This is a genomic window from Epibacterium sp. ABV4_022 (assembly GCF_056159345.1).
On record NZ_JBSWVA010000001.1, the window covers coordinates 229,234 to 284,698 of the forward strand.

Sequence of the window (55,465 nt, forward strand, 5' to 3'; positions counted from 1 at the left end):
GCTCGGCGGTGGTGAAGGACTGGTACGCCAAGATCAAATCCCGCCCTGCCTTCCGGTCAATTCTGGCGGATCAGGTTCCGGGGTTTCGTCCTCCGTCGCATTACGCGGATCTTGATTTCTGAGATGGTGCAGGGGGCTGTCTGCCCCCTCCGGGCCTTGCGGCCCGTTCACCCCCGAGGATACTTCTGAGAAGATGAAAGCGGCAGGGGATATCAAGGCGCGTCTGATCGCGCAGGCCCGGGCGGAGGGATTTGTCTCCACGCGCATCTGCCGCCCGTGGGATGTACCCGAAGTGCCCGAACGACTGCGTGCATTTCTGGACGCCGGGTATCACGGCCAGATGGCGTGGATGGCGGAGCGAGTGAACTGGCGCGAAAACCCGGCGGCGCTTTGGCCGGAGGCACGTTCGGTCATCATGCTGGCAGAAAGCTACACGCCCGAGGAAAACCCGATGTCGGTGGTGGGACTGCCGGATCGTGCGGCGATATCGGTTTATGCGCGCGGCAAGGATTATCATGACCTGGTCAAGAAGCGGTTGAAGCGGCTGGCGCGCTGGTTGATCGCCGAGGCGGGTGATGAGGCTGAGGTGAAGGTCTTTGTCGACACCGCGCCTGTGCCAGAGAAAGCACTGGGGCAGGCGGCGGGGCTTGGCTGGCAGGGCAAGCACACCAATTTGGTGAGTCGGGATTGGGGCAATTGGGCCTTTTTAGGCTCTATTTTCACCACATTGGATCTGCCGGTAGATCCGGTAGAGCCAGATCATTGCGGGTCCTGTCGCGCCTGTTTGACGGCGTGTCCCACGGATGCCTTTCCTGCGCCCTATCAACTGGACGCACGGCGGTGCATTTCCTACCTCACGATCGAGCACAAGGGGCCCATTGAGGAAGAGTTGCGCGCAAAGCTCGGCAATCGGATCTACGGCTGTGATGATTGTCTTGCGGCCTGCCCATGGAACAAATTTGCGGTTGCGGCCTCGGACATGCGCTATGCCGCGCGTGAAGGCACGGTTGCGCCGCCGCTTGCGGAACTGTCGCAACTGGATGATGCGGCGTTTCGCGAACGGTTTTCGGGCTCTCCGATCAAGCGGATTGGCCGGGATCGCTTTGTGCGCAATGTGGTCTATGCGATCGGAAATTCCGGTGAGGCAAAGTTGCGCCCCTATGCCGCGCAGCTGTGCGATGATCCTGATCCAACGGTTGCGGAGGCGGCGCGCTGGGCTGTGGCGCGGTTGTCAAAATGACGCAAACAGAGTGGACGTGACGCAGCCAGCCGTTACACCCGAGCATGCGTGAGTGAAATGCGAGGATAAGATGGCGCTTCTGCTTGGGGTCGATACCGGGGGAACATATACCGACGCGGTGCTGATCCGTGACGAGAGCGAGGTGATCGCCTCGGCCAAGTCGCTGACCACACGGCAGGATCTGGCGATCGGGGTTGGCGGCGCGGTGCGGGCCGTGCTGGAACACACCGGCGTGAAACCTGCCGAAATCTCGATGGCGGCGCTGTCAACGACACTTGCGACCAATGCGCTGGTCGAGGGGCAGGGTGGTCGTGTGGCGCTCATCTATATCGGGTTCAGCGCGCAGGATCTGGAGCGTCACGGGCTGCGGGATGCACTGAAAGGGGATCCGGCCCTGATCCTGGCCGGGGGGCATACCCATGCCGGCTCAGAAGCCGCGCCGTTGGATAAAGATGCGCTCATCGCCTTTTTAGAGACTGAATCAGCCGGGGTCAGCGGGTTTGCTGTTGCCGGGGTTTTTGCCACGCGCAATCCCGCGCATGAGCTGGAGGTTGCGCGGATCATCCAGGAGCGCACCGACGTTCCGGTCACCTGCTCTCACCAGCTTTCGGCCAAGCTCAATGGACCCAAACGCGCGCTGACGGCTGTTCTGAATGCGCGTCTGATCGGCATGATCGACCGGTTGATCAACCGGGCGGCAGAAACGCTTGTGACGCTTGGTATTGAGGCGCCGATGATGGTGGTTCGGGGCGATGGGGCGTTGATGTCGGCGGAACAGGCACGTGCGCGCCCGATCGAGACAATCCTGAGCGGGCCGGCGGCCTCGATCGTGGGGGCGCGATGGATGACCGGGGCAGAGCATGCCTTGGTCAGTGATATCGGTGGAACCACCACAGACGTCGCCTTGATCGAGCGAGGCTTGCCGAAGATCGACCCGGATGGTGCACAGGTTGGCGGCTTCCGGACCATGGTGGAGGCTGTGGCCATGCGCACCACGGGCCTGGGGGGAGACAGTCAAGTTCACCTGAATGGCGATGGCCTGCGCGGTGGGATCACGCTTGGGCCGCGGCGGGTGTTGCCGGTGTCCCTGATCGCGACCGAAGCCTCCGAGGTTGTGCATGCGGCGTTGGATGCGCAACTCAACGCCCCGGTTGTTGGGGAGTATGACGGCCGTTTTGTGCGTGGTGTGATCGGGCAGGCGGCGGTGGGCCTGTCGGAACGGGAGGCGGCGCTGCTGGCCCGGATCGGTACCGCGGTTCTGCCACTGGGCGACGTTCTGCGCACGCGTATGGAGCAGGGCGCACTTAGCCGTCTGGTGGATCGCGGCCTGGTGCAGGTTGCAGGGATCACGCCGTCGGATGCCAGTCACGTCCTGGGCCGTGTGGCCGCATGGGATCGAGACGCCGCAGACAAGGCGCTTACCGTCTTTGCCAGGCGTCGTGTTGGCAGCGGGGATGCGGTGGCAAAAAATGCCAAAGCGCTGGCTCAAATGATCGTGGATCAATTGACCGAGCAAACGGCTTTGACCTTGTTAGAGTCTGTTTTCTCCGAGGAGCAGGCTACTTTTGGGGGACCTGCGGAAGATCTTGCACGGCACGTGCTGCTGCAACGGGGCCTGACGGCACATAGCAGTTTGTTGGCGATCGACGCACGTGTGAATGTGGATGTGATCGGTTTGGGGGCTTCGGCACCTAGCTACTATCCCGCGGTCGGAAAACGTCTGAGGTGCAATATGATCCTGCCGGAACACGCCGGGGTCGCCAATGCGATCGGCGCCGTGGTGGGGCGGATCATTCAGCGCCGTTCCGGTACCGTCACCGCCCCCTCCGAAGGCAGGTTTCGCGTGCATCTTTCCGACGGACCAAAGGATTTCACAGCCCGTGCCGAGGCGCTGGACATGTTAGAAAGCGTCTTGCGTGCCGAAGCTGTGGCAGCGGCCGAGGATGCGGGCGCTGGCGATATTCACGTGCATGTCACCCGCGATCTCCGCATGGCCGAGGTCGAGGCGCAGCAGGTCTTTGTCGAGGCCACTCTCACCGTCGAGGCCAGCGGTCGGCCACGGGTGGCACACGGCTGATTACATGATACAGGCCGCTCCCGTCCGGAAGCGGCCTGCATCTTGATGATCTGAGCCATACTCAGGCTCTAACACAGGTTATTCAGCAGCTTGATCGCGCTTTGGCAGCACCCAATCGGGGCGTGGGAAGTGGCAGGTATAGCCATTTGGCAGCCGCTGGAGATAATCCTGATGCTCCGGCTCCGCCTCCCAGAAATCGCCGACAGGTTCCACTTCGGTCACGACCTTGCCGGGCCAGATGCCAGAGGCCTCAACATCGGCGATGGTGTCCTCGGCGATCTGTTTCTGGCGGGCATCCACATAGTAGATCGCAGAGCGGTAGCTCATGCCGATGTCATTGCCCTGACGGTTGGTCGTTGTGGGGTCGTGGATCTGGAAGAAGAACTCCAGCATCTCGCGGTAAGAGGTCTGTTCGGGGTCAAAGGTGATCTCGATGCCTTCGGCGTGGGTGCCGTGATTCTGATACGTTGCATTCGGCACATCGCCGCCCGTGTAGCCGACGCGGGTGCTGAGGACACCTTTGCGGTGACGGATCAGCTCTTGCATGCCCCAGAAGCAGCCGCCTGCGAGAACGGCGCGTTCGGTCTTGCTCATCGGTGGTCCTCCACTTGATTGATGTAGGCGCCATAGCCCTCCGCCTCCATATCGTCGAGATGGATAAAGCGTAGCGACGCCGAGTTGATGCAGTAGCGCAGGCCACCGCGATCTGCGGGGCCGTCGGGGAAGACGTGGCCGAGATGGCTGTCACCATGGGTGGAGCGCACCTCGGTGCGGATCATGCTAAGGGTGCGGTCTTCGAGTTCCTGCACATGTGCGGGTTCGATCGGTTTGGTGAAACTTGGCCAGCCGCACCCGGATTCGTATTTGTCGGAAGAGGCAAACAGCGGCTCTCCGGACACGATGTCCACATAGATACCTGGCTCCTTGTTCGAAAGCAGCTTTCCCGTGCCGGGACGTTCGGTGCCGGAATTCTGGGTCACGTAGAATTCTTCTTCGGACAGCGCGGCGATGACATCAGGGTTCTTGAAATATTTGGTCATGGGGCCTCCCACCTGATCTGATGCGGCATTAAGTGGGGTTCGACACTGCGCTTTCAATGCCTGAAGCGCAAGTGCCCTGGCCTGTAACCGGCGCATCATGCGTAAACGTGATTGTTCGTGTGTGGGCACCCTGCGGTGGACCCGTGTCAATCCGCTTGCGGATGCAGCGATGTGGGCAGCGGCTGCTTTGGCGGTCCGGGGTGGCGGGCGAGTTGAACCGCGAGGATGCCCAGTGTCACCACACCGACGCCCAGGATATCGAGCGGGCCGAGCCGCTCTCCCAGTAGGAAGCTGGCGACCGCAACACCAAACACCGGGTTGAGAAAGTGGAAGGTGGCCGCGCGCACGGCTCCGATCCGGTTCAGGAGCATCACCCAGATCAGGGTCGCCGCCAGCCCCGGCACAAAGGTGGTATAGGCGAAGGCGATCGCCAGCGGCCAGCTGGGCTCGACGCGGATGGTTTCAAACGCAAAGGCCGCCGGGAAAAGCGCTGCAGCGCCCACCAGCATCTGCAATCCCACTACCATCATGAAATTGCCGCCGGATGTCGCGCCCCGCAGCGCGAGTGTGGCGGTGGTCAGCGCCAGAACTCCAATCCCGCAGAGGGCAAGGCCGAGCAAATCGACACCAGCCCCGATCCGGGTGCCCATGATCAGCGCCACGCCGGCAATCCCCGCAACCAGCCCCAGCAGGCCAAGCGGGCGGATGGGTTCGCGAAAGAACGCCAGGGACGCCAGCGCCACCAAGAGCGGCATGGTGGAGGCAATGATCGCCGCCAGGGACGCCTCAATCCATTGCATCGCGACAAAGTTCAGGCCGAGGTAGAGCGCATTCTGGCAGATCCCGAACAGGATCGTGGCCTTCCACTGGCCCGGCGTCAGCCGCCAGGTCTGCCCCATGGCACGCGCGATCATGACGCCGATCAGGCCGGAGATCAAAAACCGCAGCGCCAGAGAGAACAGCGGTGAGGCGTCCGCCACAATGATCCGGGCCGAGGTAAAGGCCGAGGACCACATCAGGGCAAAGGCGAGCCCCATGGCAAGTGCACGCAGATCCATCCGTCAGTCCCTCCTGGTCGTTGGCGGCACGCTACCCAGTAATCACCGGGCTGAATAGGGAGAGTGGAGGAATTGGTACAATCAAAAAAATGGGCCGCCCGATAGGGCAGCCCCGAAGCCGTCGCCGGACCAAAGGTCTATCAGGCGTCGCCGTTGACGCTGTCTTTCAGCGCTTTGGCGATGGTCATTTTCACGACCTTGTCTGCTTCTTTCATGAACTTCTCGCCGGTGGCGGGGTTGCGCACTTCGCGCTCGGGACGCTCACGGCAGTAGATCTTGCCAACACCCGGCAGGGTCACGGCACCGCCGCCGGACACTTCGCGGGTGATCAGGTTGCAAACGGCATCCAGAGCGGCACCAGCGGTTTTCTTGTCGCTGTCCATTTCCTCAGCCAGTGCTGCCACAAGCTGAGTTTTGGTCATCGGTTTGGACATTCTTAGCTCTCCTTGAAACTGCCCGACGTGTTGGGGCCTCATCGCGTAACATTAGCGTTATGTTGTGGGACAACACAACGCGTAGCGTGCAAGATCAAGCGCCAAACAAGCAAATTTCCGTGGAAAACAGCATATTTTCGCCATTACAGGAAGGCCGTTTCGTCAAAGGAGCGCAGTTTCCGGCTGTGCAGGCGTTCCAGCGGCATGGTTCTGAGCCGTTCCATCGCCTTGATGCCGATCAGAAGGTGCCGTGAAACCTGCGTGCGATAGAAGTCCGAGGCCATGCCGGGCAGCTTCAATTCACCGTGCAGGGGCTTGTCGGAGATACACAGAAGCGTGCCGTAGGGCACCCGAAAGCGGTAGCCGTTTGCGGCGATGGTGGCGCTCTCCATATCCAGCGCGATGGCACGGGATTGGCTCAGGCGTTGCACCGGGCCGGACTGATCCCGCAGCTCCCAGTTGCGGTTGTCGTGGCTGGCAACGGTGCCGGTGCGCATGATCCGCTTGAGGTCGTACCCTTCAAGTCCGGTTTCCTGGGCCACCGCCTCCTCCAGCGCCACCTGAATTTCCGCCAGCGCCGGGATCGGCACCCAGACCGGCAGGTCATCATCCAGCACGTGATCCTCGCGCAGGTAGGCGTGGGCCAGGACAAAATCGCCAAGCGCCTGAGAGTTTCTAAGCCCGGCGCAATGGCCGACCATCAGCCACGCATGCGGACGCAGAACGGCAATGTGGTCGGTGGCGGTTTTGGCATTCGACGGACCCACACCGATATTGACCAGCGTGATGCCGTTCCCGTCCGGCCGCTTGAGGTGGTAGGTCGGCATTTGCGGCATCTTGGGAGAGATGGGCAACTCGCCGTCGGCCTCGGTGATCTCGGCGTTGCCGGTTGATACGAAACTGGTGTAGCCGCTGGCGGGATCGGCCAATTGCGCGCGGGCGTAGGCTTCGAATTCAGTGACGTAGAACTGGTAGTTCGTAAACAGGACGTGGTTCTGGAAATGATCCGGGTCCGTCGCCGTGTAATGCGCCAGACGCGCCAGGGAATAATCCACCCGCTGGGCGGTAAACAGCGACAGCGGCCCCACGCCATTCTCCGGCACATAGGTGCCATTGACGATGTCATCGTTGGTGGTCGCCAGATCCGGGACATCAAACACATCGCGCAGGGTGAAGCGTGCCGCGCCTTCCTGCGGCACGGTCAGTCCGGGACGGGACGCAACGGCAAAATGCACCGGCATCGGGGTATCGGACACGCCGACAATCACCGGCTGGCTATGGTTCTTGATCAGAAGCCCGATCTGCTGCTCCAGATAGTGTTCGAACAGATCCGGGCGTGTCACCGTGGTGGCATAGGTGCCCGGATCGGCCACATGGCCAAAGCTGAGGCGGCTGTCCACCTGCGCATAGGTGGTGGTGGTAAAGCGCACCTCCGGGTAGAAGGCCCGCATACGGCTGCCGGGCGCGGCGCCGGCGCTCATCGCGGCGATGAACTCATCACACAGGAAATTGGTCGCGCTGTCATAAAGCGCGATCAGGCGCGCAACCGCAGCCTTGGCATCGGTGAAGCTCTCTGCTTCGGGGAGGGCGGGTGTTTTTACATCATTCATTAAACGGCTCGATCACTGGAATTTTCTTGAATGTGCGCACATCGACAAGGCCGAGGTCGCTGATCCTCAGTTCCGGGATCACAACCAGCGCCAGAAGCGAGTGCTGCATATAGGCGTTGTTCAGTTTGCAGCCGCAGGCCTCCATGGCCTCGACCAGTTTCTGCGCATTGGCGGCCACCGTGGACGCTGGGCTGTCGGACATCAACCCGGCAATCGGCAGTTCCACCAGCGCCAGTTCCTCATCGTCGCGATAGATCGTGATGCCGCCGCCGACCTCGGCCAGACGGTTCGCCGCCATGGCCATCTGCGCGCGGTCGGTGCCGACGACGATCATGTGGTGACTGTCATGCGCCACGGTCGAGGCCATCGCCATGCGGCCTTCGTAGCCAAAACCCGAGACAAAGGCATTGGTGACGCCGCCGGTTGCGTTGTGACGTTCGACGAGGGCAATCTGGCAGATGTCGCCCTTGCCTTCGACGAGACCGTTCTCGACCGGCAGTTCGGCTTTCAACGCCTTGGTCGGGGCCTGGTTTTCCACCACACCGATGATATTGGCGGTGACGGCATTTGCGCCTTCGGGCGCGGCGAGTTCAAAGTCCTTTGCCGTCAATTCATGCCCCAGATGCACGGTGCCGCGCGCGGTGTCGGGCCAGTCCAGATGTGGGCATTCGACCTTGATAGAGCCTGATTCCGCAACAATCTGACCGCGTGCGATCACCACCTCGATGGGCAGGGTCTTCAGATCAGAGGTCATGATCACATCCGCCCGGCGACCCGGAGTGATGGAGCCGATCTCGCGCTCCAGCCCAAAATGCGTGGCAGTGTTGATGGTCGCCATCTGGATCGCCACCACCGGATCACAGCCGCAGTCTATTGCGTGACGCACCACCCGGTTCATATGGCCATCATTGACCAGCGTACCGGAATGGCAGTCATCGGTACACAGAATGAAGTTGCGCGGGTCGAGACCCTTTTCCGTGATCGCGGTGATCTGCGCTTCGACGTCGTACCAGGCGGACCCCAGACGCACCATGGCCCGCATCCCCTGTCGCATCCGCGCGATGGCATCCGCCTCGCAGGTGCCCTCGTGGTCATCCGCCGGGCCGCCGGCCACATAGGCCGCAAAATCGAGGCCAAGGTCGGGCGACGCATAATGCCCACCCACGGTTTTGCCCGCGCGTTGGGTGGCGGCGATCTCCGCCAGCATCTTGGCGTCGCCATTGGCCACGCCGGGAAAGTTCATCATCTCGCCCAGGCCGATGATACCGGGCCAAGTCATTGCCTCTGCGACGTCTTCGGCAGAGATTTCATACCCCGTGGTTTCCAACCCCGGTGCAGATGGCGCGCAGGAGGGCATCTGGGTATAGATATTGACGGGCTGTAAAAGCGCCTCGTCATGCATCAGACGCACGCCTTCAAGGCCCAGAACATTGGCGATCTCATGCGGGTCGGTGAACATGGTGGTGGTGCCATGGGGGATCACCGCGCGGGCAAATTCCGCAGGTGTCAGCATACCCGATTCAATATGCATGTGCCCGTCACAGAGGCCCGGCACCATGTAGCGGCCCTCGGCCTCGATCACCTGCGTGTCCGGACCCATACAATAGGACGCATCCGGACCAACATAAGCGATGCGACCGGCCGTGATTGCGATGTCATGCCCGTCGAGGATCTCGCGCGTGTGCACATTTACCCATTTGCCTTTCCGGATCACGGTATCGGCAGGGCTGCGTCCAGCAGCGGTTTCGATCAATTGGGGGGCGACGTCGGGCCAGCTTGGGAAGGTCTTGTTTGTCATGGCCTAGTCTTGATGATTGCGTTCCGGCGTGCAAGACCCCTATTGGGCGATCATAACACTGTCATGAACCAGACCAACCTGCGTCCCGCTGGCACCGGAACAGAGATCCCTGATGCGGCCTCCCGTTACGGCGGGTTCGCACTCATCCCCGCACTGGGCTAGGTGCTTGTCGCAACGCTCTGGGTGTTGTGGCGAATTCCGATCTGAACGCTCTGGTGAGCGCGCTTGGGTTGTCATACCCACAACGGGCCGCCACTTCGGAGACGCTCATATCAGTCTCTAACAATAGCTTTCTGGCCTGAATCAACCGCAACCGCCGATACACGGCCGCGGGTGTCGCACCCAGATCCGCCTTCATGCGCGCTTCCAGATCCTTGCGCGGGCGACCGATGCGGCGGGCAATTTCCGGGATCGCTAGCGGAGTTTCCAGGTGGCTCTGCATGAGGGCCACGGCGCGCGCCACGACGCGTGTGCGGGAGAGCGTGATGTCCGATGTCGCACCGCCACCTTCGGTGCTCATGAACAAGGCCGCGACCTCCAGGCGCAGGGCTTGTCCGTGGCGCGCTCCGATCCGTTCCAGCATCAGGTCAAAGGCGGCCAGCGCCCCGGTGCAGGTGGTCCTGTTGCCATCCTGTACATACCGCCTGCGCTGCACTTCAACCTCAGGGAATGACTCTCCCAGCCGGTCCAGCTCGTCCCAGTGGATGGTCGCGACACGCCCGTCCAGCAACCCCGCAGCGGCCATCAGCCACGGTCCGGTATCAAACCCGGCAATCTCGCGATAGCGTCCGGCGGCGGCGCGCAGCCCGCGCCGGGTCGCGGTCCCGTCCTGGCGCAGGAAATTATAGCTCGGCATCACGGCGAGCATATCGCCGGAAAAATCCGCAAGCCGCCCGTGCGCGGTGACTTGCATACCGGAAGAGGACACCACCTGCGCGCCCGTCAGCGACAGGAACCGCCAGCGATAGAGCTCCCTCCGCGCGAGCGTGTTGGCCGCACGCATCGGTTCCACCGTGTTGGCAAGGCAATGGGCAGAGAAATCGTCGAACAAGAGGACATCCACTTGCTGCGGTGCCGCGAATTCATTTGTCCATTTCTGCATGATTTCGGCCTTCCTTGCACGATACACACGCTAGGCGACCACTAACATCCCGTGCAAGCAACCACATCAACAAGGAGACGCCCGGTGCAATTCGGCATGACAGAAGAACAGGCGATGATCGTCGAAACCACGCGCGCCTTTGTGGAAAAAGAGCTCTATCCGCATGAGCTGGAGATCGAGCGCAACGGTCATCTCGACATGGATCTGGTAAGGGAAATCCAGAAGAAGGCGATGGAAGCCGGGCTTTATGCCGCCAATATGCCCGAAGAGGTGGGCGGTGCAGGTCTCGATACGCTGTCCTGGCTGCTCTATGAAAAGGAGCTCGGTCGCGCCAATTACGCGCTGCATTGGACCAGCGTCGCGCGCCCCTCCAACATCCTCTTGGCGGGCACGGAGGAGCAGAAGGAGAAATATCTCTTTCCCTGTATCCGCGGTGAGAAATGGGACTGCCTGGCGATGACGGAGCCGGGCGCGGGGTCCGACCTGCGCGGCATGGCCGCTTCGGCCCGCAAGGATGGCGACGACTGGATCCTGAACGGCACCAAGCATTTCATCTCCCACGCGGATGTGGCGGATTTTGCCATCGTCTTTATGGCCACGGGTGAGGAGGACACGCCGCGCGGCAAGAAGAAAAAGATCACCGCCTTCTTTGTCGATAAGGGCACGCCCGGATTCTCGGTCCGTGACGGCTATCGCAATGTCTCGCACCGGGGCTACACCAACGCGGTGCTGGAATTCGACGATTGCCGCCTGCCGTCTTCGGCGGTTCTGGGCGAGGTCGACAAGGGGTTTGAGGTCGCCAACACTTGGCTGGGCGCGACCCGCCTGCAGGTGGCCGCAACATGTCTGGGCCGCGCCGAACGCGCGCTGCAACACGCCGTCGAATACAGCGCCGAGCGCAAGCAGTTCGGCCAGCAAATCGGCAAGTTTCAGGGGGTTTCGTTCAAGCTCGCCGATATGGCCACCGAGTTGAAGGCCGCGAATCTGCTGACCTGGGAAGCCGGCTGGAAGTTTGATCAGGGCACCGTCACCGAGAGCGACATGTCGATGGCCAAGCTGAAGGCGACCGAGATGCTCGCCATGGTTGCGGATGAAGCGATCCAGATCCACGGCGGCATGGGGCTGATGGACGAACTTCCCCTCGAACGCATCTGGCGCGACGCGCGTGTGGAGCGTATCTGGGAGGGCACCAGTGAAATCCAGCGGCACATCATCAGCCGCGAGATGCTGAGACCGCTTGGAGGCTGACCTTGTCCGATCCCGCTGAAACCGCCCGGAAACCCGTTGTGACCATCACCTATTGCATTGGCTGCAACTGGCTGTTGCGCGCCGCCTGGATGAGCCAGGAACTGCTGTCGACCTTTCAGGAACAGCTGGGTGGGGTGACTCTGGTGCCGGGCGAGATTGGCGGAACCTTCGAGATCACCCTCGACGGAGAGGTGATCTGGGAGCGCAAGCGGGACGGCGGTTTTCCGGATGTGAAAGAGCTGAAGACCCGTGTGCGCGATCATATCAACCCGGAACAGAGCCTTGGGCATCTGGACCGCGAAACCTCGGGTGAATAACGTCAAATGCAGTCTCTAAAAAGGCTCTTTCGCCCCAAAACCATTGCCGTTATCGGCGGTGGGGCGTGGTGCGCCGCCGTGATCGAGCAATGCCGCAAGATGGGGTTTGAGGGCGAAATCTGGCCCGTACATCCCAAGGCCGAAGAGGTCGCGGGTCTGCCAGCGTTCAAGGACGTGGCGGCCCTGCCCGCGGCACCGGATGCCAGCTTCATCGGGGTGAACCGCTTTGTCACCATCGACATCGTCACGGCGCTGGCCGCGCGCGGTGCCGGCGGGGCGGTCTGTTTCGCCTCCGGCTTTCTGGAGGCGGAGGCCGAGGATGCCGAAGGCGCGGATCTGCAGGAGCGTCTGCTGGCGGCGGCCGGGGACATGCCGATCCTCGGGCCGAACTGCTACGGGTTCATCAACTACCTCGACGGGGCGCTGTTGTGGCCCGACCAGCATGGCGGCAAGCGGGTGGAAAAGGGCGTGGCGATTGTCACCCAGAGCTCCAACATCGCGATCAACCTGACGATGCAGACCCGGGCGCTGCCGCTCGCCTATGTGGTGACCTGCGGCAACCAGGCCCAGACCGGGTTGGCGGCAATTGGCGAGGCGCTGCTGGAAGATGACCGTGTCACCGCGCTGGGCCTTCATATCGAGGGCTTTGGCGATCTGCGCGCGTTTGAGGCGCTGGCGCTGAAGGCGCGTCAGCTGGGCAAGCAGATCATCGCACTGAAGGTCGGACGGTCCGCACAGGCGCGTGCCGCAACAGTCTCGCACACGGCCTCGCTGGCCGGGGGCGACGCGGGTGCCGGGGCTTTGCTCTCACGTCTTGGCATTCCGCGCTTGTATGATCTGCCGTCGTTCCTGGAGACATTGAAGCTGATGCATGTGGTGGGGCGTCTGTCCTCGACCCGCATCGCAACGATCAGCTGTTCCGGTGGCGAGGCAAGCCTGTCTGCGGATACCGCCCATGGGCGCGGAGTCAGCTTCCCACCGCTGAACGACCGCCAGCGCAGTGACCTGCGCGCGGCCCTCGGGCCGATGGTGGCACTGGCGAACCCGCTCGACTATCACACCTATATCTGGCGCGATACGGAGGCGATGACGCGCGCCTTCTCTGCGATGGTCGACCCGCAACTGGCGCTGACGATTCTTGTGGTGGATTTCCCACGCTCCGACCGGTGTGACGCCTCTGACTGGGATTGCACGATCCAGTCCGCCATCGCGGTGCGGCAGCAGACCGACCAGCCGATCGCCATGCTGGCAACCCTGCCGGAACTGCTGCCCGAAGAGGTGGCCGAACAGCTGATCGCTGCCGGGGTGGTGCCGATGCTGGGTCTGCCCGAGGCGATCACTGCTATCGAGGCGGCCGGCCAGCCCTTGCCGGAATTGGCGCATCCGCTGTTGTTGCCCACCAAGACCCATGACGAACCGGATCTGGTGTCGGAGGGTGAGGCCAAGGCCTGGCTTGCGCGCTTTGGTCTCCGGGTGCCCCGTGCAAAGCCCGCGCGCACGGTGGTGGCTGCCCGCGCGGTGGCAGCGGATATCGGCTTTCCGGTGGTGCTGAAGGGCGAAGGCATCGCCCATAAGACCGAAGAGGGCGCGGTGAAGCTGAACCTCTGCTCCGGACAGGAGGTCAGCGATGCCGCCGTGGCTATGCCCACCGACCGTTTTCTGGTCGAGGAGATGGTCACTGGTGCCGTGGCCGAGCTGCTGGTTGGCGTGGTGAAGGATCCCGCACATGGCTTCGTGCTGACGCTGGCCGCTGGCGGAACACTGACCGAGATCATGCAGGACAGCGCCTCGGTGCTGCTGCCCGCCTCTGACGCTGCCTTGAACGCGGCACTCGACGGGTTGAAGATCGCGCCCTTGCTGGCAGGCTATCGTGGCGCGCCGGCGGCGGATCGCAATGCGATCCTGCGCGCGATCCGATCCATCGAAGCCTATGTGGTCGCCGAGGCTGAAGGTCTGGAAGAAATCGAAATCAACCCGCTGCTCTGCACCCCCACGGAGGCCGTGGCGGCGGATGCGCTGATGCGCAGAAAGGACATGTTGCGATGAGTGAAACGAGCCCCGTCAAGACCCGCCGCGAAGGCGCCATCCTCGAGGTGACGCTGGACCGCCCCAAGGCCAACGCGATTGATCTGCAAACCTCGCGCCTGATGGGCGAGGCGTTTCAGGCCTTTCGCGATGACGATACGCTGCGGGTTGCGATCATAACGGGGGCGGGCGAGAAATTCTTTTGCCCCGGCTGGGACCTGAAGGCGGCCGCGGGCGGTGATGCGGTGGATGGCGATTATGGCGTCGGTGGCTTTGGCGGTTTGCAGGAGCTGCGCGACCTCAACAAGCCGGTGATCGCGGCGGTGAACGGCATCGCCTGTGGCGGAGGGCTGGAGCTGGCCCTGTCGGCGGACATGATCCTTGCGGCCGATCACACCAGCTTTGCCCTGCCGGAGATCCGCTCCGGCACGGTGGCGGATGCGGCGTCGATCAAGCTGCCCAAGCGCATTCCCTATCACATCGCGATGGAGCTCCTGCTGACGGGCCGCTGGTTCGATGCTGAAGAGGCCCATCGCTGGGGCCTGGTGAACGAAATCATCCCCGGCGATCAGCTGATGGACCGCGCCTGGGAGCTGGCGCGCCTTCTCGCCTCCGGCCCGCCGCTGGTCTATGCCGCGATCAAGGAGATCGTGCGTGATGCCGAGGATTCCAAGTTTCAGGATGCGATGAACCGCGTCACCGGGCGGCAGCTGCGGACGGTGGATGTGCTCTACGGATCCGACGACAACCTTGAAGGCGCGCGGGCCTTTGCCGAAAAGCGCGACCCGGTGTGGAAAGGACGCTGAGGCCGCCCCACACCCGACAGGCGGCGGGCCGCTGACCGGCGCAACCGCCCGGATTGGAGCGTGAGGGCAAACCCGGAGGAGGGGGGCGCTCCCGCCTGTTTCCGCCGCCCTTGCGGGCGACCAAAACAGTTGGGCCGGGCGCCGTGCCTGGCGGCACGGCGCGGCGCATCCGCGATCAGACCTTCTGAAACAGGGCGATCAGCGCGGTATCCTCGTGATGGGCGCTGCCTGCATCGCCCCCGTAGATGCGGACTTCGGGCAGGGACAGGTTGCTGATCCATTGTCCACGCAGCAAACGGTCAAAGGCTTCGGCAAAGCCGGCTTTTTGATAATGGGCCGCGTTGATGGACATCGCCAGCCAGGCTCCGGGGCGTGCGACCCTGAGAATGGCGGGCAGGACTTCCGGTCCGAGGTGACCATGGGTGAAGGTTCCGGAGGAGACGACGCCTGCGTAACTGGCCCGAGGGACCGGGATCCCCTCGTACAGGTCCGCCTCGATCACGTCACGGTAGACATCCTTGCGCAACGCCTGTGCCAGCATATCCGGGCTGATGTCGGCGGCGTCGACCGGGGTGATCCGCAACCCCGACAAGGCGACGCCACACAGGCCGGTGCCTGCGCCCACATCGAGCACAGGCCCCTGTCCGCCAGCCTGGGCGAAGGCCCGGGCGGTCAGGCCGGGCAACAGATAGGCCTCTGACCTGGCAAAGCTTTCGTCATAACTGTCCGCCCAGTCTGCATAGAGCTGGCGCAAGTCGCTCGGGGACGCCGCCGCATAGGCGTCGCTCACATCGGGTGTTTTTCTGGTCATGAACAGATCAAAGGCGCGGCGGGGATTCGAATCAAGCCCTTGCCGTCTTGCATCTGCCCGCCGTGGATCGCATGGTCCGAAACATGACGAAAAAGACGCTTCTCTGCTTTGGATTTGGCTACACGGCGCGGGCTCTGGCGCGGACCCTCGCGGGACCGGGCTGGCGTATCCTCGGCACCACCCGTGATCCCTCCGAAGCCGAGCCGATGGCCGGAGTGGAACTCCTGACCTGGCCCGGCGACACTGTCCCGCTGGAGGAGGTGACCCATATCCTCTTGTCGATCAGCCCGTCCGAACAGGGCGACCCGGTTCTGAATGAACTCGGTGCGCGTCTGGCGGCACTTCCATCTCTGGAATGGGTCGGCTACCTCTCGACCACGGCGGTCTATGGCGATCACGATGGTGCCTGGGTGGACGAGCAAACGCCCGTGACGCCATCGAGCCAGCGTGGCGACTGGCGCGCAGGTGCCGAGGCGGCATGGCAGGCCATCCCGAACCTGCCGCTCCACATCTTTCGTCTGGCGGGGATCTACGGGCCGGGCCGGGGTCCCTTTGCCAAGCTGATGGCAGGTCGCGCCCGCCGGATCGTCAAGCCGGGGCAGGTGTTCTCGCGCACCCATGTCGATGACATCGCGCAGGTGCTGGCGGCCTCCATCGCGCGGCCCAACCCCGGCGCGATCTACAATGTCTGCGATGACGAACCCGCACCGCCGCAGGATGTGCTGGGCTATGCCGCCGAGCTGCTGGGGCTTCCGGTGCCTGCCGAAGTGCCCTTTGACGAAGCCGGGATGAGCCCGATGGCGCGCAGCTTCTATGGCGAGAACAAGCGGGTGCGTAATACCCGCATCAAGGAAGAGCTCGGTGTCACCCTGTGCTACCCGGACTATCGCAGCGGTTTGAAAGCGGTGTTTGCAGCCGAGGATATGGAGCGTTTTGTCCCTCCGGCGGATCCGCCAGGGGTCTAAGAACGCCCAATCCAGCGCAGGTTGGACCGTTGGGGCAGTGGGGGCACACTCAGGCCCGCTTTTCCCCGATCCTTGCAACCCCAAGCACGTCGAGCACCTTCGCTTCGATATGCTCTGCATTCATTGCGGCCACGTCGTACATGTCGCGGGGGCTGGCCTGGTCGATGAATGTATCGGGCAGAACCATGGAGCGGAACTTCAGGCCGTCGTCAAACACTGCCTCCTCCGACAACAGCTGCGCGACATGCGAGCCAAAGCCGCCGACCGCGCCTTCCTCGATGGTGATCAGCGCCTCGTGATCGCGCGCCAGTTGCAGGATCAGGTCGCGGTCCAGCGGCTTGGCAAAGCGCGCATCGGCGATGGTCGGCGTGATACCCTTGGCCGCAAGCGCCTCGGCCGCTTTGCGGACCTCGCCCAGGCGGGTGCCGAAGGACAAGAGCGCCACGCGCGTGCCGGACTGGATCATCCGGCCCTTGCCGATCTCCAGCACGTGCGGTTGTTCGGGCATTTCCACACCCTCGCCCTCGCCTCGCGGATAGCGGAAGGCGATGGGGCCATCGCTGTAGGCGGCGGCGGTGGCGACCATATGCTTCAGTTCCGCCTCGTCAGCGGCGGCCATCACCACCATGCCGGGCAGATTGGCCATATAGCCGATGTCGAACGAGCCCGCGTGGGTGGCCCCGTCGGCGCCGACCAGACCGGCACGATCAATGGCAAAGCGGACGGGCAGGCGCTGGATCGCGACATCGTGCACCACCTGATCGTAGCCGCGTTGCAGGAAGGTGGAATACATCGCGCAGAACGGCTTCATCCCGCCCGCCGCCAGTGCAGCGGCAAAGGTCACGCCGTGCTGCTCGGCAATGCCCACGTCAAAGGTGCGCGAGGGGTAGCGCTCTGCCATCAGATTGAGGCCGGTGCCGTCGGGCATCGCGGCGGTGACCGCGCAGATCTTTGAATCCTGTGCGGCCAGCTCCACCAATGTGTTGCCAAAGACCGAGGTGTAGGAGGGCGCGTTGGAGGGCGCTTTTTTCTGCTCGCCCGTCACCATGTCGAATTTCGCCGTCGCATGGCCTTTGTCGCGCGCCGCTTCGGCCGGGCGATAGCCCTTGCCCTTTTTGGTGACCGCGTGGATCAGGATCGGCCCGGTCGCGCGCGCCTTGACCGTGCGCAGCACCGGCAGGAGTTGGTCCATGTCATGGCCGTCGATGGGGCCGATGTAGGAAAAGCCGAGGGATTCGAACAAGGTACCGCCCATGGCCATGCCCTTCAGCATGTCCTTGGCGCGTTTGGCGCCCTCGCGGAAAGGTTCCGGCAACAGCGAGACCGCGCCCTTGGCGGCGGCCTTGAGGTCGTGAAACGGCGCCTCGGTATAAAGCCGGCTGAGATAGGACGACAGCGCCCCAACCGGCGGCGCGATCGACATCTCGTTGTCGTTGAGGATCACGATCAGCCGCTTGCCGAGGTGACCGGCGTTGTTCATCGCCTCAAACGCCATGCCGGCGCTCATGGCACCATCGCCGATCACGGCGATCGCGTCGCCAAGACCCTCTTCGGTGACGCCACCCAGATCGCGCGCCACGGAAAACCCCAGCGCGGCGGAAATCGACGTGGAACTATGCGCCGCCCCAAAGGGGTCATAGGGGCTCTCGGTCCGTTTGGTGAACCCCGAGAGACCGTCCTTCATGCGCAGGGTGCGGATGCGATCACGCCGCCCGGTCAGGATCTTGTGGGGGTAGCTCTGGTGCGAGACGTCCCAGATCACCTTGTCCTTGGGCGTGTCGAACACCGCATGCAGCGCCACCGTCAGCTCCACCACGCCGAGCCCTGCACCCAGATGGCCGCCGGTGACAGAGACGGCAGAGATGGTTTCCTGCCGCAGCTCATGCGCGACCTGCTCCAGTTGCGCGTCAGAGAGACGTTTCAGATCCGCAGGCGATGCGATCTGATCCAGGAGCGGGGTCTGTGGCCGGTCGGTCATGCGGGTCGTGGCTCCTTCGGGGCGCGATTTAGCTGTCGCGCGAGATAACGAAGCGGGCGGCGTCCTTCAAGGTATCGCCTGCCGCACCATAGGGGGCAAGGGCTGCACAGGCCTGGTCGGCGAGGTCCAGCGCACGCGATTTTGCCCCCTCCAGCCCGAGCAGCGACACAAACGTGGCCTTGCCGGCCTCCGCATCCTTGCGTACCGCCTTGCCCACGGTGGCAGCATCGCCTTCAATATCCAAAATGTCGTCGGCGATCTGAAAAGCCAACCCGAGGGCCTGCGCATAGTGTCGCAGCGGTTCGGGATCGGCACCTGCCAGCCGGGCACCGGCGCAGGCGGACCATTCGATCAGGCAGCCTGTCTTGCGCGCCTGAAGCGTGGTGATGTCGTCGAGCGTCAGCGGGGTTTCTGCCGTTTCTGCCGCGATGTCCAGCATCTGACCGGAGACCATGCCGTCCTTGCCGGCTGCCTCGGCCAGGGTGCGGATCAGGGTCACGGCATGGGGGCCGACCGCGTCACGGGCGAGCAGTTCAAACGCCAGGGTCTGGAGGCTGTCGCCCGCCAGCACCGCCGTGGCCTCGTCCCATTTTCGGTGCAGCGTCGGCTGGCCACGCCGCAGGTCATCGTCGTCCATGCAGGGCAGGTCGTCATGGACCAGCGAATAGGCGTGGATGCATTCGATCGCCAGCGCCGCCTCAAGCGCGGCCGGTTCGGGCACATCATGCAGACGCGCGCTCTCCAGAACCAGGAAACCGCGCAGCATCTTGCCACCGCGCAACGCATAGCCCATGGCCTGATGCAGCACATCTGACGCCGTCAGGCGCATGTCCATATGGGTGGAGATCTTCGCCTGCGCCTGCGAGAGCGCGGCGGCAAACCCTGCCGTCATCGGGGCTTATCCCGCGTCGAGCGGTTGCGTGCCGGCGGGCTGGCCGTTGGCATCCAGCGTGATCGCGGCGACCTTTTCCTCGGCGCGCTTCAGCTCGTCCTCGCAGCGTTTTTTCAGTTGAGCGCCCCGCTCGTAAAGCGCGATGGACGCATCCAGTGCCACGTCCCCGCGCTCCAGTTTATCGACGACGCGTTCCAGTTCCTGCATCGCAGTTTCAAAGCTCATCTCTTCGACGGGGGTCTCGGTTGTCATGTCGCGGCCTTTATCAGTTCTTCCACATGCGCCTTGGCGGCGTCGGCTAGGGCGTTCAGATCATATCCGCCCTCCAAAGTCGAGACGATACGACCCTGACACAGCTCTTGCGCAAGACGGCACAGCTCTACCGTGAGCCACCGGAAATCCTCCGTCTGCCAGTGCAATTGAGCCAGCGGATCGTCGGTGTGGGCGTCAAACCCGGCCGACAGGATCAGCAGCTCCGGCTTGAAGGCGCGCAGGCGCGGAAACACCTGTTCGGAGTAAAGCTCCCGCATGGCGGCGCCGTCGCTTTCGGGCGGCAGCGGCAGGTTCATCACGTTGCCATGGGCACCGTCCTCCTCCGGGTGGCCGGTGCCGGGCCAGAGCGGCATTTGCTGAGAGGTGATGACCAGGGCGCGTTTCTCATCCCAGAGCAGGTCCTGGGTGCCATTGCCGTGATGCACGTCGAAATCCACCACCGCAACGCGTTTGAGCCCGTGGTGATCCAGCGCGTGTTTTGCGGCCAGCGCCGCATTGCCAAACAGGCAGAACCCCATCGGCGTGTCGGTTTCGGCGTGATGCCCGGGCGGACGGGTGGCGCAGAACGCATTGCCGACCTCGCCCCCCAGCACCATGTCGACGGCGCGCACCGCAGCCCCGGCCGCGCGAAAGGCAGCGTCCAGCGATCCCGGTGACATCCAGGTGTCCGCATCCAGCTGCTTGCGCCCTTCTGCGGGCAATTCGCGGCGCAGCTCCGTCAGATACTGGGCGGGATGCACCCGCAGAATGTCATCTTCGGCGGCCACTGGGGCGGTGACACGCTTGAGGTCAAGCCCCGCAAGTGCGTGCAGCACATGTTCGAGGCGGGCCACCTGCTCCGGGTGGCCTCCGGGTGTTTCATGCGTCAGGCAATCCGCGTGGGTCAGCAAGGCAGTGGTCATAGTGGTCCCCGATCTGTTTTGCGGCACGATCCTTCTTTGCCGGGCATGTTGCAAGAGGGGGGACCGTCAGATCAGCGTCAGTCCGCATGGGCCTGGATCAGGGCCTCCACATGCGCCCGGGCCGATGACGCCAGCGCCGGCAGATCATAGCCGCCCTCAAGCACCGAGACCACACGCCCTGCGCAGGTGCTGTTGGCAATGGCGCAGAGATTGCGGGTCAGCCAGTCGTAGTCCGCCTCGCGCCAGTTCAGTTCGGCCAGCGGATCATCCCGGTGGCAATCGAAACCGGCTGAGATCAGGATCAGCTCGGGAGCAAAGGCCCGCAGCCTCGGAAAGACCTGTTCGGCGTAGAGCGCGCGCATCTCGGCACCGCCGGTTCCGGGCAGGAGTGGAATATTGACCACATTGTCATGCGCGCCACGCTCCTCGGGCGTGCCGGTGCCGGGCCATAGCGGCATCTGTTGCGAGGTCACGACCAATGCGCGCGGCTCGTCCCAGAGCAGGGCCTGGGTGCCGTTGCCGTGATGCACGTCGAAATCGACGATTGCCACACGCTTCAGCCCGTGCCTTTCCATCGCATGCCGCGCCGCAAGCGCGACATTGCCAAAAAAGCAGAACCCCATCGCCCGGTCCCGCAGCGCGTGGTGCCCCGGCGGGCGCATGGCGACAAAGGCGTTTGGGGCCAGACCGGACAGCACGAGGTCCACAGCCAAGGCCGCACCGCCCACCGCCCGAAGCACGGCATTCAAAGAGGTGGGCGACAGGCTGGTTTCATCGTCCGTATCAGAGTCTAAAAAGGCGAAACCATGTTCGGGAATGCTGCCGAGAACATGATCGACATAGGCGGGATCATGCAGCGTTTCGATCACATTTCGCGCGGCCAACGGCGCCGAATGGTGTGCGAGTGGCAGATCCTCGATGGCCCGGAGCACGAAATCCAGCCGCCCCACCTGCTCATGGACCTTGGCAGGGGTCTGATGCAGGAGCCCCTCGGGATGGGTGACGAGAGCAGTCTTCATGTCAGGGTCTTAATCCGGGGCCAGCATGTAGCCTGCACCGCGCACGGTTTGCAGGTATTGCGGCTGTTTAGGGTTGGGCTCGATCTTGCGGCGCAAGCGGGTGATCTGCACGTCCACGGCACGTTCCTGCGCCTGTCCCCGGTCGCGCCCCAGGTCCTCGACCAGTTTGGCGCGGCTGACCGGTTCGCCGGGCTGGGCAGAGAAGATCTTCATCAACTGGCTCTCGGTCGAGGTCAGCCGGATCAGGTCTTCGCCCTGCCACATCTCGCCGCGCTCGATGTCATACCGGATCGCCCCGAGCTGCATATACTTGGGCGTGACGTCTTCGGGCTGGTTCTCGGGCATGCGCCGCAAGATCGCGTTGATCCGCAGCAACAGCTCCTTGGGTTCAAAGGGTTTCGGCAGGTAGTCATCCGCGCCGGCTTCCAGCCCCTTGATGCGATCATCGGTTTCACCGCGGGCGGTCAACAGCAGGATCGGCGTCACCATGGTTTCGCGCAGCGCAGCGGTCAGGGACAGCCCATCCTCGCCCGGCATCATCACGTCGAGCACGATGAGGTCGAAATCCAGCCCCGACAGAACCCGCCGGGCATGGGCGGCATCCCGGGCTGCGGTGACCAGGAACCCGGCGCGCATCAGGAATTTCTTCAACAGGTCGCGAATACGCTCATCATCGTCGACGATCAGCAGATGGGCATCGGGTGAGTTCATTGGGGCGCCTCGCGCAACTCGACATAGGCGCGTCGCATGTCCGGATCCATCATCGCCTCCAGCACCTTTTTAAACCCCTGCACCGCTTCGGGGCCGGCCTGTTTGTAGGCCGCACGCATGCGGACGCGCTGGGCATCCGACAGGCGCTGCTCCAGGTCGCGACCGCGTTCCGTGAGGAAGAGATTGCGCTCGCGCTTGTCTAGGGTGCCCACCCGGCTATCCACCAGCCCGTCCTCGACCAGCGCCCGCAGCACCCGGTTCAAGGATTGCTTGGTCACCCCGAGGATACTGAGCAGGTTGTTGACCGTCGTGCCGGGAGAGCGATTGATGAAATGCAGGGCGCGGTGATGCGCCCGCCCATAGGCCAGTTCTGCAAGAATGCGATCCGGATCCGCCGTAAAGCCGCGATAGGCGAAGAACATCGCCTCGATCCCCTGGCGCAGCTGCTCATCGGTCAGGAACAGCAGGCTTTCGCCGCCAAACCCCGCTCCGGAACGCCCGTCAGACATATGTGCCTCTCCTTTATTTTGAACGCTAGTTTATGTCAGCATTATTGACATTCCAAGACCCGAGATGTATCGAGTTGCGGGTTTGGCGCAATTATCTGAATGAATTCACGTCATGTTGCGCAACAACCGAAAATGACACGGCGCTGAAAAGGAATGCGGAATGGCTGGATATGATGACCGCGACGGTCTGATCTGGATGGATGGCGAACTGGTGAACTGGCGCGATGCTAAGGTCCACATCCTGACGCATGCAATGCATTACGCCTCTTCTGTGTTTGAAGGCGAACGTGCCTATAACGGTAAGATCTTCAAGAGCCGCGCTCATTCCGAACGCCTGATCGCCTCTGCCGAGGCGCTGGACATGCCGATGCCCTACTCGGTGGATGACATTGAGACGGCCAAGGAAGAGACCCTGAAAGCCTCCGGCCTGAAGGACGCCTATGTCCGCGCGGTGGTCTGGCGTGGGTCGGGCGAAGATATGGGCGTTGCGTCGGCAAAGAACCCGGTGCGGATGGCGGTCGCCGTCTGGGGCTGGGGTGCCTATTACGGCGATGCCAAGATGCAGGGCGCAAAGCTCGACATCGCGGAATTCAAACGCCCCTCGCCTGAAACCATCCCGGTGCATGCCAAGGCGGCGGGCCTCTACATGATCTGTACGATCTCCAAGCACAAGGCGGAAGCCAAAGGCTGTTCGGATGCGCTGTTCATGGACTACCGCGGCTATGTCGCCGAGGCGACTGGTGCGAATATCTTCTTCGTCAAGGATGGCGAGGTACATACGCCGAAACCGGATTGCTTCCTCAACGGCATCACCCGGCAAACGGTGATCGAGATGCTGAAGGAAAAGGGCATTACCGTGCATGAGCGCCACATCATGCCCGAAGAAATGGACGGGTTTGAACAGTGCTGGCTGACCGGTACCGCCGCCGAGGTCACGCCCGTCGGCGAAATCGGCCCCTATACATTCGAAGTCGGCCAGATGACCCGCGAGATTGCCGAGGACTACGAAGCCCTGGTCCGCAGCTAACATAATTCTCGCTACTAAAATGCAAAAGCGCGGGACAGACGCCCCGCGCTTTTTCTGTATGAGCACCTTCGGTGCCGTTTGGCGCCTGTCGCCTCTTCAGCTTTTCTCAAATATCTCGGAGCGCGAGGCAGCGCCTCGCATCCCTGATCAAACCTGTGCGCCGCAGGCGCTCCGCTGGATCACGCGATTTCTGTGGTGACGTCGACGTTGCCCCGGACAGAATTGGAGTAGGGGCAGATTTTGTGCCCCGCCTCGGTCAGGCGCTCGGCGGCGTCCTTGTCAACGCCCGGGAGCGTGACTTTCAGGTGCACCTTGAGGCCAAAACCCCCCGCCTCGCGCGGGCCGATTCCGACCGCGGTTTCGACTTCGACGCTGTCGGGAACCTTCGGCAGGCTATCATCTTGCGTGGTCGCGAATTTCATCGCGCCGATGTAGCAGGCGGAATAGCCTGCGGCGAAGAGTTGCTCCGGATTGTAGCCTTTGCCATCGCCACCCATTTCGGTTGGCGGAGCAAGATCAAGAACCAGGTCGGTGCCGGCCACTTTGGCCTGACCATCCCGACCTCCGGTGGCAGACCCATGGGCGGTGTAAACGGGGGAAACGGACATGTGCGACTCCTTTAATCGTGTGCGATTATGTCGTGTACGATATATCTTGGTTGTGCAGCGCCTGATGTCAACCGCTTGCGATCATATCGTGCGAGATCTATCGTCTTCGAATGGACCGACCTTTGAAAATCGACGAGCTTTTGTGCTTCTCCGTCTACTCGGTGAACCATGCGATCTCGCGCCTTTATCGCCCCTTGCTGGCCCCTCTGGGGCTGACTTACCCTCAGTATCTAGTGCTGGTCGCGCTCTGGAACAGGGACAGGCGCCGGGTCAACGATCTGGGGCGTGAATTGCAGCTGGATACCAACACGCTGACCCCGCTCCTCAAACGGATGGAGGCGGCAGAGTTGCTGACCCGACAGCGCAATCCGGACGATGAGCGCAGCCTGATCGTGGCGCTCACCGACAAGGGGCGCGCCTTGGAGCAAAAGGCGGGGGAACTGACCGCCTGCGTGCTGGACGCAATGGGCGGGGACATCGAAGAGCTGACCGCGTTGCGGGACCGGCTGCATCTGTTGCGCGACAAACTGGAACGGAGCTAGCCCGTCCTAGCCGCCCTTGGGGTCGGTCAGCGGCTTGGCCTTGCCACGGTCCAGTCCCAGACGGCTCTCGCGCCAGATCACGATGCCATTCGCCACAATCACCAGCGCCGCCCCCGCCAGCATCACCAGCGAGGGCCATTCCGAAAACCATACATAGCCGATGACCAGCGCAAATAGCATCGACACGTAGTCATAAGGCGCCAGTAGCGACGCTGGGGCAAACCGGTAGGACGAGGTGATGAGCAGCTGCGCGATCGCTCCGATGAAACCGGTACTGACCAGCAGCAGCAACAGGGGCGTATCGGGCATGACCCAACCAAACGGCAAGGTCAGCAGCGACAGCAGGGATGCGGTGACGGAGAAGTAGAAGACAATCGCGGCGGTGTCCTCGCTCTGCACCATTTTTCGGATGTGGATCTGCACAAACCCGCGCAACGCCGCTGCTGTCAGCACCAGTATTGCCCCGATAAAGGCCGTATCCTGAAAGGCCTCTGACCCATTCAGACGTGGCGATAGCATGATCAGCACGCCGACAAGTCCGATCGCCACAGCGCTGATCCGGATGATGCGAATGCGTTCTCCAAGCAGGAGTGCGGCGAGAATCAGCGTGAAGATCGGCGTGGCATAGCCGAGCGCGGTGACCTCCGGCAGGGGCAGAATAGCCAGTGCGGCGAAGTTCAATCCCATTGCCGAGGTGCCCACGAGGCCGCGCCAGAAATGCAGCATCGGGCTTTGGGTGCGCAGCCCCCGTGGCAGATCACCGCGCAGAGCAAGCCAGACCAGGATCACCGGCAATACGAAGAACGAGCGAAAGAACACCGCCTGCCCGGTGGGCACAACCTGCGTGATTTCCTTGATAAGGCCGGACATGATCGTAAACAGGCCGATGGCGGTCACCTTCAGCGTGATGGCCAGCACAGGTCGATGCGATGTTAAGCTTTTTGCCATGCGCGGACCCTGCGCGCTCCGCCGGTGAATGGCAAGCGCGCAGGGGGAGACTGGTACATTATTTAGACCGCGACAGCCGCGAAGCGCTCAGTGGGCGTGCTCGTGCCCTTTGGCGCTGTCGTGGTTGTGACCACAGGTAGACTGCGGGGGAGGCGCCTTTCCCTGCTGCCATTCAGCCAGCGCCTGGCGCAGGATCTGGAACGCGGAGCTGAGGAAGAGGCCCGCCATGATGCCGGCGACGATCAGATCCGGCCAGCCGGTGGCCGTGCCCCAGACCCCAAGGGCCGCGATCATCACCGCCACGTTGCCGATGGCGTCGTTGCGCGAACACAGCCATACCGACCGCACGTTGGCGTCGCCATCCTTGTAGGCGGCCAGCAGCGCCACCGACAGGAGATTTGCGACAAGCGCGAGAAAGCCAATGGCCCCCATCACCTGTGCCTCGGGGACGCCGGCGACAAAAACCTGCCACAGGGTGGAGCCGAACACCCAGATCCCCATGACAAGAAGGCTGACACCCTTGCCGATCGCTGCCAGAGACCGGGTGCGCAGGCTGGCACCGATGACCGCCAGCGAAATCCCGTAGGTCAGCGCGTCGCCGAGAAAGTCCAGCGCGTCAGCTTTCAGCGCCTGGCTACCGGCGGCTTCGCCGGCGCTCATCTCGACAACGAACATCACCGCATTGATGGCGATCACCATCCATAGGCGGCGTTTGTATTGTTTGGATACCCCGTCGAACTGGGCGTCATGGTTGCAGCATCCTGCCATCAGTCAGGTCCTTTGCTCTTGTCCTTGATCTCGATTCGGGATCAACCTAGGTGCTCTAGTCACTAGAGGTTCAAGAGGGGATTGCGATGTATTCCATCGGCGCATTGTCCAAGGCGACCGGCGTTAAGGTTCCGACCATCCGCTATTATGAGGAGATCGGCCTCATCGACCCCGCCACGCGCAATGCGGGCAACCAGCGGCGGTATGATCAGGCCGGTCTGGACCGGCTTGGTTTTATCAAGCACGCGCGCGATCTCGGGTTCGGGCTGGAGGAAATCAAGGAGCTGATGGGGCTCAACGGCGAGCTGGGGCGCGATTGTCACGCCGCGGACGACATCGCCCGGGCCCAGCTGGAAAAAGTGCGCGCCCGCATTGCCCGGCTGCAACAGCTGGAGGTGGAACTGGAGCGGATCACCCAGCTGTGCGAAGGGGGATCGGGTGGCACCTGTCAGGTGCTGACGGCGCTGGGCGATCACAGCCAATGCCTTGGAGAGCACGGCTAGGGCGTTTTGGATCTGGCACATTTGGGTGTGATCGCATGTTCAGGCCCCCGCCGGGATTAGGTCAGCACCCACAACAGACCGTTCAAGGTGACATAGGCAAGAACGGTCGCCGCGAGCGACGCGAGGCTCGCCGCGCCTTCATGTCCCTTGGCCTGAGCAAAGATCGTATAGGTGGCAAACATCGGCATCGCCGCCGACAGGATCAGCGCGGCGCGGATCTCGGGTGAAATCTCCAGCAGGCCCGCCGCGCCGCAGATCGCCGCGACCACTGCGACAATGGCGGGATGAATCACCAGCTTGCCCAGTGTCGCCTGGGCTGCGAGGCTCTTGTTGCCACGCAGGGGCAGCCCGGCAAGCGATCCGCCGATGACGATCAGCGAAACCGCCCCGGCAGAGGCCGCGAGCATATCGGTAAAGCGAAAAAACGGCGCCGGGATCGGTACGTGGAGAAGCGCCACCAGAAGCCCCGCGACAAGGGCCATCATCGTCGGCATCTTCGCCACGTTCCAGACGATCCGCCACAGGCGCGGCCCAAGCGGGACGGAACGGTCGGCGTCGGCCGCCTCCATCAGCATCAGGCAGATCGGGATCAGGATCAGCGTCTCGATCACCAGATTCAGTGTCAGGACGATGCCCGCTATATCAGGGAATGCCAGCAGCATCACCGGATAGCCGACAAATCCGTTGTTGGGACAGGTCGAGCCCATGACGCCCACCGCCCGCCGCATCGGATCAAACCCGCGTAGCGAAAACAGCAGATAGGCGACCGCAATGTTCAGTACGCCGCCAATCAGATAGGGCAGCACATAGGCGGCCTGGAACACCTCGACCGGGTCGCGGCTGGCGATGGTGGTGAAGATCAGCCCCGGCAGCGCCAGGTTGAAGACATAGGCGCCGAGGCTCTTGATGTCGTGGCTGGAAAAGATGCCTTTCCAGACAAACAGGTAGCCCAACCCGAGGGCCGCGTAGATCGGAAAGGTAATCCCGAGAATGGCGACCATGGGCCTGGGTTATCCGATCCGGCCCTGATTCTCGCCAATCTGGCCGCGATGCAGCAAGAGGTGGTCCAGGATGACGCAGGCCATCATTGCCTCGGCCACGGGCACGGCACGAATGCCGACGCAGGGGTCGTGGCGGCCTTTGGTGATGACTTCGGTGGCGGTGCCGTCCTTGCGGATCGACTGGCGCGGCGTCAGGATCGAGGAGGTCGGTTTGACCGCGAACCGCACCACGACGTCCTGACCGGTGGAAATGCCGCCAAGGATGCCGCCGGCGTGGTTGGAGGAATAGACCGGCTGGCCGTCATTGCCCATAAAGATCTCGTCGGCGTTCTCCGACCCTTTCAGCTGGGCGGCATGCATGCCCTCGCCGATCTCCACGCCCTTCACGGCATTGATCGACATCATCGCGGCGGCGAGGTCGGTGTCGAGCTTGCCATAGATCGGCGCACCGATACCGGCGGGCACCCCGCGTGCCACCACCTCGACCACGGCGCCGACCGAGTCGTGATCCTTGCGCAGCGCTTGCAGGTAGTCTTCCCAGTCCTGAACAGCGCCCGCATCCGGAATCCAGAAATCGTTCTGGTCGATCGCTGCCCAGTCAAACCGGCTGCGGTCGATCTCCATCTCGCCCATCCGGGTCATATAGCCCTTGATCTGTAGGCCGGGCACCAGCGCGTTGATCGCTTCGCGTGCAACACCGCCCGCGGCCACCCGCGCCGCGGTTTCGCGGGCAGAGGACCGCCCGCCGCCGCGATAGTCACGGTTGCCGTATTTCTGGAAATACGTGATGTCCGCATGGCCGGGGCGGAAGGTTTGCGCGATCTCGCCATAGTCCTTTGACCGCTGATCGGTGTTCTCGATCATCAGCTGGATTGGCGTGCCGGTGGAGTGGCCTTCGAACACGCCCGACAGGATCTTCACCGCGTCCGGCTCGTTGCGCTGGGTGGTGTTCTTGTTCTGGCCGGGGCGGCGCTTGTCCAGCCACTGTTGCAGCATGTCCGGGCTCAGCGGGACATTCGGCGGACAGCCATCGACGGTCGCCCCGAGAGCAGGCCCGTGGCTTTCGCCCCAGGTGGTGACACGGAAGAGGTGGCCGAAAGAGTTCATGGACATGCGCGCGGGTCTCCTTTGTCCTGACCCTTTAACGGCAAAGCGCGCCCGGGAAAAGAGAGCCGCGCATCAACAGGGCAGAAACGACAGAAACACCGCCTGCTTCTCATTGTCCTCGTGTTTCGCGGATGAAACGACAGGTCAGGCGTGCTGACCCAAGCCTGAGCTGGCGTCTGTCTTTGGCATCTCAAGGCTGCGCTTGCCAATCCGGCAAACGCGCCCTAGGGTTTGCCCCACCTCGGGGTGCGCGACATGACGCGCTGAGATGCCGGATGGCGAACCCGTTGAACCTGAACCGGATTATACCGGCGGAGGGAAGGTTCCGGATGTTGCGGTGCGCTGATGCTCCGATCTCCTCCTTGCCTGACGCCGCATTGGAGGACGATATGAAACCCCTCTTTGTTGCGAGCGCGCTTTTGGCCGCCACCGCCGCGACGGCGGACACGCCAGAGCTTGTGGTCTACACCTACGACAGTTTTGTGTCCGAGTGGGGCCCCGGCCCGGCGGTGGAGCAGGCGTTTGAAGCGACCTGCGACTGTGACCTGAAATTCGTCGGCGCCGGCGACGGGGCGGCGCTGCTGGCGCGGATCAAGCTGGAAGGCGAGCGGTCCGATGCGGATGTGGTGCTTGGCCTTGATACCAACCTGACCGCTGCGGCAAAGGACACCGGTCTGTTTGCGCCGATCTCGGTCGAGGCCGACTATGCGCTCCCCGTGGCGTGGAACGACGAGGTCTTCGCGCCCTACGACTGGGGCTATTTCGCCTTCGTGCACAATGCCGCCGCGGATGCGCCCACGAATTTCAAGGCGCTGGGCGAGAGCGACGCCAAGATCGTCATCCAGGATCCCCGCTCCTCCACCCCCGGGCTCGGGCTCTTGATGTGGGTGAAGGCCGCCTATGGCGACGAGGCGCCAGCGATCTGGGGGAGTCTGAGCGACAATATCGTCACCGTCACCAAAGGCTGGTCGGAAGCCTATGGTCTCTTCCTCGAAGGTGAGGCGGATATGGTGCTGTCCTACACCACCTCGCCTGCCTATCATCTGATCGCCGAAGAGGATGACAGCAAGGCCGCCGCCGTCTTTGACGAAGGGCACTACATGCAGGTTGAGGTGGCCGGAAAACTCGCGGCCAGCGATCAGCCGGATCTCGCGGATCAGTTCCTGCAATTCATGGTGTCGGATGAGTTCCAATCGATCATTCCGACCACCAACTGGATGTATCCGGCGGTCATCCCCGCCGACGGCCTGCCTGCCGGGTTCGAGACTTTGGTGAACCCGGAGAAAGCCCTGCTTCTGCCCGAGCAAGAAGCCGCAGACCTGCGGGCAAAGGCGCTGGACGAATGGCGCACAGCGCTCAGCCGGTAAACCTGCGTCCGGTCGCGACCTGGCCCGGAACCTGCGCCGCCCTCGGGGTGGCGCTGCTGGTTCTGGGCACGCTGACGGCGGTAACCCTGCGGGCGGAGGACGGCGCCGGGTTTGGCGCAGCCGATCAGTCGGCTCTGCGGTTCACGCTGGTGCAGGCGGTGCTGTCGGCCCTGATCAGTGTCGCTCTGGCGATCCCGGTCGCCCGTGCCCTGGCCCGCCGCAGGTTTCCCGGGCGTCGTGTCTTGATCACGTTACTGGGCGCGCCGTTCATCCTGCCGGTGATTGTTGCGATCCTGGGGCTGCTGGCGGTCTTTGGCCGCTCCGGCTGGGTGAGTGATGCGCTGGGGCTGGTGGGCCTGCCCCCGGTTCAGATCTACGGGCTGCACGGGGTGGTGATCGCGCATGTGTTCTTCAACCTGCCGCTGGCAACCCGGCTGATCCTGCAAGGCTGGCAGGAGATACCGGCAGAGCGGTTCCGGCTCGCGGTGCAGCTGGATGCCGGGCCGGGGGCCATGTGGCGTCTTCTGGAACTGCCGATGCTGCGGCAGGTGGTGCCCGGTGCCGCGGCGGTGATCTTTGCCATCTGCCTGTCGAGTTTCGCGGTGGCGCTGACCCTTGGTGGCGGGCCACGTGCGACGACGCTGGAACTGGCGATCTATCAGGCGTTTCACTTTGACTTTGATCTTGGGCGGGCGGCGATGCTGTCCAGCGTGCAGCTTGTCCTGACGGTGGCAGCGGCGCTTCTGGCGTTGCGGGTGTCGCTCGGGGATGGTCTTGGTGCCGGTCTCGACCGGGCGGTGGCCCGTTGGGACGGGGCAGGGGCGCGCGCAAGGCTGTTTGACGGTCTGTGGATCGCACTTGCCGCGCTGTTCCTGATGCTGCCGCTGCTGGCGGTGCTGGTGGCGGGCGTGCCTGGCTTGGCGAGCCTGCCCGGCTCAGTCTGGAACGCGGCCTGGGTGTCGATCCAGATTGCCAGCCTGAGCACCGCACTGCTGTTGCTGGTGGCGCTGCCCCTGTCGGCAAGCATTGCCATGGGGCGCAAACGGCTGGGAGAAGTCGCCGGTATCCTGGGGCTCGCGGCGTCGCCGCTGGTGATCGGGACCGGGCTGTTCGTGATGGTCTATCCCTTTGTCGACCCGTTTGTGCTGGCGCTGCCGGTGACGGCGGTGGTCAACATGGTGATGGCGCTCCCCTTTGCGCTGCGGATTCTGGTGCCTCGCATGCGGCAGGTGCTGCAACAGAATGCACGCCTGGCCGTTGCGCTCGACATGCGTGGCCGAGCGGTCTGGCAGCGGGTGCTGCTGCCGCGCTGTCGGGCTCAGATCGGCTTTGCCGCCGGACTGACCGCAGCGCTGTCGCTTGGTGATCTTGGTGTCATCGCGCTGTTTGCCGATCCCGAGGTCGCGACGTTGCCGTTGCAGGTCTATCGGCTGATGGGGGCCTATCGCATGGAGGCCGCGCAGGGGGCGGCGCTGCTGCTGTTTGTTCTGTCGATGGGGGTATTCTGGCTGCTGGACCGGGGAGGGCGATTCCATGCTGAAACTTGAAGGCGCAGACATCCGGAAGGGCACGTTCCGCCTCGAAGCTGACCTCGAGTTCGCCGGTGGTGCGCGGGTGGCGGTGATTGGTCCGTCCGGTGCGGGCAAATCCACCCTGCTGGAGGCGGTTGCCGGGTTTCAGCCCCTCGCGGCGGGGCGGATCCTGTGGCAGGAGCGAGATCTGGCGCCGCTGGGCCCCGGCAAGCGGCCGGTGGCAATGCTGTTTCAGGACGGCAACCTGTTTCCGCATCTCTCGGTGCGGCAAAACGTGGGCCTCGGGGTCGATGCCAATCGCCGTCTGACTGCGGCGGAGCGCGCGCAGGTCGACGCCTCCATCGCCCGCGTCGGGTTGCAGGGCTTGGAAGATCGCAAACCCGCGGAGCTGTCCGGTGGCCAGCAGAGCCGGGCAGCGTTGGCGCGGGTGCTGGTCCAGGGGCGGGAACTGCTGTTGCTGGACGAACCCTTTGCGGCGCTGGGTCCGGCGCTCAAGGCGGAGATGCTGGATCTGGTGCGGGACATCACCGCCGAAAGCGATCTTACCCTGTTGATGGTCAGCCACGATCCGCAGGACGCGCGCCGGATCGCGGATCAGGTGGTGCTGGTGGCCGAGGGCACGGCACGACCGCCCGAACCCACAGTGCAGCTGCTGGACAACCCGCCTGCGGCGCTGCGCAGCTACCTGGGCGACAATTGACCGCGGTTTCCGCATTTTTTGCGATCCTACATTTCCAAAACGGCGGAACGCCCGCTAGAGTTGCGCCAACCAGGGAGACCCAGTGACATGAAACTCTTCTATTCGGCTTCTTCCCCCTTTGTACGCAAGGTGGTGCTGGTGCTGCATGAAACCGGCCAGCTGGACGATGTTGCGCTGTTGCCGGTCACCACATCCGTCACCGGCCCGGATGCGGCGCTTGCGGCCAGCAACCCGCTGGCCAAGATCCCGGCGCTGACCCGCGAGGGTGGTCCGACACTCTATGACAGCCGGGTGATCTGCGAATTCCTCGATGCCCGTGCAGGGGGCGCCCTCTACAAGGGCGGCTGGGACATGAAGGTGCTGGAGGCCACGGCGGACGGCATCATGGATGCCGGTGTCTCCATGGCCTATGAAAAACGCCTGCGCCCCGCGGACAAACAATGGGACGGCTGGCTGGACGGGCAGCGTCACAAGATCCTCGGCGCCTGTGCAGCGGTCGAGGCGCGGTGGATGCCGGCATTGAACGGGCCGGTGAACATCGGCCAACTGGCCATGGCGGCGGCGCTGGCCTATGTGGATTTTCGTCACCCGGACGCCGGTTGGCGCGAGGGCAACCCGCAGCTTGCCGAGTGGCTGCGGGCCTTCGAATCGCGCCCGTCGATGCAGGCGACGCGACCGGATGCCGCCTGAACGCCGTCTGGGGCCGGGTTTTCACCCGGTTTTAAAGGAGAAGCGGCAGATAGGGGCGGAAGCGGCGCAGCATTGCAACGGTTCTGTGAAAGAAACCCCGTCTTCGGCAGACCTGCGCTGCTTTGACCGCTAGACGAACCCGGTTTGCATCGCTAGACACGCGGCTGAGTCACCGCGTCCAGTTGCGGTGTAAGCGCATGTTTGCCCTAAACGGGCGCTGAAATTGGAGAAAACCTCGTGTCCCACGCAGAAGACCACGAAGGAACCCGGAGAGATTTCCTCTACTACGCCACCGCTGGCGCAGGGGCTGTCACCGCGGGTGCCGCCGTTTGGCCACTGGTCAACCAGATGAATCCCTCCGCTGACGTTCAGGCCCTGTCCTCCATCCTTGTGGACATTTCCGGCGTGGATGTTGGTACGCAGATCTCTGTGATGTTCCTTGGCAAGCCGGTGTTCATCCGCCGCCGCACCCAGGAAGAAATCGACGAAGCGCGCGCAGTCGAGATGCAAGAGCTGATCGACTCGTCCTCGGAAAACCCGAACAAACCGGGCACCGACGCCGCCGATGAAAACCGCACCCTCGACGAAAATGGCGAATGGCTGGTGATGATGGGTGTCTGCACCCACCTCGGCTGTGTGCCGCTGGGCGATGGCGCCGGGGAATTCAATGGCTGGTTCTGCCCCTGTCACGGGTCGCACTACGACACCGCGGGCCGTATCCGCAAAGGTCCCGCGCCCGAGAACCTGCATATCCCGGTGGCCGAGTTCACCGACGAAACCACCATCAAGCTGGGATAAGGAGACGCGCGAATGGCTGGTATTCCACACGACCATTACGAGCCGAAGACAGGCGCAGAAAAGTGGCTCAACAGCCGCCTGCCCATCGTCGGCCTCATCTACGACACCATCATGATCCCCACCCCCAAGAACCTGAACTGGTGGTGGATCTGGGGCATCGTCCTCGCCTTCTGTCTGGCGTTGCAGATCGTCACCGGCATTGTTCTGGTGATGCACTACACGCCGCATGTGGATCTCGCCTTTGCCTCCGTTGAGCATATCATGCGCAACGTGAATGGCGGCTACATGATCCGCTACCTGCACGCGAACGGCGCGTCGTTGTTCTTTGTTGCCGTCTACATCCACATCTTCCGCGGTCTGTTCTACGGCTCCTACAAGGCCCCGCGCGAAATCACCTGGATCGTGGGCATGCTGATCTACCTCTGCATGATGGGCACCGCCTTCATGGGCTACGTTCTGCCCTGGGGTCAGATGTCCTTCTGGGGGGCGACCGTGATTACCGGCCTGTTTGGCGCGATCCCGTTCATCGGTGAACCGATCCAGACCTGGCTTCTGGGCGGACCCGCTGTGGACAACGCGACGCTGAACCGCTTCTTCTCGCTGCACTATCTGTTGCCCTTCGTGATCGCGGCCCTCGTGATCGTTCACATCTGGGCCTTCCACACCACGGGCAACAACAACCCCACCGGTGTCGAAGTGCGTCGCGGTTCCAAGGAAGAAGCCAAGAAAGACACGCTGCCGTTCTGGCCCTACTTCGTGATCAAGGATTTCCTCGGTCTGGCCGTGGTGCTGCTGGTGTTTTGGGCCATCGTTGGCTTCATGCCGAACTACCTCGGCCACCCGGACAACTACATCGAAGCCAACCCGCTTCAGACCCCTGCGCACATCGTGCCGGAATGGTACTTCCTGCCCTTCTACGCGATCCTGCGGGCCTTTACCTCCGAGGTCTGGATCGTGCAGATCGCGTCCTTCGTGACCGGCGGTATCATCGATGCGAAGTTCTTCGGTGTTCTGGCGATGTTTGGTGCGATTGCCGTGATGGCACTGGCGCCGTGGCTGGATACCTCTCGCGTGCGCTCGGGCAAATACCGTCCGCAGTTCAAGTGGTGGTTCCTGCTGCTGGTCATCGACTTCTTTGCCCTGATGTGGCTGGGCGCGATGCCTGCGGAAGAACCCTATGCGTCCTTCTCGCTGATCGCATCCGCCTATTGGTTCGGCTACTTCCTGGTGATCCTGCCGCTGCTTGGTGTGATCGAGAAACCGGAACCGATCCCCGCCACCATCGAAGAAGATTTCGACGCCCACTACGGCAAGAAATCCGAAGCTACTCCTGCTGAATAAGAAGAAGGACAGCTACCTATGTTCAAGAAATTTGTAACCGGTGCTGCCTTCGCTCTGGCACTCGTCCCGGCCGCGTCCTTTGCGGCTGGGGGTGAGGGGCATATCGAAGACTTCGCCTTCTCTTTCGAAGGTCCCTTCGGCACCTATGACCAGAACCAGTTGCAGCGTGGTCTCCAGATCTTCACCGAGGTCTGCGCCGCATGTCACGGGCTGAAACAGGTTCCGATCCGCACCCTCTCTGACGAAGGCGGCCCCGGTCTGCCCGAGGACCAGGTGCGGGCCTATGCCGCCGACAACTTCGAGGTGTTCGACGCCGCGCTGGATGATTTCCGTCCCGCGACCCCGGTCGACCACTTCCCGGCAAACACCGCACTGGGCGCGCCGGACCTCAGCCTGATGGCAAAGTCCCGCGCCGGTTTCCACGGTCCCTACGGTCTGGGTCTGAACCAGCTGTTCAAGGGTATGGGCGGTGCGGAATATATCGCCTCGCTGCTGACCGGCTACACCGGTGAGACCAAGGAAGAGGCCGGCACGCTGTTCTACGAGAACACCGCCTTCCCGGGTGGCTGGATCTCCATGGCGCCGCCGCTTGCGGATGAGCAGGTGGAATTCATCGATGGCCACGCCAACGATCTGCACCACCTGGCCGAGGATGTCTCTGCCTTCCTGATGTGGACAGCGGAGCCCAAGATGATGGCCCGCAAACAGGCCGGTTTTGTCGGTGTGCTGTTCCTCGCCGTGCTGTCGGTGCTGCTCTATCTGACCAACAAGCGTCTGTGGGCACCGCATAAGGGCAAGAAAACCTCGTAAGGGCGTGCACCTGCAAGATTGAAGAAACCCCCGTATCGGTTGATGCGGGGGTTTTTTGCTGTTTTGAGGGCAGCGGCAGATCGTCAGCCTGCTGCGCGCACCGGGCCGCGGTGGCGCGTGATATCAGTCGAAGAAGTGAGAGCGGGCACGTGGGGCCGCGATGCGTGCAAGGATCTGCTGCGCGCCTTTCTGTGCCCCTGTGCGGCCATCAAATGTGACGTCGTAGGTGAGACCATCATGGACATGGCCGAAGTCCCGCGCGGCGCTGCCTGCGGGGCGGTCTGCGCGTGCCACCTCGCGGGCTTCAAGCACCGCCAGAGGGGTCATCAGACCGACGAACAGAACCTCGTGACCAACCAGTCGCTGTTGCAGCTCGTGATGCCAGCTCGGGGTGTCGAGGATATGTTCTACGATCAGATCGTTGCCGGCATCGGCAAAACCGGCAATGGCACGGTGAAAGCCCGAGAAAAACTGCGGCCGGGCAGCGCTCCAGTCCGGATAGGCCGCAGGGGTCCATGCGCCGCTGTCACGCAGGTGATCGATGGAGAGGTGCAGGAACGGCCGCTCAGACGCGTTGCGTATCGCCGTGGCCAGTGTGGATTTGCCGCTGCTGGACGGGCCGTGCAGGAACAGGATCAGGGCCATGCGTGCGTCCTTGAGGCGGTCAGGCGGTCAGCTGTGTCCCCTGGATGCCGGTAATACGGGCCTGGATCAGCGCGCCTTCGATCTGCGGGGTGGCAAAGCGCACCTCGGTGAATTGCTCTGTGCGCCCCATATGCGGATTTTCCATCAACACGCTATGCTGACGCCCCAGTTGCCGGGAAAGGTGTTTTTCCACCTGTGCATCGCCTTTGGCGCGCAGGCGCGCGGCCCGATCCTTGATGATGTTGCCGTTGACCTGCGATGGGATCTTTGCCGCTGGTGTGCCTTCTCTCTTGGAGTAGGGGAACACATGCAGCCAGGTGAGGTCGCAGTCGGTCACCAGCTTGAGCGAGTTTTCAAAATGCGCCTCGGTTTCGGTCGGGAAGCCGGCGATAATATCGGCTCCAAATGTCATGTCGGGACGCAGCTTGCGCGATTCCTCTGCAAACCGGATCGCATCGTCGCGCAGGTGGCGGCGCTTCATCCGTTTCAGGATCATGTCGTCGCCATGTTGCAGGCTCAGGTGCAGATGCGGCATCAGGCGCGGTTCGGTGGCGATCGCCTGCATCAGGTTCTCATCAACCTCGATCGAGTCGATGGAGGAGATGCGCAGGCGCGGCAGATCCGGCACCAGCTTCAGGATTCGCATCACCAGATCACCCAGTTTCGGCGTTGCGGGCAGGTCCGCGCCCCAACTGGTCAGGTCGACGCCGGTCAGCACAACCTCGTTGTACCCCTTGTCGACCAGCCGCTTGATCTGGTCCACCACCACACCGGCGGGAACCGAGCGCGAGTTGCCGCGCCCGTAGGGAATGATGCAAAAGGTACAGCGGTGGTCGCAGCCGTTCTGCACCTGCACATAGGCCCGCGACCGGCTGCCAAACCCATCAATCAGGTGGCTTGCGGTTTCGGTCACCGACATGATGTCATCCACCAGCACCTTCTCGGTGGTGCCTATGAAATCCGGCCCCTTGGCCATACGCTGCCAGGTCTCGGGCTGCATCTTCTCGGTATTGCCGATGACCTGCGTGACTTCGCTCATGGCGGCAAAGGTCTCCGGCTCGGTCTGAGCCGCGCAGCCGGTCACAATGATCGGCGCATCGGGGTTGTCCCGGTGCAGCTTGCGGATTTCCTGACGGGCCTTGCGCACGGCCTCTGCCGTCACCGCACAGGTATTGACCACCACGGCATTCTCGAGGCCCGCCTGGCGGCTCAGCTCCTTCATGGCTTCGGTCTCATAGGCATTGAGCCGACAGCCAAGGGTGGTGAACTTCGGCGCAGCGCTCACGGGGTGAGGCTTTCGAGGAACTGACGGGTGAAATGCCCGTCGGCCACATGCATGGTCGGGCCTGTCATCCAGACGCCGTCCTCGCGCCAGTCGATCCACAGCGTGCCGCCATCCAGATCGATCTGCACCTTGCGCCCCGTGAGCCCTTTGCGCGCCGCGGCAACGGCTGTCGCACAGGAGGAAGACCCAGAGGCAAGGGTCACCCCCACGCCACGCTCCCAGACACGCATGCGCAGGTGATCGGGACCGACAACATGCGCCACCTGCACGTTGGTGCGTTGCGGATAGAGCGGGTGGTGTTCGTAGCGGGGGCCAAAATCCTCCAGCGGGATCAGATCGGCGTCCTCCACAAAGAAGGTGCAATGCGGATTGCCCATGCCGGTCGCCGTGGGGCCGCCCTCGATGGGCAGCTCCAGCGTATCCATGTCCTCGCTCAGCGGGATTTCATCCCAGGAGAGTTGTGGCATCCCCATGTTGACCGAGGTCAGCCCGGCGCCGGCATCACGTGCAAACAACGTACCCCTATCCGTCGTCAGGGTAAGCCCGGTCGCGCCGCTCTGATCCAGCAGGTAGCGCGCGATGCAGCGGGTGGCGTTGCCGCAGGCAGCCGAAGTCGACCCGTCGGCATTGTAAAACACCAGATGCGCATCCGTGGCACCGTCATCGGGCTCTGGGGGCAGGATCACCGCCAGCTGGTCGAAACCCAGGCCGAATTGACGATGGGCGATTCCCTTCGCCAGAGCGGGGGTAATGTGAGAGTTTTCGGTGCGGGCATCGATGACGACAAAGTCGTTTCCAAGCCCGTGCATCTTCATGAACGGCAACATATGATCGGATCCTGGGGAGGCCATGACCCGCATATAGACCTCATGAGAAAATGAATCCAGAGATAGCGCAGAAAACTTTGAAAAGGGGGTTGACCCTTTGCCGCCGTGACCGTAGAAGCCCCCCCTATCGGAACGGCGCGGCCAGCTTGGCCAAGACGTTTCAGCCCGAAATAAGCGCTTGATCCTCCGGGATTAATCAGCTCTAAGGGCGATCCGCGGAGGCCGGACCGAGCTTCCATACAGAGAGTGGGCCGTTAGCTCAGTTGGTAGAGCAACTGACTTTTAATCAGTGGGTCGCAGGTTCGAATCCTGCACGGCTCACCACTTCTCACAATTGACGAACGACAGTAAGTTTGTCGCTTTCGACAGATGATTGTCCATTTATCGGCATAGTAGTTCGCTGTTCTGGTTGATCGGGAATTAGGTCAGGTTACAGGGTGCTGCAAAAAGCGATGACGCTTGAGATCGACACCCTTTTTGGTACGCGCTTCACGCCATCCATTGTTCAACCCGACACGTCCGGTACGTGTCTCGCCGAGACCCGCGTGTAAGCCGTATCGAGACTTGGTTTTTTCGTTCCATGTAAACCTGCGCCACGCACGGGATCTGATCGCTGCCTGGCGGAGCAATTATCATCGCCAATGCCCACCCCGAGCCTCGACGGGCTCACCTCGTGGGAGTATCACCAACGGTCAGTAGACGGCCACCCCCTGAACAGAGCGCGTCCAACAACGCGGGCTCTGCGGGGAGCACGTCACCCACAATCAGAGGATTTACGTATGCTGAACACCAAATGCCGTTTTGAAACCGCCAAAGCCAGCCAGTACCTACAACAGCTCTGCAAGCATTTTGCACATAAGGTCGAGGCGCGTTTCGATGATCGCGAGGGCACCGTGGATTTTGCACGTGGTACGGCGGTTCTGATCGCCGAGGACGATGTCCTGATGATCACGGTCACAGCAGAAGATCAGGACGGGCTTGAACAAACCAAGGGCATTATCGAGAGCCATCTGATCCGCTTTGCCTTTCGCGAAAACCTCGAACGCCTGAACTGGGACTGAGATATTCCAAAATGGACATGGCCATTTCCTGAAGGCTGTGGCAGGTTCTGCCCGCCAGCAAGTGTGCACGCACAGCCAGCGAAGCAGATCTTTCCCTTCCTTGAAATGACATGGGGACTTGTCCGATGTTTCGATCGCTTGCTTGCGGCGCTGCGCTGCTTTTGGCTCTGCCTGCGTTTGCCGCAGATACCGTATCCATTGACACCTATCGCGGTGCTGTGGAGGTCCCGGAGGCCCCGAAGAAAATCGCGGTCTTTGACATTGCTGCCGTAGACACCTTGTCGGCGCTGGGAGTCGACATCACAGGTGCACCGCAGAACCTCTACGTGGATTACCTCGACAGCATTGCCGAGAAAGCGGAAGATCTGGGCACCCTGTTTGAACCCGACATCGAAGCGGTACATGCCTTGCAGCCCGACTTGATTATCGTCGGCGGGCGCAGCTCGGATCAGGTCGAACCGATGTCAGAACTGGCTCCGGCGATCGACATGACCATCTGGGAAGACGTAGTCGGTCAGGGGCTTGATCGGCTTGAAGCCTATGGCAGGATTTTTGACCTTGAGGACAAAGCCGCCGAACTGCGTGCCGCCTTCGATACCCAGCTAGCCGACACCCGCGCTGCGGTGGCCGGTCAGGGAACCGCGCTGATCCTCCTGACCAATGGACCGAAAATCTCTGCCTATGGCAAAGCAGGCCGGTTCGGCTGGCTGCATTCCACACTCGACCTGCCGGAAGCCGCAGCGGAGATCAGCGACTCGACGCATGGCGAGAGCATCTCGTTCGAGTTTATCCAGACCGTGAACCCGGATTGGCTGATCGTGATCGACCGCCTTGCCGCAATTGGCCAGCCGGGCGAGGATGCAAAGACAACCCTCGACAATACCTTGGTGCATGAGACCACAGCCTGGAAGAACGATCAGGTCGTGTATCTCAATGCGTCCGACATCTACATCTCCGGCGGCGGGATCCAGTCGATGATGCGGACGCTTTCGGATATCGAGGCCGGCTTCAGCGGAAACTGATCCCTGATGTCTCACAGTATCGCGGGGGTGCTGCTCCTGAGTCTCCTGTTTGTCGGGTCGCTCTTTGTGGGGGCGACCCCTTTGGCGCTGACGGATGTCATGACGTCGGAGGCCTGGGTGTTGATCCGGGACAGCCGCCTGCCGCGCGCATGTGCGGTGGTGCTGACCGGGGCGTCGCTGGCGATTGCCGGTCAGATCATGCAGTTGATCGCGCGCAACAGGTTCGTGGAGCCGATGACCGCGGGCACCGGCCAAAGCGCGATGCTGGGCCTGTTGCTGGTTTCGGTTCTGCTGCCGACCGCGGCCATCGGCGTGAAGATGACCCTAGCGGCCTGTGCCGCCCTCGTGGGCAGCATGGGGTTCTTCGCGCTCACGCGCCGCCTGCCGCCAGAAGAGCCACTGCTGGTGCCGCTTGTAGGCATCGTCTACGGGGGCGTGATTGGGTCGGCCGCCGTCTACATCGGGTTTCAACTCGATATGCTGCAATATATCGACATCTGGCTGACCGGCGAGTTCTCCGGCACCATGCGTGGCCGATATGAACTGCTGTGGATCGCGGGTCTGGCCGCGGCGCTGAGCTATCTGGTGGCGGATCAGTTTTCCATCCTCGGCCTCGGAGAAACCGTAAGCCTGAACCTCGGGCTCAACTACCGGCAGGTGGTGCTGAGCGGTCTGGTGGTGATTTCCGTGGTGACGGGCCTCACCGTGGTAACAGTGGGTGCGATCCCCTTTGTCGGACTGGTGGTGCCAAACCTTGTCAGCCGTCTCGTCGGGGACAATCTGCGCCGGAGCCTGCCGATGACGGCGATGGTGGGCGCGGGGTTGGTTCTGGCGTCGGATATCTTTGCGCGCCTTGTGGTACATCCGTTCGAGGTGCCGGTGGCGACCGTCATCGGCATCATCGGCGCGGCTGTCTTTCTGTGGATGCTCTACGGCAGAGGCCAGCATGTATCGTAATCGCCTGCTGATTCTGGCGCTGGTTCTTGTGGCCTGCGCGCTTGCCTATCTGTTCACGGGCGTGAAGGGCAGTCTTGAGTTTGCGCTGATGTTTCGCGGCAAGAAGCTCGCGGCATTGGTGTTGATCGGCGCCGCTCAGGCGGTGGCGGCGGTGATGTTTCAGACCATTTCCGGCAATCGCATCCTGACGCCGTCGATCATGGGGTTTGATGCGCTGTATGTTCTGATCCTGACCTCTGCGTTGGTTGCATTGGGAGCGCCTGCCTACCAGCAACTTGATCCGGGGCTTTTGATGCTGACCAACGCAACACTGATGTCTGCGGCAGCGGTGATGCTGTTTGGTCTGTTGTTGCGCAAAGGGCAGGGCGATTTGATGCGCATGCTTCTGACCGGGGTGGTGCTGGCGGTGATGCTGCGCTCGATCACTGGCCTGTTGCAGCGTGTGATCGACCCAAGTGAATACGCCGTGGTGCAGGCGGCGTCCTTTGCGCGGTTTTCTCGGGCCGAAACTGATCTGCTCGGCGTCTCGGCCATCCTGTGCTGTGTGGCACTGGGATGTGCCTGGCGCATGCGGCATCGGCTGGATGTGCTGGCGCTCGGACCGGTGGCGTCGACGTCGCTGGGGGAGCCCCCACTCAGAGGGCAGCGCCGGGCGCTCTTGCTGATTTCGATCCTGGTTGCGGTTTCCACCGCGCTGGTGGGTCCGGTGGCCTTCTTCGGGCTTTTGGTCTCTGCGCTGACCTATCTGGTGCTGCCAACGTATCGCCATGCGATCCTGCTGCCCGGGAGTGCGCTGATCTCCGGCGTGATCCTCGTCGGCGGCCAATGGGCGCTGGAGCGGGTCTTTGTCTTTACCACGCCGCTCAGTGTCGTGGTCGAATTCCTTGGCGGGTTGGTCTTCCTGCTGTTGCTGATGAAAGGACTGAAACGATGATCGAGGTCCAGAACCTGTCCCATCATATCCACGGTGCTCCGATCCTGAACGAGATATCCGTCACCGTGCCCAAGGGCGGTGTGGTGGCGCTTGTCGGTCCCAATGGCGCGGGAAAATCGACGCTGCTGTCGCTGATGGCGCGGCTGACACCGCAGCAGCAGGGGCGCATCACCGTCGATGAGCTGGTCGTGGGCGAAAGCGATGACAAGGAACTGGCTCGGCGGCTTGCGATCCTGCCGCAGACGGTCCACGCCGCAAGCCGCCTGACGGTGCGTGATCTGGTGGGCTTTGGCCGCTACCCCTATCACCGCGGGCGCCCGACGTCAGAGGATCGCGCCAAAGTCGAAGAGGGCCTGGGCCTGTTTGACCTGTTGCCGCTGGCGGATCGGTCGCTTGATACGTTGTCTGGTGGGCAGCGGCAGCGGGCGTTTGTGGCGATGACCTATGTGCAGGACACTGATTACCTGTTGCTGGATGAACCGCTCAACAATCTTGATCTGGCCGCGTCGCGCGCTTTGATGGCCCGCCTGCGGGATTTGGCGGACAACAAGGGGCGCACCATTATCATCGTGCTGCATGACATCAACTTTGCCACCTCCTATGCCGACCGTGTGCTGGTGATGAAAAACGGGTGCCTCTGTGCTGATGGTGCGCCGGGGGATGTGGTGACCGCAGACCTGATCAGAGGCGTCTTTGAAACCGATGCGCCGCTTCACATGGTGGAAGGGCGCCCGATTGTGATGGTGTGATCCCGCCCACCGACAGCGCGTCGGTCCCTGCCGCAGGCGCGCAGGGGATGGGATGCGGCTGCCGTCAGACCGGAATGCGCGCCTGACGTACCGTTAAAGTAGACAGCGGAGGTCTTCTGCGCGCTGATCAGCGCCAGGAGGAGCAGCATGGAATACGACTATGTCATCGTGGGCGGGGGCTCGGCCGGTTCCGTTCTGGCGGCGCGGCTGTCGGAGAACCCGGCCGTCACCGTTTGCCTGCTCGAGGCCGGGGGCCGCGGCGACGGGCTGCTGGTCCGCACCCCCGCGGCGGTTGTCGCGATGCTGCCGGGGCGGCCCAAGATCAACAACTGGGCTTATGAAACAGTGCCGCAGGCAGGGCTCAACGGGCGCAGAGGGTATCAGCCCCGGGGCAAGGCACTGGGCGGGTCAAGCGCGATCAACGCCATGCTTTATGTGCGCGGCCATGCGCGCGACTATGACGAATGGGCCACGCTTGGCTGTCCCGGTTGGGGGTGGCAGGACGTGCTGCCCTATTTCCGCCGGGCGGAGAACAATCAAACCGGCTGTGACCCGATGCATGGCGCCGATGGTCCGCTTCACGTCAGCGACCAGAAAGCGCCGCGCCCGGTGACGGAGGCATTTGTGCAGGCAGGGCAGGCCATGCAGATCCGCCGGAGCGAGGACTTCAATCGCGGCGACAACGAAGGCATCGGCTACTATCAGGTGACGCAGTTTCACGATCCCGCGCGCAATGGGCAGCGCTGTTCGGCAGCGGCTGCTTATCTGCATCCGGTGATGGGGCGTCCGAACCTGACCGTGCTGACGGGCGCCCATGCCACGCGGATTCTGTTTGAGGGCAAGCGCGCAACCGGGGTTGCCTACCGGCACCGGCGCAAACAGCGGCAAGTTCTGGCACGACGGGAGGTCCTGTTATGCGGCGGGGCCTTCAACTCGCCTCAGCTGTTGCAGCTGTCCGGTGTCGGGCGACCGCAGGATCTACAACCACACGGGATCGCGGTGCGGCACGCATTGCCGGGTGTGGGGCAGAACTTGCAGGATCATCTCGATTTCACCCTCGCCTACAAGACGCGCGATACGGACAATTTCGGGATTTCGCTTGCTGCCGGAGGGAAGCTTCTGCGGGAAATCCTGACATGGCGCCGAAGCGGGCGGAGCATGATTGCCACGCCTTTTGCCGAAGGCGCGGCCTTTTTGAAAACGGATCCCGCGTTTGACCGTCCGGATGTGCAGTTGCATTTCGTGATTGCCATTGTCGACGATCACGCGCGCAAGCTGCATCTTGGGCACGGGGTCAGCTGCCATGTCTGCTTGCTGCGCCCAAAATCGCGGGGCACCGTATCCCTCGCCTCGGCCGATCCTCTGGAGGCACCGTTGATTGATCCCCAGTTTCTGGCGGAGAACGACGATCTGGACGGGCTGTTGCGTGGCGTGCGGCTGACCCGGCGGCTCATGGCGCAGCAGCCGCTGGCCGACTACCTGACGAAAGAGCTGTTCATTGACGCCGAACCGGATGATGCCACGCTTGCAGCGCATATCAGGGACCGCGCCGACACCATCTATCACCCGGTGGGCACCTGCCGGATGGGCCGGGACCCCGACGCGGTCGTCGATCAGGAGCTGCGGGTGCACGGGCTGGACGGATTGCGGGTGATTGACGCGTCGATCATGCCGCGTCTCATTGGCGGCAATACCAACGCGCCCACGATCATGATCGCCGAAAAGGCGGCCGACATGATCCGGGGGCGACCAGGACCGGCTCCGGGCGGGCCGGAACACCACAGATAACAGGAAGGACATCCAATGCTTGGCAAGATGATGACGCAACCGCTGACCATCAGTTCGCTGATCGAGCACGCGGGCAAGTACCATGCCGGCACCACCGTGGCGTCGGTCGAAACCACCGGTGGCGTTGAACACACGACCTGGGGACAGGTTGCGGGCAACGCGCGCAGGCTTGCCGCGGCGTTGGATCGGCTTGGGCTGGCACCCGGCACCCGCTGCGGCACGATCGCCTGGAACAACCGTCGCCATCTGGAAATCTACTTTGGCGTCGCCGGGGCGGGTTATGTCTGCCACACGTTGAACCCGCGCCTGAAGCCCGAGCAGCTGATTTATATCATCAACCACGCCGAGGATGAGGTGCTGTTCATCGACGCCACCTTTGTGTCGGCCGTGGCCCAGTTGCGTCCGCACCTGCCGAAGCTGCGCTATGTGGTTCTAATGGGGCCGGAAGATGCCGAGGCCGCCGCCCAGATCGACGGGCTGCTGTTCTATGACACGCTGCTCGCCGCAGAGAGCGATGCTTATATCTGGCCCGATCTGGACGAGAACACCGCCTCCAGCCTGTGCTACACCTCGGGCACCACTGGCAATCCCAAGGGCGTGCTCTATACCCACCGCTCCACGGTGCTGCACTCGCTGGGCGGCAACCAGCCCGACGGTTTGGCGCTAGCGGCCCGCGACAGCGTCATGGCGGTGGTGCCGATGTTCCACGTGAACGCCTGGGGCGTTCCCTATATCACTGCCGCAGTTGGCGCCAAGCTGGTGTTGCCGGGGCCGCATCTTGATGGCGAAAGCCTGGTGAGGCTGATCGATGCCGAACAGGTCACCATTGCGCTGGGCGTGCCGACGATCTGGATGGGTCTGTTGCGGGCCCTGGAGACAACCGGAAGCAAGATCCCCAGCCTGGAGCGTACCGTGGTGGGCGGGTCGGCCTTGCCGTCGGTGATGATCCCCACATTCCGCGATACCTACGGGGTGGAGCTGATCCACGCCTGGGGGATGACCGAGACCAGCCCGCTTGGCACGCTCAATCAGCTCCTGCAGAAACACGCCGATCTGAGCGCCGCCGACAAAGGCGCGATCCGCACGGGGCAGGGGCGCCCGCCGTTTGGTGTGGAGCTGCGCATCGTCGACGAGGCCGGGGTCGCCCTGCCTGAGGACGGACAAACCCAAGGTGCGCTTCAGATCCGGGGGCATTGGATCATCGACACCTATTTTGGCCAGGAGCAGTCGGCGCTGAATGATGATGGATGGTTCGACACGGGCGACGTGGCGACCATAGATCCCGACGGGTACATGATCATTCGGGACCGGACAAAGGACATCATCAAATCGGGCGGCGAGTGGATCTCCACGGTCGAGCTGGAGGACATCGCCATGTCGCATCCTGGGATTGCTCAGGCAGCGGCGATCGCGGCGCGCCACCCCAAATGGGATGAACGGCCGGTGCTGATAGCGGTGAAATCCGACCCGGCGCTTACGGAGGTAGAGCTTCTTAAACACTATGATGGCAGGGTCGCCTCGTGGCAGGTCCCGGATGCGGTTGTGTTCGTGGATGCCTTGCCGCTCGGTGGAACCGGCAAGGTTCAGAAGAACAAGCTCCGCGAATCATATGGTGACCTGCTGTTGTGACAGCGTCAAAGGGGGCGGGAATTTGACCCGCCCCGACCGCCGCCACAAAGCGGCCACATTGTCGCCAGGAGCCTGCCTCAGGTTCACCCCCGAAAAGCCAGGATGGCCTAGATTTTGCCTTAGAAACCATACGTTTAGGCGTGTTACTGGGGCCAATTTTATCTGTTAAGACCTGGTTAAGGAACGCCTCTGTATCCCGGTTTTGGGTGAACAGAAAAGGTGGTGGGAACATGACTGCTCAGAGCAATGAAGCTCCGGTAATTATCAAGAAGGTGAAGAAAGTCAGCGGTGGTGGACACCATGGCGGTGCATGGAAGGTGGCCTATGCCGACTTCGTGACCGCGATGATGGCATTCTTCCTTCTGATGTGGCTCTTGAATGCAACCACGGAGAAACAGCGCAAGGGTCTGGCAGACTATTTTTCGCCCTCGATTCCGCTTGCGCGGGTGTCCGGTGGCGGCAACGGCGCCTTCCAGGGCGACACCATGTTCACCGAGGATGTGAAGCCGCAGAACGGGATTGGCGCGACCCGGGAAAATCCGACCGATGCCTCCCGCGCGCAGGGTGATTCCGGTGTCGCCGACAATCAGAAGAACGACGCCGCCGAAGAGGCCAGCTTCCGCAAGATCGAAGAGGCGCTGATGGGGCGCGGCGGCGAGAGCATGGTCAGCATTGATATGGCGCGCCACATCGTGACTCGCGTCACGGACGAAGGTCTCATTATCGAGTTGTTCGAAACCGATGATGCCAAGCTGTTTGAAGCGGGAAGCGAACGCCCCACGGCGCTGATGCGGGACCTGATGCGGATGGTGGCGCGGGTGACCGCCTCGGTAGAGAACGACGTCGCCATCAGCGGACACGTGGCCTCGACCCCGGTGGTGATCGCCAACAACCCGGTCTGGTCGCTCTCTCATGCCCGGGCGGACGCAACGCGGGAACACCTGCAGGCGGGCGGCATGAAGGCCAAGCGAATCTCGCGGGTGACCGGTCATGCTGATCGTGACCTTGCCTCCGGAAATCCGATGTCACCGCGAAACAACCGCGTCGAAATCACGCTCCTGCGGAAGTGACAGCCCCATAAAAGCAAGGCAAAAGCGGCTAACAGATAGATTGGATTTTATCTGTTAGCCGCACGTTAAGTACAAGCGCGGTAAGTGTTTCTGCGAGTAGATCTCAAGATGCAGCAGAAAGGCGTATCTCATGACCATTTCTTCTTCGCTGAATGCTGGCGTAGCCGGGCTTGCCGCGAACTCCAGCCGTTTGGCGGCGATTTCAGACAATATCGCTAATTCTTCGACCGCCGGTTATAAACGCGTCGTGACCTCATTTGAATCCATGGTCATCTCGCAATCCGGCGGCGCCTATGCCGCAGGTGGCGTATCGGTCAACAACGCGCGCATGATTGATGAGCGCAGCTCTCTGATCACCACCAGCAACTCCACCGACCTTGCCGTCGACGGCAAAGGGTTCCTGCCCGTCGCAAGCCTGGCGGAAGTCGAGGCCGGTGAAGACGCCACCATGCTGCTGACGACATCCGGCTCGTTCCGCACCAACGAAGAGGGGTATCTGACCACCTCGTCCGGTCTGGTGCTGCTCGGCTGGCCGGCGGATGCGGATGAAAGCTTCCCCACCGTCGCCCGTGATACCGATGATCCGCTGGAGGCGATCAAGTTTGATACCTCGCAGCTGAGCGCCGCGCCCACCACCGAAGTCAGCCTCGGTGTGAACCTGCCGGCAGAAAGTGCCGTGACCGGCGCTGCGGGTGATACCGAACAGAACACGATCCAGTATTTCGACAACCTCGGTGGTCAGCAGGATCTGGACATCGAATACACGCCGACTGGTCTCAACGACAACGAATGGACCATGACGCTGACCGATGGCGCGACCGGCACGGTTGTCGGGGACTATACCCTGACGTTTGATGACTCCGCCACGGGCAAGGGCACGCTGGACACGGTCACGACCACCACGGGCGGCGCCTATGACTCCACCACCGGCACCATCATCGTGACCACCGACAGCGGTCCGATCGAGATCGAAATCGGTGTGATGACACAGCTCTCCAGCGCCTTCTCGGCGGCAACGATCGAGAAAGATGGCTATGAGGCTGCGAGCTTTGCTGGCGTCGAGGTGGATGAGGGCGGTTTTGTACACGCGCTATATGAAAACGGCAGCAGCCGCATCGTGTATCAGATCCCGCTTGCGGACATGCCCAATGCCAACGGCATGAAGTCGCTGGACAGCCAGACCTTCATGCCCTCACCGGGCAGCGGTGCCTACTACCTGTGGGATGCCGGAGCGGGCCCGACCGGCACCGTGGCCAGCTATCGCCAGGAAGAATCCGCAACCGATGTGGCGACTGAGCTGACCTCGATGATCCAGACCCAGCGTGCCTATTCGTCCAACGCAAAGGTCATCCAGACCGTGGATGAAATGTTGCAGGAAACCACCAACATCAAGCGCTGATAAAATCGGCGCTTCCACTTGATGAAACATAGTCACAGAAGGTGATTTGGGATGTCTCTTTCGACTGCCCTCAATAGCGCGATGTCTGGCATCACGGCGGCCGGCAGGTCGACGTCGGTGGTGTCCGACAACCTCGCGAACGCCCTCACTGAAGGGTACTACAGGCGCACTCTGGATCTCAGCTCCAATGGGGCCGCGGGTGGCGTGAGCATCGGTTCGGTGCAGCGCATGATCGATCCCGCGATCCAGAAAAGTGTCCGGGCGGCGGAAGCGAACTTTGCCGCCACCTCGGTGACCTCCGATTTCTATGCGCGGATTTCTGAACAGGTCGGCACCGTAAACGATGGATATTCCATCGCCCAGCGGCTCACCGACCTTGAATCCGCGCTGATCGAAGCCACGTCACTGCCCGACTCCGATGCCCGACTGAACGACCTTTCGATGCAGGCCGAAGAGCTGGCGATGTCGATTCAGGATGCGGCCGAAGGCGTTGCGACCCTGCGGAACAAGGCCGAAGATTCCATCGTCTCCTTGGTCGACGGGCTGGAAACGGACCTGAAAAACCTCAATGATATGAACAAGAAGATCCTGGCTGCTGAAATTCGCGGTCAGGACACCTCGGGCCTGGAAGATCAGCGCGACAACCTGATCGATTCCATCAACGAGGTCATCCCGGTTCAGATCTACCAGCGCGACAACAATCAGACCGCGCTTTACACGACATCCGGTATTAAGCTGATCGACGGCGGTTCCGTAGCGGAGTTTTCCTTCGACGAAACCCCGCTCGTGACCCCCTATATGACCATCGACAATGGTCAGCTGTCGGGATTGGAAATCGACGGAAAATCCATCGATACCTCGATCAACGGCAGGATCGGCGGTGGCAGCCTTGCCGCGCAATTCCATGTTCGGGATGTGGCGTCGGTGCAGGCGCAGGAAGATCTGGATACCATGGCCGGCGATCTGATCGAACGGTTTCAGGATCCCACGGTGGATACGACACTGGGTGCGACAGATCCCGGGATCTTTACCGACGGTGGTGGGTTCTACGACAACACCAACGAGTTGGGCATCGCCAACCGCATCGAGATCAACAGCACCATCGCGATGAGCGGGGATGCGGAAACCTGGCGCCTGCGCGACGGCCTCAATGCCACCGGCATCGGCAACAAGGGTGACACCACCATCCTGAACAACTACGGCGCCGCGCTGGAGGCCAGCAACACGATTTCCTCTGCGGGTCTTGGGACCGGCGATTACAGCGCCTATGAAATCGCCTCCAACCTGATGACGAATTTCACTCAGGAGAACACCTGGGCGGAACAGGAACTGGCGTTTTCCTCTGCAATCTTCTCCGACATCCAGGCCCGCGAGCTGGAGCAGGGCGTCGATACCGACTCCGAACTCCAGACGCTGATGATGATCGAGACAATCTATGCCGCGAACGCCCGGATGATCCAGGCGATCGATGAAATGATGCAGGAACTGATGAGGCTCTAAGCTATGAATGTGCAATCCTTTGGTGACATGGCGCAGTATCTGTTTCTGCGCGGTCGGTCAGTCGAACTCAACAAAACCCTGGATACGTTGACCCAGGAAATGAGCACGGGCATCGCCTCCAACCTGCCAGAGCGCCTCGGTGGCGATCTGGGGTTTGTGGCAGATCTTGAACGCTCGATTTCCAAGATGGACAGCTACCAGGTCGCCGCGCAGGAGGCTGCGCTTCTGTCCTCCACCGCGCAGGACTACCTCGAGCGGATCAACGACAACGCACTGAACCTCGGTGCGGACATCCTGTCTCTGTCCAGCACCTCGAATGACACCACGGCGCAAGAACTCGCCGCCCAGTCGATGACCTTCCTGCGCGAGACCATCTCCAACCTGAACGGTCAACTGTCCGGTCGCAGCCTGTTTGCGGGGACCGACACCGGCGCAACCCCGCTGGAAAGCGCGGACACGATGATGACCGCGCTCGTTGCGGAAGTGGGTGCGTTGACCGATGTGGATGACATCACGCAAGCGGTGCAGGACTGGTTCGATGATCCCGCCGGGTTTGACGCGATCATGTACAATGGTTCCACCGATGACATGAGCGCGGTGCGTATCGGCGCGAATGAAGAGGTGAACTTTGCCCTTCGGGCAGACGATGACCGCTTCAAACAGGCGATGAAGAGCTTTGCGCTCGGCGCCTTGGCCAGCGAGGACTATCTGGGCCATCTGTCCACGGTCGAAAGCTCCGCTCTTGTTGAACGGGCCGGCACCGAACTGATGAATGCGCAATCGGAACTGACAGATGTCCAGTCCGACATCGGCTTCATCGAGGCGCGCATTTCCGAAACTCAAACGCGCAACGCCGCAGCGCTGACGTCGATGGGCACCACGCTCAACGACCTGATCCTGGCCGACCCGGCCGAAACCGCCAGCCGTATCGAGGAGGTGGAGTTCCAATTGGAAGCTCTCTATTCGATCACGGTGCGGTCCTCGCAACTTAACCTGCTGAACTACATGTAATGCGTAAGGTTCTGTATATCCTGATGACATGCCTGCTGATGCCAACGCTGGTGCAGGCCAATGCAATTCGTCTCAAGGACCTCGTCGAATTCGACGGTGTCCGGGGCAACGATCTGGTCGGCTACGGTCTCGTGGTTGGCCTGGACGGCACCGGGGACGGGTTGCGCAACTCGCCCTTCACCGAAGAGATCATGACCAACATTCTGGAACGCCTCGGGGTCAATGTGACCGGCGAACAGTTCCGCCCCAAGAATGTCGCGGCTGTCTTTGTCACCGCCACCTTGCCACCATTCGCGCGCGTCGGCGGGACCATCGATGCCACGGTGTCGGCGATCGGCGACTCCAGCAGCCTGTTGGGTGGGACACTGATCATGACTCCGCTCAACGCAGCGGATGGCCAGATCTATGCGGTTGCGCAGGGCACCATTCTTGCAGGGGGCGCGGTGGCAGAGGGTGAAGCCGCTACGGTAACGCAAGGCGTGCCCACCTCCGGCGTGATCCCCTCAGGGGCTCGGGTGGAGCGCGAGATCGAATTCGATCTGTCCTCGCTCAATTCGATGCGCCTGGCATTGCGGGAGCCCGATTTCACCACGGCCGGCCGGATCGAACAGGCGATCAACAGCGAGTTTGGTCGCAATGTCGCGGTGATGCGTGACTCCGGCACTGTCGAGGTCAACATCCAGCGCACCAATGCCCGCTCCACCGCGCATGCGGTTGGTCGCATGGAAAACGTCCTGGTCGAACCGCAGCGCAAGGCGCGTGTCGTTGTCGACCAACGCTCCGGCACCATCGTGATGGGCAGCGATGTGCGCATCTCTCACGTTGCTGTTGCACAGGGGAACCTGACCCTGCGGGTTGAAGAAGCCCCGCTGGTCTCGCAACCCAACCCCTTTGCGGATGGCGAAACGGTGGTTGTTCCACGCACCGGCGCCGCCATCGACGAAGAGGAAGGCGTGCAGCTGGCCGAAGTGCGCGAGACCACATCCCTGTCCGAAGTTGTAGCGGGTCTCAATGCCCTTGGGGTCTCGCCGCGCGACATGATCGACATCCTGAAGAGTCTCAAGGCTGCAGGGGCGCTACATGCGGAGTTCGTCGTGCGTTGACCCGCCTGACCTCAGCCCCCTGATGAAACACCCCGGGAGACCCGCCCGGGGTGTTTCTCTTTGTGCGCGGGCGCCAGGCAGCTCCGCGGATGTTGCGCACTGCTGACGGATCATGAGAGCTGTGCCGCCCACCTCTCCCACGCAGACGGGCCTGGGGGCTGGATCGGAAATATGGTGTTCAGCGGCTTGGATGCGCGAGCCCCCCGGGCAATGTCCTTGCTGGTGTCGCGAAACGATCTGACCGTTCAGGCCATACCCCTGGATGACATGCGGGATGAAGCCGCCGCGATGGAGGATGTCCGTCTCTGCTGTCGCTGGCTTGTGCACTTTATTAGGGCGCAGTTGGGTTGCGCGTCCGGTCACGTTTGCTGGGTGGGAGCCATGGAAGCGCCCTCTGTGCACCGGGTTATCGCGGTGTCAAAACCCACATCCGCAGATGCAAAAAGCCCCCGCTCCGGGCGACGGAGCGAGGGCTGTGGTGGTGTGCTGAGGCGTGCGTCAGCTTGGGTAGTAGCTGCGGACCAATGCGGTGGCGATCAGGCTCCAGCCGTCCGCGACCACGAAGAAGGCCAGCTTGAACGGCAGGGAAACCAGCGCCGGTGGGACCATCATCATCCCCATGGACATCAACACCGTGGCGGTCACCAGGTCGATCACCAGAAACGGCAGAAACACGAGAAACCCGATTTCAAAGGCACGCGTGATCTCTGACAGCATGAAGCTTGGGATCAGGACGGAGAGCGGTGCCTCGGGGGTCGGGTCTATGCCTTCGGTTCCGGGACGCAGATCCGCGATCGCATAGAACGTATCCGGGTCCAGCCGGTTCGCCATGAACCCTCGGAAGGGGACGACGGCGCGTTCAAGTGCCGGCACCACTTCGAGCTGCTCGTCCAGAAGCGGCGCGATGCCCACATTCCATGCTTCGGTGAAGACCGGCTCCATGACGAAATACGTCAAAAACAGCGCCAGGCTGATCATCAGCATGTTCGGAGGCGCCTGCTGCAGGCCGATGGCCTGCCGCAGAATGGACAGCACGGTGACCAGAAACGGAAAACAGGTGATCATGATCAACAGACCCGGCGCAATGCTGAGCACCGTGATAAGCAGGATCAACTGAATGGTCCGAGCCGAAATCGATTGTCCGTCTGCGAGGTCAAGGCTCAGTTCTTGAGCCAGCGCTACCTGAGGCAGCATCAGCAGTGCAATGGCTGCCAATGCCCCCAGAGCGAAGAGTTTACGTGTCATCCCAGCCCGCTTTGCAAATCGGCAATTTCAGTCAGCCGGACGGCCAGTTGTCCCGCCTGGTCGCCCTCCATCTCTTCCAGTTGCCCGCGTGCCACCAGGCGGTCGCCGACGTAGAGATCGACTGGATCCTCGACTTTCTTGTCCAGGGTCAGGATGGCGTTCTCGCCCAGATTGACGAGATCCCGGATCAAGGGGCGCGCCTTGCCCACGGAGACAATGACTTCCACCGGCACCGATACAAAGGGGTTCGCGGCATCGGCCGATTTGGGGTTCAGTTCACCGGACTCATCCATAGTGGCTTTCCTCTTTGAATTGGTAGGAGAAGGCATCAATTGAATCGCGGATCGATTCGATCAGGGCCTCGGAGTTCAGTTCACGTTCGCATTTGCCAACGCGCAGCTGCGCCTGTCCGGGAGACAGACCCGCATCCTCGCGCACGCGGACGTCGGATGTGGGCTCCTCGCCCAGCAGCGCGCGTACCGCATTCCCCTCACCGGCAGCGACAACGACCTCCATCGGCTCGTTGATCTGACCCTTTGCCATCTCGCTCAGGTGATCGATGACATGATGGCCAAAGGTCGCGGCCATGGTGTCAGGCAGGATGACGGAGGTCAGGACCTTGAACATGGGATCAAGCGATTCCATCAACTGCGTCTGCGCTTCGTGATAGGTGAAGGTGAGGT

Annotated in this window: 56 protein-coding genes, 1 tRNA gene and 1 riboswitch (2 of these 58 running past the window's edge); of the genes, 31 read left to right on the forward strand and 26 right to left on the reverse strand. The window is 62.4% G+C overall.

The annotated features are described in order from the left end of the window. The 3 genes from fzlA to ACXAF5_RS01070 all read left to right on the forward strand — a co-directional run. Positions 1-122, forward strand: partial view of an FtsZ-binding protein FzlA gene (gene fzlA, locus ACXAF5_RS01060; RefSeq protein ID WP_239322232.1) — the end only. It extends 544 nt beyond the left edge of the window; 122 of the gene's 666 nt are visible here — the last part of the coding sequence; its start codon lies off the left edge, out of view; the stop codon is at positions 120-122. A gap of 71 nt (positions 123-193) precedes the next feature. Continuing rightward, a complete protein-coding gene (queG, locus tag ACXAF5_RS01065; RefSeq protein WP_474945227.1) occupies positions 194-1,240 on the forward strand; it encodes a tRNA epoxyqueuosine(34) reductase QueG in 1,047 nt (348 codons plus the stop codon). A gap of 70 nt (positions 1,241-1,310) precedes the next feature. Then, positions 1,311-3,317 (forward strand): hydantoinase/oxoprolinase N-terminal domain-containing protein, encoded by a 2,007-nt coding sequence (locus ACXAF5_RS01070; protein ID WP_474945228.1) that lies wholly within the window; start codon positions 1,311-1,313, stop codon positions 3,315-3,317. Positions 3,318-3,395: 78 nt separating this feature from the next. Here the strand turns inward: ACXAF5_RS01070 and msrA are convergent, their stop codons facing one another. The 7 genes from msrA to ACXAF5_RS01105 form a co-directional block, all read right to left on the reverse strand. Continuing rightward, positions 3,396-3,911, reverse strand: a complete 516-nt coding sequence (gene msrA, locus ACXAF5_RS01075) for a peptide-methionine (S)-S-oxide reductase MsrA (RefSeq protein WP_239364141.1) — start codon at positions 3,909-3,911, stop codon at positions 3,396-3,398. After that, positions 3,908-4,357: a peptide-methionine (R)-S-oxide reductase MsrB gene (gene msrB, locus ACXAF5_RS01080; protein WP_474945229.1), complete on the reverse strand. Its 450-nt coding sequence runs from the start codon at positions 4,355-4,357 to the stop codon at positions 3,908-3,910. The genes msrA and msrB overlap by 4 nt, the downstream gene beginning before the upstream one ends. A gap of 146 nt (positions 4,358-4,503) precedes the next feature. Next, on the reverse strand, positions 4,504-5,415 hold the full coding sequence (locus tag ACXAF5_RS01085) for a DMT family transporter (RefSeq protein WP_474945230.1): 912 nt from the start codon (positions 5,413-5,415) through the stop codon (positions 4,504-4,506). A 140-nt stretch (positions 5,416-5,555) separates the two neighbouring features. After that, positions 5,556-5,849: an HU family DNA-binding protein gene (locus ACXAF5_RS01090; protein ID WP_005618395.1), complete on the reverse strand. Its 294-nt coding sequence runs from the start codon at positions 5,847-5,849 to the stop codon at positions 5,556-5,558. A 143-nt stretch (positions 5,850-5,992) separates the two neighbouring features. After that, a complete protein-coding gene (locus ACXAF5_RS01095) occupies positions 5,993-7,459 on the reverse strand; it encodes an AMP nucleosidase (RefSeq protein WP_474945231.1) in 1,467 nt (488 codons plus the stop codon). Continuing rightward, a complete protein-coding gene (gene ade / locus ACXAF5_RS01100; RefSeq protein ID WP_474945232.1) occupies positions 7,452-9,257 on the reverse strand; it encodes an adenine deaminase in 1,806 nt (601 codons plus the stop codon). The genes ACXAF5_RS01095 and ade overlap by 8 nt, the downstream gene beginning before the upstream one ends. Before the next feature lie 142 nt (positions 9,258-9,399). Next, a complete protein-coding gene (locus tag ACXAF5_RS01105) occupies positions 9,400-10,359 on the reverse strand; it encodes a GlxA family transcriptional regulator (RefSeq protein WP_474945233.1) in 960 nt (319 codons plus the stop codon). A gap of 84 nt (positions 10,360-10,443) precedes the next feature. Between ACXAF5_RS01105 and ACXAF5_RS01110 the strand changes: the two genes are divergently transcribed. From ACXAF5_RS01110 to ACXAF5_RS01125, 4 genes are read left to right on the forward strand one after another with little or no spacing between them, the layout of a single operon-like run. Further along, a complete protein-coding gene (locus ACXAF5_RS01110; RefSeq protein ID WP_474945234.1) occupies positions 10,444-11,607 on the forward strand; it encodes an acyl-CoA dehydrogenase family protein in 1,164 nt (387 codons plus the stop codon). A 2-nt stretch (positions 11,608-11,609) separates the two neighbouring features. Continuing rightward, entirely contained in the window at positions 11,610-11,924 is a 315-nt protein-coding gene (locus tag ACXAF5_RS01115; RefSeq protein WP_474945235.1) for an Rdx family protein, read from the forward strand. Between the two features lie 6 nt (positions 11,925-11,930). After that, positions 11,931-13,970, forward strand: a complete 2,040-nt coding sequence (locus ACXAF5_RS01120) for an acetate--CoA ligase family protein (protein WP_474945236.1) — start codon at positions 11,931-11,933, stop codon at positions 13,968-13,970. Then, on the forward strand, positions 13,967-14,755 hold the full coding sequence (locus ACXAF5_RS01125) for a carnitinyl-CoA dehydratase (RefSeq protein ID WP_474945237.1): 789 nt from the start codon (positions 13,967-13,969) through the stop codon (positions 14,753-14,755). The genes ACXAF5_RS01120 and ACXAF5_RS01125 overlap by 4 nt, the downstream gene beginning before the upstream one ends. Positions 14,756-14,930: 175 nt before the next feature. Here the strand turns inward: ACXAF5_RS01125 and ACXAF5_RS01130 are convergent, their stop codons facing one another. After that, complete coding sequence (locus tag ACXAF5_RS01130) at positions 14,931-15,566, reverse strand: class I SAM-dependent DNA methyltransferase (protein WP_474945238.1); 636 nt, start codon at positions 15,564-15,566, stop codon at positions 14,931-14,933. Positions 15,567-15,649: 83 nt separating this feature from the next. On the opposite strand from ACXAF5_RS01130, the gene ACXAF5_RS01135 reads away from it, so the two are divergent. Further along, positions 15,650-16,531 (forward strand): SDR family oxidoreductase, encoded by an 882-nt coding sequence (locus ACXAF5_RS01135; protein ID WP_474945239.1) that lies wholly within the window; start codon positions 15,650-15,652, stop codon positions 16,529-16,531. A 49-nt stretch (positions 16,532-16,580) separates the two neighbouring features. On the opposite strand, the gene dxs is transcribed toward ACXAF5_RS01135, so the two are convergent. The 7 genes from dxs to ACXAF5_RS01170 form a co-directional block, all read right to left on the reverse strand. After that, positions 16,581-18,509, reverse strand: coding sequence for a 1-deoxy-D-xylulose-5-phosphate synthase (gene dxs, locus ACXAF5_RS01140; protein ID WP_239322218.1), 1,929 nt, complete (start codon positions 18,507-18,509; stop codon positions 16,581-16,583). A gap of 28 nt (positions 18,510-18,537) precedes the next feature. Next, on the reverse strand, positions 18,538-19,401 hold the full coding sequence (locus tag ACXAF5_RS01145) for a polyprenyl synthetase family protein (RefSeq protein ID WP_474945240.1): 864 nt from the start codon (positions 19,399-19,401) through the stop codon (positions 18,538-18,540). Positions 19,402-19,407: 6 nt separating this feature from the next. Next, positions 19,408-19,653, reverse strand: coding sequence for an exodeoxyribonuclease VII small subunit (locus ACXAF5_RS01150; RefSeq protein WP_239322216.1), 246 nt, complete (start codon positions 19,651-19,653; stop codon positions 19,408-19,410). Next, a complete protein-coding gene (locus ACXAF5_RS01155; protein ID WP_474945241.1) occupies positions 19,650-20,576 on the reverse strand; it encodes a histone deacetylase family protein in 927 nt (308 codons plus the stop codon). The genes ACXAF5_RS01150 and ACXAF5_RS01155 overlap by 4 nt, the downstream gene beginning before the upstream one ends. A 77-nt stretch (positions 20,577-20,653) precedes the next feature. Next, positions 20,654-21,595: a histone deacetylase family protein gene (locus tag ACXAF5_RS01160; RefSeq protein ID WP_474945242.1), complete on the reverse strand. Its 942-nt coding sequence runs from the start codon at positions 21,593-21,595 to the stop codon at positions 20,654-20,656. A 9-nt stretch (positions 21,596-21,604) separates the two neighbouring features. Then, a complete protein-coding gene (locus ACXAF5_RS01165) occupies positions 21,605-22,306 on the reverse strand; it encodes a response regulator (RefSeq protein WP_239322213.1) in 702 nt (233 codons plus the stop codon). Then, positions 22,303-22,815, reverse strand: coding sequence for a MarR family winged helix-turn-helix transcriptional regulator (locus ACXAF5_RS01170; protein ID WP_239322212.1), 513 nt, complete (start codon positions 22,813-22,815; stop codon positions 22,303-22,305). Before ACXAF5_RS01170 ends, ACXAF5_RS01165 begins: the two co-directional genes overlap by 4 nt. A gap of 160 nt (positions 22,816-22,975) precedes the next feature. Here ACXAF5_RS01170 and ACXAF5_RS01175 point away from each other — a divergent pair, with 160 nt between their 5' ends. After that, positions 22,976-23,842 (forward strand): branched-chain amino acid aminotransferase, encoded by an 867-nt coding sequence (locus tag ACXAF5_RS01175; protein ID WP_474945243.1) that lies wholly within the window; start codon positions 22,976-22,978, stop codon positions 23,840-23,842. Between the two features lie 179 nt (positions 23,843-24,021). Here ACXAF5_RS01175 and ACXAF5_RS01180 read toward each other — a convergent pair whose 3' ends face one another. Further along, complete coding sequence (locus tag ACXAF5_RS01180) at positions 24,022-24,450, reverse strand: organic hydroperoxide resistance protein (protein WP_239364106.1); 429 nt, start codon at positions 24,448-24,450, stop codon at positions 24,022-24,024. Positions 24,451-24,560: 110 nt separating this feature from the next. Here ACXAF5_RS01180 and ACXAF5_RS01185 point away from each other — a divergent pair, with 110 nt between their 5' ends. Beyond that, positions 24,561-24,992, forward strand: a complete 432-nt coding sequence (locus ACXAF5_RS01185) for a MarR family winged helix-turn-helix transcriptional regulator (RefSeq protein ID WP_474945244.1) — start codon at positions 24,561-24,563, stop codon at positions 24,990-24,992. A 6-nt stretch (positions 24,993-24,998) separates the two neighbouring features. On the opposite strand, the gene ACXAF5_RS01190 is transcribed toward ACXAF5_RS01185, so the two are convergent. Together ACXAF5_RS01190 and ACXAF5_RS01195 are read right to left on the reverse strand one after the other, a co-directional pair. After that, positions 24,999-25,940, reverse strand: a complete 942-nt coding sequence (locus ACXAF5_RS01190) for a DMT family transporter (RefSeq protein ID WP_474945245.1) — start codon at positions 25,938-25,940, stop codon at positions 24,999-25,001. 87 nt (positions 25,941-26,027) lie between these two features. Continuing rightward, positions 26,028-26,708: a cation efflux transmembrane domain-containing protein gene (locus ACXAF5_RS01195; protein WP_474945246.1), complete on the reverse strand. Its 681-nt coding sequence runs from the start codon at positions 26,706-26,708 to the stop codon at positions 26,028-26,030. A gap of 86 nt (positions 26,709-26,794) precedes the next feature. On the opposite strand from ACXAF5_RS01195, the gene ACXAF5_RS01200 reads away from it, so the two are divergent. Then, positions 26,795-27,211 carry a MerR family transcriptional regulator gene (locus tag ACXAF5_RS01200; RefSeq protein WP_474945247.1) on the forward strand — a complete coding sequence of 139 codons (417 nt, stop codon included), beginning with the start codon at positions 26,795-26,797 and terminating at the stop codon, positions 27,209-27,211. A gap of 56 nt (positions 27,212-27,267) precedes the next feature. Here ACXAF5_RS01200 and ACXAF5_RS01205 read toward each other — a convergent pair whose 3' ends face one another. Beyond that, complete coding sequence (locus ACXAF5_RS01205) at positions 27,268-28,212, reverse strand: AEC family transporter (protein ID WP_474945248.1); 945 nt, start codon at positions 28,210-28,212, stop codon at positions 27,268-27,270. A 9-nt stretch (positions 28,213-28,221) separates the two neighbouring features. Further along, complete coding sequence (gene aroC / locus ACXAF5_RS01210) at positions 28,222-29,325, reverse strand: chorismate synthase (RefSeq protein ID WP_474945249.1); 1,104 nt, start codon at positions 29,323-29,325, stop codon at positions 28,222-28,224. Positions 29,326-29,551: 226 nt separating this feature from the next. Beyond that, positions 29,552-29,656, forward strand: a riboswitch (TPP riboswitch). 52 nt (positions 29,657-29,708) lie between these two features. On the opposite strand from aroC, the gene thiB reads away from it, so the two are divergent. From thiB to ACXAF5_RS01245, 7 genes are all read left to right on the forward strand, one after another. Continuing rightward, complete coding sequence (thiB, locus tag ACXAF5_RS01215; RefSeq protein WP_474945250.1) at positions 29,709-30,686, forward strand: thiamine ABC transporter substrate binding subunit; 978 nt, start codon at positions 29,709-29,711, stop codon at positions 30,684-30,686. Further along, positions 30,662-32,233 carry a thiamine/thiamine pyrophosphate ABC transporter permease ThiP gene (locus ACXAF5_RS01220; protein ID WP_474945251.1) on the forward strand — a complete coding sequence of 524 codons (1,572 nt, stop codon included), beginning with the start codon at positions 30,662-30,664 and terminating at the stop codon, positions 32,231-32,233. The genes thiB and ACXAF5_RS01220 overlap by 25 nt, the downstream gene beginning before the upstream one ends. Then, positions 32,220-32,918: a thiamine ABC transporter ATP-binding protein gene (locus ACXAF5_RS01225; protein WP_474945252.1), complete on the forward strand. Its 699-nt coding sequence runs from the start codon at positions 32,220-32,222 to the stop codon at positions 32,916-32,918. The genes ACXAF5_RS01220 and ACXAF5_RS01225 overlap by 14 nt, the downstream gene beginning before the upstream one ends. An 87-nt stretch (positions 32,919-33,005) precedes the next feature. Next, positions 33,006-33,608 (forward strand): glutathione S-transferase, encoded by a 603-nt coding sequence (locus ACXAF5_RS01230; RefSeq protein WP_474945253.1) that lies wholly within the window; start codon positions 33,006-33,008, stop codon positions 33,606-33,608. A 237-nt stretch (positions 33,609-33,845) separates the two neighbouring features. After that, entirely contained in the window at positions 33,846-34,406 is a 561-nt protein-coding gene (petA, locus tag ACXAF5_RS01235; protein ID WP_239322199.1) for a ubiquinol-cytochrome c reductase iron-sulfur subunit, read from the forward strand. Positions 34,407-34,418: 12 nt separating this feature from the next. Beyond that, positions 34,419-35,747: a cytochrome b gene (gene petB / locus ACXAF5_RS01240; protein WP_474945254.1), complete on the forward strand. Its 1,329-nt coding sequence runs from the start codon at positions 34,419-34,421 to the stop codon at positions 35,745-35,747. A gap of 18 nt (positions 35,748-35,765) precedes the next feature. After that, on the forward strand, positions 35,766-36,557 hold the full coding sequence (locus tag ACXAF5_RS01245; RefSeq protein ID WP_239322197.1) for a cytochrome c1: 792 nt from the start codon (positions 35,766-35,768) through the stop codon (positions 36,555-36,557). 123 nt (positions 36,558-36,680) lie between these two features. Here ACXAF5_RS01245 and ACXAF5_RS01250 read toward each other — a convergent pair whose 3' ends face one another. From ACXAF5_RS01250 to dapF, 3 genes are read right to left on the reverse strand one after another with little or no spacing between them, the layout of a single operon-like run. Then, positions 36,681-37,202 carry a chloramphenicol phosphotransferase CPT family protein gene (locus ACXAF5_RS01250; RefSeq protein WP_474945255.1) on the reverse strand — a complete coding sequence of 174 codons (522 nt, stop codon included), beginning with the start codon at positions 37,200-37,202 and terminating at the stop codon, positions 36,681-36,683. A 19-nt stretch (positions 37,203-37,221) separates the two neighbouring features. After that, the gene (gene mtaB / locus ACXAF5_RS01255; protein WP_474945256.1) at positions 37,222-38,487 is read right to left on the reverse strand and encodes a tRNA (N(6)-L-threonylcarbamoyladenosine(37)-C(2))-methylthiotransferase MtaB; all 1,266 of its coding nucleotides are present in this window, start codon (positions 38,485-38,487) and stop codon (positions 37,222-37,224) included. Beyond that, complete coding sequence (gene dapF / locus ACXAF5_RS01260; protein WP_239322194.1) at positions 38,484-39,314, reverse strand: diaminopimelate epimerase; 831 nt, start codon at positions 39,312-39,314, stop codon at positions 38,484-38,486. Before dapF ends, mtaB begins: the two co-directional genes overlap by 4 nt. A 248-nt stretch (positions 39,315-39,562) precedes the next feature. On the opposite strand from dapF, the gene ACXAF5_RS01265 reads away from it, so the two are divergent. From ACXAF5_RS01265 to ACXAF5_RS01325, 13 genes are all read left to right on the forward strand, one after another. Further along, positions 39,563-39,638 (forward strand) — tRNA-Lys (locus ACXAF5_RS01265). Positions 39,639-40,093: 455 nt separating this feature from the next. Next, the gene (locus ACXAF5_RS01270) at positions 40,094-40,375 is read left to right on the forward strand and encodes a DUF2218 domain-containing protein (RefSeq protein ID WP_474945257.1); all 282 of its coding nucleotides are present in this window, start codon (positions 40,094-40,096) and stop codon (positions 40,373-40,375) included. 125 nt (positions 40,376-40,500) lie between these two features. Further along, a complete protein-coding gene (locus tag ACXAF5_RS01275; RefSeq protein ID WP_474945258.1) occupies positions 40,501-41,397 on the forward strand; it encodes a siderophore ABC transporter substrate-binding protein in 897 nt (298 codons plus the stop codon). A 6-nt stretch (positions 41,398-41,403) separates the two neighbouring features. Continuing rightward, on the forward strand, positions 41,404-42,354 hold the full coding sequence (locus ACXAF5_RS01280; RefSeq protein WP_474945259.1) for an ABC transporter permease: 951 nt from the start codon (positions 41,404-41,406) through the stop codon (positions 42,352-42,354). Further along, positions 42,344-43,288, forward strand: coding sequence for an iron chelate uptake ABC transporter family permease subunit (locus ACXAF5_RS01285; protein ID WP_474945260.1), 945 nt, complete (start codon positions 42,344-42,346; stop codon positions 43,286-43,288). The genes ACXAF5_RS01280 and ACXAF5_RS01285 overlap by 11 nt, the downstream gene beginning before the upstream one ends. Further along, on the forward strand, positions 43,285-44,037 hold the full coding sequence (locus ACXAF5_RS01290) for an iron ABC transporter ATP-binding protein (protein ID WP_474945261.1): 753 nt from the start codon (positions 43,285-43,287) through the stop codon (positions 44,035-44,037). Before ACXAF5_RS01285 ends, ACXAF5_RS01290 begins: the two co-directional genes overlap by 4 nt. Positions 44,038-44,184: 147 nt before the next feature. Further along, positions 44,185-45,825 carry a GMC family oxidoreductase gene (locus ACXAF5_RS01295; protein ID WP_474945262.1) on the forward strand — a complete coding sequence of 547 codons (1,641 nt, stop codon included), beginning with the start codon at positions 44,185-44,187 and terminating at the stop codon, positions 45,823-45,825. Between the two features lie 15 nt (positions 45,826-45,840). After that, positions 45,841-47,454 (forward strand): long-chain-fatty-acid--CoA ligase, encoded by a 1,614-nt coding sequence (locus tag ACXAF5_RS01300; protein ID WP_474945263.1) that lies wholly within the window; start codon positions 45,841-45,843, stop codon positions 47,452-47,454. A gap of 230 nt (positions 47,455-47,684) precedes the next feature. Beyond that, positions 47,685-48,524, forward strand: a complete 840-nt coding sequence (locus tag ACXAF5_RS01305) for a flagellar motor protein MotB (RefSeq protein ID WP_239322187.1) — start codon at positions 47,685-47,687, stop codon at positions 48,522-48,524. A gap of 130 nt (positions 48,525-48,654) precedes the next feature. After that, positions 48,655-49,923, forward strand: a complete 1,269-nt coding sequence (locus ACXAF5_RS01310) for a flagellar hook protein FlgE (protein WP_239322186.1) — start codon at positions 48,655-48,657, stop codon at positions 49,921-49,923. Positions 49,924-49,974: 51 nt separating this feature from the next. Then, the gene (gene flgK / locus ACXAF5_RS01315) at positions 49,975-51,423 is read left to right on the forward strand and encodes a flagellar hook-associated protein FlgK (RefSeq protein WP_474945264.1); all 1,449 of its coding nucleotides are present in this window, start codon (positions 49,975-49,977) and stop codon (positions 51,421-51,423) included. A gap of 3 nt (positions 51,424-51,426) precedes the next feature. After that, positions 51,427-52,434 carry a flagellin gene (locus ACXAF5_RS01320; protein WP_239322184.1) on the forward strand — a complete coding sequence of 336 codons (1,008 nt, stop codon included), beginning with the start codon at positions 51,427-51,429 and terminating at the stop codon, positions 52,432-52,434. Beyond that, entirely contained in the window at positions 52,434-53,537 is a 1,104-nt protein-coding gene (locus ACXAF5_RS01325; protein ID WP_239322183.1) for a flagellar basal body P-ring protein FlgI, read from the forward strand. Before ACXAF5_RS01320 ends, ACXAF5_RS01325 begins: the two co-directional genes overlap by 1 nt. Before the next feature lie 498 nt (positions 53,538-54,035). Here ACXAF5_RS01325 and fliP read toward each other — a convergent pair whose 3' ends face one another. The 3 genes in view from fliP to ACXAF5_RS01340 are tightly spaced (each overlapping or abutting the next) and all read right to left on the reverse strand, a layout consistent with a single transcriptional unit that may run on beyond the window. Further along, positions 54,036-54,782, reverse strand: a complete 747-nt coding sequence (gene fliP, locus ACXAF5_RS01330; RefSeq protein WP_239322182.1) for a flagellar type III secretion system pore protein FliP — start codon at positions 54,780-54,782, stop codon at positions 54,036-54,038. Then, entirely contained in the window at positions 54,779-55,075 is a 297-nt protein-coding gene (locus ACXAF5_RS01335) for a FliM/FliN family flagellar motor switch protein (RefSeq protein ID WP_239322181.1), read from the reverse strand. Before ACXAF5_RS01335 ends, fliP begins: the two co-directional genes overlap by 4 nt. Next, positions 55,068-55,465 carry the 3' portion of an ABC transporter ATP-binding protein gene (locus ACXAF5_RS01340; protein ID WP_239322180.1) on the reverse strand. Its footprint extends 199 nt past the window's final position, so 398 of the gene's 597 nt are visible here — the last part of the coding sequence; the start codon falls outside the window, past its right edge; the stop codon is at positions 55,068-55,070. The genes ACXAF5_RS01335 and ACXAF5_RS01340 overlap by 8 nt, the downstream gene beginning before the upstream one ends.

Excerpts from the sequence above, each read along its gene's own strand:
- ACXAF5_RS01325 (WP_239322183.1), top strand. The coding sequence starts at position 52,434 with ATGCGTAAGGTTCTGTATATCCTGATGACATGCCTGCTGATGCCAACG.
- flgK (WP_474945264.1), top strand. The coding sequence starts at position 49,975 with ATGTCTCTTTCGACTGCCCTCAATAGCGCGATGTCTGGCATCACGGCG.
- msrB (WP_474945229.1), bottom strand. The coding sequence starts at position 4,357 with ATGACCAAATATTTCAAGAACCCTGATGTCATCGCCGCGCTGTCCGAA.
- ACXAF5_RS01275 (WP_474945258.1), top strand. The coding sequence starts at position 40,501 with ATGTTTCGATCGCTTGCTTGCGGCGCTGCGCTGCTTTTGGCTCTGCCT.
- ACXAF5_RS01320 (WP_239322184.1), top strand. The coding sequence starts at position 51,427 with ATGAATGTGCAATCCTTTGGTGACATGGCGCAGTATCTGTTTCTGCGC.
- ACXAF5_RS01170 (WP_239322212.1), bottom strand. The coding sequence starts at position 22,815 with ATGTCTGACGGGCGTTCCGGAGCGGGGTTTGGCGGCGAAAGCCTGCTG.
- ACXAF5_RS01135 (WP_474945239.1), top strand. The coding sequence starts at position 15,650 with ATGACGAAAAAGACGCTTCTCTGCTTTGGATTTGGCTACACGGCGCGG.
- ACXAF5_RS01120 (WP_474945236.1), top strand. The coding sequence starts at position 11,931 with ATGCAGTCTCTAAAAAGGCTCTTTCGCCCCAAAACCATTGCCGTTATC.
- ACXAF5_RS01280 (WP_474945259.1), top strand. The coding sequence starts at position 41,404 with ATGTCTCACAGTATCGCGGGGGTGCTGCTCCTGAGTCTCCTGTTTGTC.
- ACXAF5_RS01300 (WP_474945263.1), top strand. The coding sequence starts at position 45,841 with ATGCTTGGCAAGATGATGACGCAACCGCTGACCATCAGTTCGCTGATC.
- ACXAF5_RS01305 (WP_239322187.1), top strand. The coding sequence starts at position 47,685 with ATGACTGCTCAGAGCAATGAAGCTCCGGTAATTATCAAGAAGGTGAAG.
- thiB (WP_474945250.1), top strand. The coding sequence starts at position 29,709 with ATGAAACCCCTCTTTGTTGCGAGCGCGCTTTTGGCCGCCACCGCCGCG.
- ACXAF5_RS01270 (WP_474945257.1), top strand. The coding sequence starts at position 40,094 with ATGCTGAACACCAAATGCCGTTTTGAAACCGCCAAAGCCAGCCAGTAC.
- ACXAF5_RS01195 (WP_474945246.1), bottom strand. The coding sequence starts at position 26,708 with ATGGCAGGATGCTGCAACCATGACGCCCAGTTCGACGGGGTATCCAAA.
- ACXAF5_RS01175 (WP_474945243.1), top strand. The coding sequence starts at position 22,976 with ATGGCTGGATATGATGACCGCGACGGTCTGATCTGGATGGATGGCGAA.
- ACXAF5_RS01200 (WP_474945247.1), top strand. The coding sequence starts at position 26,795 with ATGTATTCCATCGGCGCATTGTCCAAGGCGACCGGCGTTAAGGTTCCG.
- ACXAF5_RS01335 (WP_239322181.1), bottom strand. The coding sequence starts at position 55,075 with ATGGATGAGTCCGGTGAACTGAACCCCAAATCGGCCGATGCCGCGAAC.
- ACXAF5_RS01145 (WP_474945240.1), bottom strand. The coding sequence starts at position 19,401 with ATGACGGCAGGGTTTGCCGCCGCGCTCTCGCAGGCGCAGGCGAAGATC.
- ACXAF5_RS01310 (WP_239322186.1), top strand. The coding sequence starts at position 48,655 with ATGACCATTTCTTCTTCGCTGAATGCTGGCGTAGCCGGGCTTGCCGCG.
- ACXAF5_RS01125 (WP_474945237.1), top strand. The coding sequence starts at position 13,967 with ATGAGTGAAACGAGCCCCGTCAAGACCCGCCGCGAAGGCGCCATCCTC.
- ACXAF5_RS01190 (WP_474945245.1), bottom strand. The coding sequence starts at position 25,940 with ATGGCAAAAAGCTTAACATCGCATCGACCTGTGCTGGCCATCACGCTG.
- ACXAF5_RS01220 (WP_474945251.1), top strand. The coding sequence starts at position 30,662 with ATGGCGCACAGCGCTCAGCCGGTAAACCTGCGTCCGGTCGCGACCTGG.
- ACXAF5_RS01250 (WP_474945255.1), bottom strand. The coding sequence starts at position 37,202 with ATGGCCCTGATCCTGTTCCTGCACGGCCCGTCCAGCAGCGGCAAATCC.
- ACXAF5_RS01095 (WP_474945231.1), bottom strand. The coding sequence starts at position 7,459 with ATGAATGATGTAAAAACACCCGCCCTCCCCGAAGCAGAGAGCTTCACC.
- fliP (WP_239322182.1), bottom strand. The coding sequence starts at position 54,782 with ATGACACGTAAACTCTTCGCTCTGGGGGCATTGGCAGCCATTGCACTG.
- ACXAF5_RS01245 (WP_239322197.1), top strand. The coding sequence starts at position 35,766 with ATGTTCAAGAAATTTGTAACCGGTGCTGCCTTCGCTCTGGCACTCGTC.
- ACXAF5_RS01150 (WP_239322216.1), bottom strand. The coding sequence starts at position 19,653 with ATGACAACCGAGACCCCCGTCGAAGAGATGAGCTTTGAAACTGCGATG.
- ACXAF5_RS01160 (WP_474945242.1), bottom strand. The coding sequence starts at position 21,595 with ATGAAGACTGCTCTCGTCACCCATCCCGAGGGGCTCCTGCATCAGACC.
- ACXAF5_RS01130 (WP_474945238.1), bottom strand. The coding sequence starts at position 15,566 with ATGACCAGAAAAACACCCGATGTGAGCGACGCCTATGCGGCGGCGTCC.
- ACXAF5_RS01090 (WP_005618395.1), bottom strand. The coding sequence starts at position 5,849 with ATGTCCAAACCGATGACCAAAACTCAGCTTGTGGCAGCACTGGCTGAG.
- ACXAF5_RS01295 (WP_474945262.1), top strand. The coding sequence starts at position 44,185 with ATGGAATACGACTATGTCATCGTGGGCGGGGGCTCGGCCGGTTCCGTT.
- ACXAF5_RS01285 (WP_474945260.1), top strand. The coding sequence starts at position 42,344 with ATGTATCGTAATCGCCTGCTGATTCTGGCGCTGGTTCTTGTGGCCTGC.
- petB (WP_474945254.1), top strand. The coding sequence starts at position 34,419 with ATGGCTGGTATTCCACACGACCATTACGAGCCGAAGACAGGCGCAGAA.
- ACXAF5_RS01185 (WP_474945244.1), top strand. The coding sequence starts at position 24,561 with ATGGACCGACCTTTGAAAATCGACGAGCTTTTGTGCTTCTCCGTCTAC.
- ACXAF5_RS01155 (WP_474945241.1), bottom strand. The coding sequence starts at position 20,576 with ATGACCACTGCCTTGCTGACCCACGCGGATTGCCTGACGCATGAAACA.
- ACXAF5_RS01290 (WP_474945261.1), top strand. The coding sequence starts at position 43,285 with ATGATCGAGGTCCAGAACCTGTCCCATCATATCCACGGTGCTCCGATC.
- aroC (WP_474945249.1), bottom strand. The coding sequence starts at position 29,325 with ATGTCCATGAACTCTTTCGGCCACCTCTTCCGTGTCACCACCTGGGGC.
- ACXAF5_RS01205 (WP_474945248.1), bottom strand. The coding sequence starts at position 28,212 with ATGGTCGCCATTCTCGGGATTACCTTTCCGATCTACGCGGCCCTCGGG.
- msrA (WP_239364141.1), bottom strand. The coding sequence starts at position 3,911 with ATGAGCAAGACCGAACGCGCCGTTCTCGCAGGCGGCTGCTTCTGGGGC.
- dxs (WP_239322218.1), bottom strand. The coding sequence starts at position 18,509 with ATGACCGACCGGCCACAGACCCCGCTCCTGGATCAGATCGCATCGCCT.
- ACXAF5_RS01070 (WP_474945228.1), top strand. The coding sequence starts at position 1,311 with ATGGCGCTTCTGCTTGGGGTCGATACCGGGGGAACATATACCGACGCG.
- queG (WP_474945227.1), top strand. The coding sequence starts at position 194 with ATGAAAGCGGCAGGGGATATCAAGGCGCGTCTGATCGCGCAGGCCCGG.
- ACXAF5_RS01105 (WP_474945233.1), bottom strand. The coding sequence starts at position 10,359 with ATGCAGAAATGGACAAATGAATTCGCGGCACCGCAGCAAGTGGATGTC.
- ade (WP_474945232.1), bottom strand. The coding sequence starts at position 9,257 with ATGACAAACAAGACCTTCCCAAGCTGGCCCGACGTCGCCCCCCAATTG.
- ACXAF5_RS01180 (WP_239364106.1), bottom strand. The coding sequence starts at position 24,450 with ATGTCCGTTTCCCCCGTTTACACCGCCCATGGGTCTGCCACCGGAGGT.
- ACXAF5_RS01225 (WP_474945252.1), top strand. The coding sequence starts at position 32,220 with ATGCTGAAACTTGAAGGCGCAGACATCCGGAAGGGCACGTTCCGCCTC.
- dapF (WP_239322194.1), bottom strand. The coding sequence starts at position 39,314 with ATGTTGCCGTTCATGAAGATGCACGGGCTTGGAAACGACTTTGTCGTC.
- ACXAF5_RS01165 (WP_239322213.1), bottom strand. The coding sequence starts at position 22,306 with ATGAACTCACCCGATGCCCATCTGCTGATCGTCGACGATGATGAGCGT.
- ACXAF5_RS01085 (WP_474945230.1), bottom strand. The coding sequence starts at position 5,415 with ATGGATCTGCGTGCACTTGCCATGGGGCTCGCCTTTGCCCTGATGTGG.
- ACXAF5_RS01230 (WP_474945253.1), top strand. The coding sequence starts at position 33,006 with ATGAAACTCTTCTATTCGGCTTCTTCCCCCTTTGTACGCAAGGTGGTG.